49 protein-coding genes and 7 tRNA genes (1 of these 56 only partly in view) are annotated in these 57,671 nt (G+C 59.4%); 19 read left to right on the forward strand and 37 right to left on the reverse strand.

All coding sequences use genetic code 11. The features are described from left to right. Positions 1-496: 496 nt before the first annotated feature. The 5 genes from FHT86_RS07840 to FHT86_RS07860 all read right to left on the reverse strand — a co-directional run bounded on the left by FHT86_RS07840 (position 497) and on the right by FHT86_RS07860 (position 2,443). Positions 497-573: transfer RNA gene (locus FHT86_RS07840), tRNA-Arg, on the reverse strand. Positions 574-668: 95 nt separating this feature from the next. Further along, positions 669-974 (reverse strand): ETC complex I subunit, encoded by a 306-nt coding sequence (locus FHT86_RS07845; RefSeq protein WP_133706287.1) that lies wholly within the window; start codon positions 972-974, stop codon positions 669-671. A gap of 173 nt (positions 975-1,147) precedes the next feature. Next, positions 1,148-1,224 (reverse strand) — tRNA-Pro (locus FHT86_RS07850). Between the two features lie 129 nt (positions 1,225-1,353). Beyond that, entirely contained in the window at positions 1,354-1,863 is a 510-nt protein-coding gene (locus tag FHT86_RS07855; protein WP_133706288.1) for a DUF192 domain-containing protein, read from the reverse strand. Between the two features lies 1 nt (position 1,864). Then, entirely contained in the window at positions 1,865-2,443 is a 579-nt protein-coding gene (locus tag FHT86_RS07860; protein ID WP_133706289.1) for a cold-shock protein, read from the reverse strand. 196 nt (positions 2,444-2,639) lie between these two features. Here FHT86_RS07860 and FHT86_RS07865 point away from each other — a divergent pair, with 196 nt between their 5' ends. The 5 genes from FHT86_RS07865 (at position 2,640) to FHT86_RS07885 (ending at position 4,675) form a co-directional block, all read left to right on the forward strand. After that, entirely contained in the window at positions 2,640-3,080 is a 441-nt protein-coding gene (locus tag FHT86_RS07865) for a VOC family protein (RefSeq protein WP_133706290.1), read from the forward strand. Between the two features lie 266 nt (positions 3,081-3,346). Next, the gene (locus FHT86_RS07870; protein WP_246779407.1) at positions 3,347-4,090 is read left to right on the forward strand and encodes a hypothetical protein; all 744 of its coding nucleotides are present in this window, start codon (positions 3,347-3,349) and stop codon (positions 4,088-4,090) included. A 157-nt stretch (positions 4,091-4,247) separates the two neighbouring features. Further along, positions 4,248-4,322: transfer RNA gene (locus FHT86_RS07875), tRNA-Glu, on the forward strand. 84 nt (positions 4,323-4,406) lie between these two features. Next, positions 4,407-4,481, forward strand: a tRNA-Glu gene (locus FHT86_RS07880). A 119-nt stretch (positions 4,482-4,600) separates the two neighbouring features. Continuing rightward, positions 4,601-4,675 (forward strand) — tRNA-Glu (locus FHT86_RS07885). 62 nt (positions 4,676-4,737) lie between these two features. On the opposite strand, the gene recJ is transcribed toward FHT86_RS07885, so the two are convergent. From recJ to FHT86_RS07905, 4 genes are all read right to left on the reverse strand, one after another. After that, positions 4,738-6,543, reverse strand: a complete 1,806-nt coding sequence (gene recJ / locus FHT86_RS07890) for a single-stranded-DNA-specific exonuclease RecJ (protein WP_133706292.1) — start codon at positions 6,541-6,543, stop codon at positions 4,738-4,740. 58 nt (positions 6,544-6,601) lie between these two features. Beyond that, positions 6,602-7,921, reverse strand: a complete 1,320-nt coding sequence (locus tag FHT86_RS07895; protein WP_133706293.1) for a homoserine dehydrogenase — start codon at positions 7,919-7,921, stop codon at positions 6,602-6,604. Between the two features lie 60 nt (positions 7,922-7,981). After that, positions 7,982-9,202, reverse strand: coding sequence for an LL-diaminopimelate aminotransferase (locus FHT86_RS07900; RefSeq protein WP_133706294.1), 1,221 nt, complete (start codon positions 9,200-9,202; stop codon positions 7,982-7,984). A 223-nt stretch (positions 9,203-9,425) separates the two neighbouring features. Beyond that, positions 9,426-9,887, reverse strand: coding sequence for a hypothetical protein (locus FHT86_RS07905; protein ID WP_133706295.1), 462 nt, complete (start codon positions 9,885-9,887; stop codon positions 9,426-9,428). A gap of 158 nt (positions 9,888-10,045) precedes the next feature. Here FHT86_RS07905 and FHT86_RS07910 point away from each other — a divergent pair, with 158 nt between their 5' ends. The 6 genes from FHT86_RS07910 to sthA all read left to right on the forward strand — a co-directional run bounded on the left by FHT86_RS07910 (position 10,046) and on the right by sthA (position 16,712). Then, positions 10,046-11,893, forward strand: a complete 1,848-nt coding sequence (locus FHT86_RS07910; RefSeq protein ID WP_133706296.1) for an alpha/beta hydrolase — start codon at positions 10,046-10,048, stop codon at positions 11,891-11,893. 13 nt (positions 11,894-11,906) lie between these two features. Then, positions 11,907-12,656, forward strand: coding sequence for a DNA/RNA nuclease SfsA (gene sfsA / locus FHT86_RS07915; RefSeq protein ID WP_133706297.1), 750 nt, complete (start codon positions 11,907-11,909; stop codon positions 12,654-12,656). 2 nt (positions 12,657-12,658) lie between these two features. Then, positions 12,659-13,495 carry a type I methionyl aminopeptidase gene (gene map, locus FHT86_RS07920; protein ID WP_133706298.1) on the forward strand — a complete coding sequence of 279 codons (837 nt, stop codon included), beginning with the start codon at positions 12,659-12,661 and terminating at the stop codon, positions 13,493-13,495. A 3-nt stretch (positions 13,496-13,498) separates the two neighbouring features. After that, the gene (gene radC / locus FHT86_RS07925; protein WP_166656771.1) at positions 13,499-14,347 is read left to right on the forward strand and encodes a RadC family protein; all 849 of its coding nucleotides are present in this window, start codon (positions 13,499-13,501) and stop codon (positions 14,345-14,347) included. A gap of 261 nt (positions 14,348-14,608) precedes the next feature. Beyond that, positions 14,609-15,205: a dual specificity protein phosphatase family protein gene (locus FHT86_RS07930; RefSeq protein WP_133706299.1), complete on the forward strand. Its 597-nt coding sequence runs from the start codon at positions 14,609-14,611 to the stop codon at positions 15,203-15,205. Between the two features lie 103 nt (positions 15,206-15,308). Continuing rightward, complete coding sequence (gene sthA, locus FHT86_RS07935; RefSeq protein ID WP_133706300.1) at positions 15,309-16,712, forward strand: Si-specific NAD(P)(+) transhydrogenase; 1,404 nt, start codon at positions 15,309-15,311, stop codon at positions 16,710-16,712. A 124-nt stretch (positions 16,713-16,836) separates the two neighbouring features. Here the strand turns inward: sthA and tig are convergent, their stop codons facing one another. From tig to FHT86_RS07955, 4 genes are all read right to left on the reverse strand, one after another. Continuing rightward, positions 16,837-18,339: a trigger factor gene (tig, locus tag FHT86_RS07940; protein ID WP_183868554.1), complete on the reverse strand. Its 1,503-nt coding sequence runs from the start codon at positions 18,337-18,339 to the stop codon at positions 16,837-16,839. Positions 18,340-18,615: 276 nt separating this feature from the next. Next, a tRNA-Leu gene (locus FHT86_RS07945) sits at positions 18,616-18,700 on the reverse strand. A 144-nt stretch (positions 18,701-18,844) separates the two neighbouring features. Beyond that, on the reverse strand, positions 18,845-19,537 hold the full coding sequence (locus FHT86_RS07950) for a GDYXXLXY domain-containing protein (protein ID WP_133706302.1): 693 nt from the start codon (positions 19,535-19,537) through the stop codon (positions 18,845-18,847). Then, positions 19,534-20,688 (reverse strand): DUF2157 domain-containing protein, encoded by a 1,155-nt coding sequence (locus tag FHT86_RS07955; RefSeq protein ID WP_133706303.1) that lies wholly within the window; start codon positions 20,686-20,688, stop codon positions 19,534-19,536. The genes FHT86_RS07950 and FHT86_RS07955 overlap by 4 nt, the downstream gene beginning before the upstream one ends. Positions 20,689-21,595: 907 nt before the next feature. On the opposite strand from FHT86_RS07955, the gene FHT86_RS07960 reads away from it, so the two are divergent. The 3 genes from FHT86_RS07960 to trmFO all read left to right on the forward strand — a co-directional run bounded on the left by FHT86_RS07960 (position 21,596) and on the right by trmFO (position 23,739). Further along, complete coding sequence (locus tag FHT86_RS07960) at positions 21,596-21,742, forward strand: DUF1127 domain-containing protein (protein WP_007690983.1); 147 nt, start codon at positions 21,596-21,598, stop codon at positions 21,740-21,742. 304 nt (positions 21,743-22,046) lie between these two features. Continuing rightward, positions 22,047-22,190, forward strand: a complete 144-nt coding sequence (locus tag FHT86_RS07965) for a DUF1127 domain-containing protein (protein ID WP_007690982.1) — start codon at positions 22,047-22,049, stop codon at positions 22,188-22,190. A 112-nt stretch (positions 22,191-22,302) separates the two neighbouring features. Further along, the gene (gene trmFO, locus FHT86_RS07970) at positions 22,303-23,739 is read left to right on the forward strand and encodes a methylenetetrahydrofolate--tRNA-(uracil(54)-C(5))-methyltransferase (FADH(2)-oxidizing) TrmFO (RefSeq protein ID WP_133706304.1); all 1,437 of its coding nucleotides are present in this window, start codon (positions 22,303-22,305) and stop codon (positions 23,737-23,739) included. Between the two features lie 7 nt (positions 23,740-23,746). Here trmFO and FHT86_RS07975 read toward each other — a convergent pair whose 3' ends face one another. The 5 genes from FHT86_RS07975 to yajC all read right to left on the reverse strand — a co-directional run bounded on the left by FHT86_RS07975 (position 23,747) and on the right by yajC (position 28,614). Beyond that, positions 23,747-24,208 (reverse strand): hypothetical protein, encoded by a 462-nt coding sequence (locus FHT86_RS07975; RefSeq protein ID WP_133706305.1) that lies wholly within the window; start codon positions 24,206-24,208, stop codon positions 23,747-23,749. Between the two features lie 76 nt (positions 24,209-24,284). Beyond that, a complete protein-coding gene (locus tag FHT86_RS07980; protein ID WP_133706306.1) occupies positions 24,285-25,145 on the reverse strand; it encodes a phytoene/squalene synthase family protein in 861 nt (286 codons plus the stop codon). A gap of 19 nt (positions 25,146-25,164) precedes the next feature. Then, complete coding sequence (locus FHT86_RS07985) at positions 25,165-25,551, reverse strand: Mth938-like domain-containing protein (RefSeq protein ID WP_133706307.1); 387 nt, start codon at positions 25,549-25,551, stop codon at positions 25,165-25,167. A 4-nt stretch (positions 25,552-25,555) separates the two neighbouring features. Further along, a complete protein-coding gene (gene secDF, locus FHT86_RS07990) occupies positions 25,556-28,099 on the reverse strand; it encodes a protein translocase subunit SecDF (RefSeq protein ID WP_133707111.1) in 2,544 nt (847 codons plus the stop codon). Between the two features lie 164 nt (positions 28,100-28,263). After that, a complete protein-coding gene (yajC, locus tag FHT86_RS07995; RefSeq protein ID WP_133706308.1) occupies positions 28,264-28,614 on the reverse strand; it encodes a preprotein translocase subunit YajC in 351 nt (116 codons plus the stop codon). Positions 28,615-28,819: 205 nt separating this feature from the next. Between yajC and FHT86_RS08000 the strand changes: the two genes are divergently transcribed. After that, on the forward strand, positions 28,820-29,692 hold the full coding sequence (locus tag FHT86_RS08000) for an ATP-binding protein (RefSeq protein WP_133706309.1): 873 nt from the start codon (positions 28,820-28,822) through the stop codon (positions 29,690-29,692). 75 nt (positions 29,693-29,767) lie between these two features. Here FHT86_RS08000 and FHT86_RS08005 read toward each other — a convergent pair whose 3' ends face one another. The 13 genes from FHT86_RS08005 to FHT86_RS08065 form a co-directional block, all read right to left on the reverse strand. Next, positions 29,768-31,567 (reverse strand): peptidoglycan DD-metalloendopeptidase family protein, encoded by a 1,800-nt coding sequence (locus FHT86_RS08005; protein ID WP_133706310.1) that lies wholly within the window; start codon positions 31,565-31,567, stop codon positions 29,768-29,770. Positions 31,568-31,737: 170 nt separating this feature from the next. Beyond that, positions 31,738-32,391: a protein-L-isoaspartate(D-aspartate) O-methyltransferase gene (locus FHT86_RS08010; RefSeq protein WP_133706311.1), complete on the reverse strand. Its 654-nt coding sequence runs from the start codon at positions 32,389-32,391 to the stop codon at positions 31,738-31,740. Then, positions 32,388-33,161 carry a 5'/3'-nucleotidase SurE gene (gene surE / locus FHT86_RS08015; protein WP_133706312.1) on the reverse strand — a complete coding sequence of 258 codons (774 nt, stop codon included), beginning with the start codon at positions 33,159-33,161 and terminating at the stop codon, positions 32,388-32,390. The genes FHT86_RS08010 and surE overlap by 4 nt, the downstream gene beginning before the upstream one ends. A gap of 30 nt (positions 33,162-33,191) precedes the next feature. After that, positions 33,192-34,475: a serine--tRNA ligase gene (gene serS / locus FHT86_RS08020; protein ID WP_133706313.1), complete on the reverse strand. Its 1,284-nt coding sequence runs from the start codon at positions 34,473-34,475 to the stop codon at positions 33,192-33,194. 100 nt (positions 34,476-34,575) lie between these two features. Continuing rightward, positions 34,576-35,403, reverse strand: a complete 828-nt coding sequence (gene tatC, locus FHT86_RS08025) for a twin-arginine translocase subunit TatC (RefSeq protein ID WP_133706314.1) — start codon at positions 35,401-35,403, stop codon at positions 34,576-34,578. Continuing rightward, the gene (gene tatB, locus FHT86_RS08030; RefSeq protein WP_133706315.1) at positions 35,400-36,086 is read right to left on the reverse strand and encodes a Sec-independent protein translocase protein TatB; all 687 of its coding nucleotides are present in this window, start codon (positions 36,084-36,086) and stop codon (positions 35,400-35,402) included. The genes tatC and tatB overlap by 4 nt, the downstream gene beginning before the upstream one ends. Positions 36,087-36,141: 55 nt before the next feature. Continuing rightward, positions 36,142-36,348: a twin-arginine translocase TatA/TatE family subunit gene (locus FHT86_RS08035; protein WP_133706316.1), complete on the reverse strand. Its 207-nt coding sequence runs from the start codon at positions 36,346-36,348 to the stop codon at positions 36,142-36,144. Between the two features lie 252 nt (positions 36,349-36,600). Then, on the reverse strand, positions 36,601-37,299 hold the full coding sequence (gene scpB / locus FHT86_RS08040; protein ID WP_133707112.1) for an SMC-Scp complex subunit ScpB: 699 nt from the start codon (positions 37,297-37,299) through the stop codon (positions 36,601-36,603). A gap of 40 nt (positions 37,300-37,339) precedes the next feature. Then, a complete protein-coding gene (locus FHT86_RS08045; RefSeq protein WP_133706317.1) occupies positions 37,340-38,185 on the reverse strand; it encodes a ScpA family protein in 846 nt (281 codons plus the stop codon). A gap of 24 nt (positions 38,186-38,209) precedes the next feature. Continuing rightward, a complete protein-coding gene (gene nagZ / locus FHT86_RS08050; RefSeq protein WP_133706318.1) occupies positions 38,210-39,223 on the reverse strand; it encodes a beta-N-acetylhexosaminidase in 1,014 nt (337 codons plus the stop codon). A gap of 114 nt (positions 39,224-39,337) precedes the next feature. After that, positions 39,338-42,214 (reverse strand): SPOR domain-containing protein, encoded by a 2,877-nt coding sequence (locus FHT86_RS08055; RefSeq protein WP_133706319.1) that lies wholly within the window; start codon positions 42,212-42,214, stop codon positions 39,338-39,340. Between the two features lie 62 nt (positions 42,215-42,276). Next, positions 42,277-44,037 carry an arginine--tRNA ligase gene (argS, locus tag FHT86_RS08060; protein ID WP_133706320.1) on the reverse strand — a complete coding sequence of 587 codons (1,761 nt, stop codon included), beginning with the start codon at positions 44,035-44,037 and terminating at the stop codon, positions 42,277-42,279. A gap of 54 nt (positions 44,038-44,091) precedes the next feature. Then, positions 44,092-45,309, reverse strand: a complete 1,218-nt coding sequence (locus FHT86_RS08065) for a deoxyguanosinetriphosphate triphosphohydrolase (protein WP_133706321.1) — start codon at positions 45,307-45,309, stop codon at positions 44,092-44,094. Positions 45,310-45,619: 310 nt separating this feature from the next. Here FHT86_RS08065 and erpA point away from each other — a divergent pair, with 310 nt between their 5' ends. After that, positions 45,620-45,952, forward strand: a complete 333-nt coding sequence (erpA, locus tag FHT86_RS08070; protein ID WP_133706322.1) for an iron-sulfur cluster insertion protein ErpA — start codon at positions 45,620-45,622, stop codon at positions 45,950-45,952. A 129-nt stretch (positions 45,953-46,081) separates the two neighbouring features. Then, complete coding sequence (gene xth / locus FHT86_RS08075) at positions 46,082-46,867, forward strand: exodeoxyribonuclease III (RefSeq protein ID WP_133706323.1); 786 nt, start codon at positions 46,082-46,084, stop codon at positions 46,865-46,867. A gap of 9 nt (positions 46,868-46,876) precedes the next feature. On the opposite strand, the gene exoR is transcribed toward xth, so the two are convergent. The 6 genes from exoR to FHT86_RS08105 all read right to left on the reverse strand — a co-directional run bounded on the left by exoR (position 46,877) and on the right by FHT86_RS08105 (position 56,148). After that, the gene (gene exoR, locus FHT86_RS08080) at positions 46,877-47,680 is read right to left on the reverse strand and encodes an exopolysaccharide production regulator ExoR (RefSeq protein WP_133706324.1); all 804 of its coding nucleotides are present in this window, start codon (positions 47,678-47,680) and stop codon (positions 46,877-46,879) included. Between the two features lie 707 nt (positions 47,681-48,387). Continuing rightward, entirely contained in the window at positions 48,388-49,641 is a 1,254-nt protein-coding gene (locus FHT86_RS08085; RefSeq protein WP_133706325.1) for an OmpP1/FadL family transporter, read from the reverse strand. A 411-nt stretch (positions 49,642-50,052) separates the two neighbouring features. Next, positions 50,053-52,896, reverse strand: coding sequence for a valine--tRNA ligase (locus FHT86_RS08090; protein WP_133706326.1), 2,844 nt, complete (start codon positions 52,894-52,896; stop codon positions 50,053-50,055). A 121-nt stretch (positions 52,897-53,017) separates the two neighbouring features. After that, positions 53,018-53,938 (reverse strand): DUF2497 domain-containing protein, encoded by a 921-nt coding sequence (locus FHT86_RS08095; protein ID WP_133706327.1) that lies wholly within the window; start codon positions 53,936-53,938, stop codon positions 53,018-53,020. Positions 53,939-54,179: 241 nt separating this feature from the next. Next, the gene (locus tag FHT86_RS08100) at positions 54,180-54,851 is read right to left on the reverse strand and encodes a protein-L-isoaspartate O-methyltransferase family protein (RefSeq protein WP_183868555.1); all 672 of its coding nucleotides are present in this window, start codon (positions 54,849-54,851) and stop codon (positions 54,180-54,182) included. Positions 54,852-55,005: 154 nt separating this feature from the next. Then, positions 55,006-56,148, reverse strand: coding sequence for an acyltransferase family protein (locus tag FHT86_RS08105; RefSeq protein ID WP_133706329.1), 1,143 nt, complete (start codon positions 56,146-56,148; stop codon positions 55,006-55,008). A gap of 225 nt (positions 56,149-56,373) precedes the next feature. On the opposite strand from FHT86_RS08105, the gene FHT86_RS08110 reads away from it, so the two are divergent. Then, positions 56,374-56,447, forward strand: a tRNA-Cys gene (locus FHT86_RS08110). Positions 56,448-57,246: 799 nt separating this feature from the next. After that, positions 57,247-57,671, forward strand: the start of a protein-coding gene (locus FHT86_RS08115) for a porin (protein ID WP_133706330.1). Its footprint extends 676 nt past the window's final position; the window shows 425 of its 1,101 coding nt (coding positions 1-425); it begins with the start codon at positions 57,247-57,249; its stop codon lies off the right edge, out of view.

Genomic DNA, 57,671 nt, shown 5'->3' on the forward strand with positions numbered 1-57,671 from the left:
ATTCTGGTTATGCCGGACCCAGTCGGTATCAATGGTTCGAGCCAAGTTAACGTTCTGACGACGCATATACTGCTGGACGGTGCGCCTTCCCTGACGGCAAGCTGCGTTGAACCACGGGACCTTTGCATAAGTATCGATTGGGCGTATCGGTTGAAGCGATAGTATACATCCATCGATATCCGTAGGTTATTGGTCGTGTTCTTGTGTCGTGTGATTCTGGGCGTTCTGGCATCTTTAATTTGGATCGGAGCGGCGCGCGAACGTAACGATACAACAAATCCCGATAGCAAACAGTTCCCCCGTCCTTTTGCTAACGACCACGTGTCGTCAGGAACGGCTGAGTTCTCGATCGTCTGGAACCAGAGGGACGGTACAATAGTCTCGGAAGCTGGGAAGGTCATAGAGACGGACAAGGGCGCGTCACAGCCAATCCGCTTGATATCACAGTGGCAAGAGCAAATGATGAAAATAGCAGGCTAAGCCATTGAAATTAAAGTGGCGACCCCTGCAGGATTCGAACCTGCGACCACCTGCTTAGAAGGCAGGTGCTCTATCCAGCTGAGCTAAGGGGCCTGAAAGCCAAACCGCCGCGAACAATTCGCGGCTGACAACACATGCCTGAAACTTCCGTCAAACTCAATGGGCGCCGAATTCAATGAGTTCTGGACTCAATGAGTCCACGGCTGAATACGATTGAAGCGGAAGTTATCGGTGTAAGAAACCACCTGGCGATTGGCGTCCTTGGGTAGGAGAACGCGGTATTCGATGCCATTGCGCTGGGCATAGGCTTCAGCCTGCTCCTGCGACTCGAAGGTCAGCTTGAGCTGCTGGCGCGTATCGGCTGAAGAGGTATAGCCCATGATCGGATCGATCTTGCGTGGGATTTCCTGATCGAATTCCAGAACCCACAAATGGGTCTTGGCCTTGCCGGACTGCATGGCAGTTTTTGCGGGACGGTAAATCTTAGCAGGCATCGCTGCAGCGCCTCCGGATAAGCGGGACAGTCCCGCCTTTTGCTTCTCTTGTCTCCGCCCAGCCCCATAGAGGCAGAGCATTGTTGGATTTTGCTTAGCCGCGAATCCCTTTGTTTTCAAGCAAAAAGGCGACCAGGCCGCATCCCAATCCATCAATCTCGGGGAGATTAAAATGGTCGGAGTGGAGAGATTCGAACTCCCGACCCTCTGGTCCCAAACCAGATGCGCTACCAGACTGCGCTACACTCCGTGCCCATACGCATAATCCCTCTAGGAGATCGCGTCGCCCCGCTCGGCGGAACGAGTGCGGAGATACACGGTTCATCCCCGTGCTGCAACAGCTAAAATGGCGTTGAGGCGCCGATCCCCGAGGAAAAATCTACTTGCCGAGCTTGGCGGAAATCGTGGCGCTGGTCACCTTGTCACCGACGGCAAGGCCGAGTTTCCTGGCGATACCGCCGTTCAGCTCGATGACGTAAAGCACCGCCCCGTTGGAGCTGATGATCGCTTCCGAATAGGGTACGGCGTTTTCCTGAATATGAGTGATGACGCCGCTCTTGTCCAGGAAGAGCATGTCGAGCGGCAACACCGTGTTCTTCATCCACATCATGACCGGCCGAGGCGCACCAAAATCGAAGAGCATGCCGTGATCGGCCGGCATACTCTTACGATACATCAGGCCGAACTCGAGCTGCGGCTCGGTCAACGCCAATTCCACAGTGAATTTGTGCGTCACACCCTTGGCCGTCTGGATCGACAACGGTTCCGAATCGAACACCATCGATTGCTCGCTGGTCGCTTGCGCGGCAAAGGAGGGAGCAGACGCTCCGACTAGAAAAAGCGCCACGACGGCGCTCTTCAAAACGGCAGAAAACGTAATCCTGGTCATATCAATGCGGCCGAGTCACCGGGCTTGGCGCATCCGGATGGATTTCCGCGGCCATCAGTCCCTTCTCACCCGGCCCGAAGCGGACGAGAACCACCTGCCCTGGCCGCAGTTCCGCCAGACCAAAACGACGCAGCGTTTCCATATGCACGAAGATGTCTTCCGTGCCCTCGCCGCGGGTCAGGAAGCCGAATCCCTTGGTGCGGTTGAACCACTTGACCAAGGCGCGCTCCAGGCCGCTTGTCGCCGTGACCTGGACATGGGTGCGCACCGGCGGCATCTGCGACGGATGTACCGCGGTCGATTGATCCATGGAGAGGATCTTGAAAGCCTGATAACCACGTTCACGGCGCTGAATCAGTGCTACGATACGCGTTCCTTCGAGAATGGTCTGATAACCGTCGCGACGCAGGCATGTCACATGCAACAGCACGTCCTGCATACCATTGTCCGGAACGATGAAGCCAAAACCCTTGGCGACGTCGAACCACTTGACGACGCCGGAGATTTCGATGAGTTCGACGGCTTCGCCCGACATCTCTCCGAAGTCGGCGATTCCCTTCGATGAAATTCTATCACCCATCTTAGCCAGCCCTCGATTACGCGTCACACTGTTACGGTTAACTGATTCCTTGAAATCAAGATTAACATCTTGGTAACGGAAAAGCGCAAGTCCTAGTTTTCGTTTATTCCCATCCGTAGATTATCGCGCCAAGTCTTGCCTGAAGCTGGTGTCTCGTTTCATGATCGTCCCAGCACAACATTAGAGAGGAAATAGAATGCGTTATCTCCACACCATGGTCCGCGTTACCGATCTCGACGCCTCGCTGCACTTTTATAGCACTCTCTTCGGCCTCACCGAAACTCGCCGGTACGAAAACGAGAAGGGCCGCTTCACACTCGTTTTCCTTGCTGCCAGCGAGGATGTCGACGCGTCGCGAAGCCGCGGCGCCCCCAGTCTCGAGCTCACCCATAACTGGGATCCGGAGGAGTATACCGGAGGACGCAACTTCGGTCACCTCGCCTATGAGGTCGATGACATCTACGCAATCTGCCAGAAGCTTATGGACAATGGCATTACAATCAACCGGCCGCCCCGCGACGGTCACATGGCTTTCGTGCGTTCTCCGGACGGCATTTCCATCGAGATCCTGCAGAAGGGCGCCGACCTTGCTTCGGCCGAGCCCTGGGCTTCGATGCCCAACACTGGCGCCTGGTAAGGCGCTAGCTTTCGCGAGGCTTACGGCGTGCGCGGAGCCATCGGTTTCGCGCTTGCCGGCCATACCCGCTCTCCGGCATGCTTTAGACGACTCGAAGCATCATGCATCGGATTTCGCGCGGTTATCGTTCCCAGTCAGCGCCGCGCGTCATCATCGTCCCTCGCAAGAGGCCGTTCCGGTGCCAACTTTTAAGCGGGGAACGTCCTTTGTGCGATCGGCTGATTTTATCCGGCAATAAAAAGCTCGCAAGCGCTATTGCCGTCGCCATGTCATTTGTGATGCTCGCCGGCTGCGCGACAACGGGCGACAAGCCGAAACAGACGGCAGAGGTCGCGCCGCAGCCCAGTGCTGCCGAGCAACTTGCCGACGCTCTCAACACCAAAGCCGAGACGAAGCGGCAAAAGGGCGAGGTCGCCTATCGCGATCCGCTGGTGCACAGTGTGCATGGTGCGCGGCCGCAAATGGTTGCCGAGCAGACGGGCAATCAATCCTTCTTCCCGCCGGCACCAGCCGGGGCAGTCCCTGTGGCCACCGACGCGCCGGCCGGCATCGCCGGCCTTGTGACGCAGCCGACGGCGGTCAACGCCAATAGGAGCAGCATCTATTCGACGCCCGCGCCGATTGCCGTCAATCCGGACGGAACTTTGGCGAATACGCAGCCCGGTGCCGCGCAGGGAATCACGCCGATCATGCGCAGCGTCTACAGCATGCCGCCCGGTGCGATGCAGGATGCCACGCCGCAGCCGGGAAATGGCGGAATGCCGGTCGACCAGACGTCGCAAGCGGTGCTTCCTCCGCCGGTCATCCGCAACGCCGCCTATACGTCGGGTAGCCCGATGAAGCCGACGGCAGATGCAACGCCCTCGAAAATCATGCCCGCCCGCGGCTCCAATGCCCGCAGAATCGACAGCAAGGAAGCATTGATGCTGGCGCATATCGTTGCGTCGAAGGGCCAAGGGCAAGATGCCAAGCCGCTGATCACGCAGGCGCAGAGCGGATCGGGTCTGTAAGTCGGCCCTCTTTGCAAATACCCGCAACATCCTGTTAAGGCAGGCTTATTCACGTTTCGCCGCAACGTTATGCTTCTGTCATTTTTTCCAAGAAAAAACGAAATAGGCGCTTGCGGTAATGAAATCACCCCGCTATAAGCGCGCCACACAACAGCACGCGCCCTTCGTCTATCGGTTAGGACGACAGATTTTCATTCTGTAAAGAGGGGTTCGACTCCCCTAGGGCGTGCCACTGTTCTTTACTCTCTCGCGACAATGATCCACCTTCCGCTTGCGGCGGCTTTGCGCTATTCCTATATGGTCGCAAGCGCAGCCTGCGCCCTTCGTCTATCGGTTAGGACGACAGATTCTCATTCTGTAAAGAGGGGTTCGACTCCCCTAGGGCGTACCAGTCAAACAGGCCGCGAACTTTTCCACAATTGCCTCGAAAAATCCGCCTCTACCCGTAGATTTTTCTCGATTTTCCGCTTGCGGGAACAAAAGGTGCTGACTATAAGGGCGCCACAGCACGCGCCCTTCGTCTATCGGTTAGGACGACAGATTTTCATTCTGTAAAGAGGGGTTCGACTCCCCTAGGGCGTGCCACTGCTTCCCCTCCCTTAAAATTGTGAATCTGCATTGCTAAAGCGGCGATTTTTGTTCGCAGCTCACGGCGCCTTGGCGGCATCCATGACACGCAACTGGACGCGCCTCGCACCCTGCCAGTGATCGGCGCCGAGCGTGCCGGCGATGTGGATCTGTGATCCGCGGGAAGACAGGAGGAGTTCGCCGAGGGGCGTTTCAACGGCGCGGAAAGCGATGCCGTCGAGGCGACCACCGTCCTGGGCCTCCAGGGTGATCTTGATGTGAGATTGGCCAACGAGGCGCGAATCGCGCAGGCGGTGGCTTGGAAGAGCGAAGATCGGCTGCGGATGGCCGGAGCCGTAGGGGCCCGCGGTTTCGAGCTGGTCGACCAGCTCCACCGTCGCGCCGCCGGCGCCAAGCGCGCCGTCGATCTTCAGCGTTTCGTTGGCGACCAGGCCGGCGACCTGCCTTTCCGCCTTCTCCGTGAAGAAGGCGCGGAGTTTGCCGAGATTGGCGCGTTCCACCGTCAGTCCCGCGGCCATCGCATGGCCGCCGCCCTTGACGAGCAGGCCGGTATCGACGGCGGCGCGCACCATGCGACCCATGTCGAAACCGTTGATCGAGCGGCCGGAACCGGTGCCCCGCCCCATCGAATCGAAAGCGATCGCGAAAGCCGGACGGCGGAACTTGTCCTTCAGCCGCGAGGCGATCAGGCCGACAATGCCGGGATGCCAGTTCTCCCGCGCCGTAACGATGACGGACGCGCCGTCGCCGTTGCCGTATTCTGCCAGCGCCTCAGCTTCCGCCTCCTGCAGCATGGCGGCTTCCATCGCCTGGCGCTCGCGATTGAGATCATCCAGCTTCTCGGCGATCGTCTCGGCCTCGGAGGCAACGTCGAGCGTCAGCAGCCGGGCGCCAAGCGCCGCATCGCCGATACGCCCGCCGGCATTGATGCGCGGGCCGATCATGAAACCGAAATGATAGGGGCTCACCGGGCCGCCGAGCCCCGCCTTGCGAAACAAGGCGGCAAGGCCGGGATTGCCCTGATGGCGGGCAGCGATCAGGCCCTTGACGACGTAAGCGCGGTTCAGCCCCTTCAGCGGCACGACATCGCAGACGGTCGCCAAGGCAACGATATCGAGCCAGGCGAGCAGGTCGATGGAGCGAACCCGGGCATCACCCGCCTCGCGCAATTGCCGCAGGGCCGCGACCAGGACCAGGAAAACAACGCCGGCGGCACAAAGATGTCCCTGCCCCGATAGATCGTCCTCGCGGTTAGGATTGACCAGCGCATGGCAATGCGGCAGCTCGTGCGCGACCTGGTGATGATCGATGACAACGACGTCGATGTTGCGCGCCTTTGCTGCCTCCAGCGATTCGAAGCTGGTGGAACCGCAGTCGACGGTGACGATCAGCGTCGCGCCATTGTCGATGAGCTGGTTGATCGCGGCGGGATTCGGGCCATAGCCTTCAAAGATGCGATCGGGAATATAGATGCTGGCCGGCACGCCGAAATGCGTGAGAAAGCGGTAAAGCAGCGCCGAGGACGCCGCGCCGTCGACGTCGTAGTCGCCGAAGATCGCCACGGTCTCGCCCACCTTGATGGCGCGCAGCAGGCGTTGCGCGGCCTTCTCGCAGTCGGTCAGCAGATAAGGATCCGGCATCAGGCTGCGGATGGTCGGGTCAAGGAAGGCCATAGCCTCGTCGAGGCCGACGCCGCGGCCGGCAAGAACGCGGGCAATCAGATCCGGCAGGCCGTGGGTTTGGGCGATGGCCAGCGCCCGGTTCTGGCCGGCCTGGTCGAGCCGGGAAATCCAGCGATTGCCGGAGACTGAGCGCTCGACGCCCAGAAATGCCCGCTGGACAGGATCTGCCGGCTGTTCCACCATCTCTCCCAGAATTGGACGGCCCGTTCCGTTTTACCGGAACTGGCCTCTATCGTCAGAATTATTCCTTTGGCCGCTCGATGCGGATGACCTGTGGTTCACCGACGAGATAACCTTCGGTCTTGATAGCGGCGACCGCCTTGCGCACCGAATCCTCCGTCGTCGCATGGGTGACGAGGATGATCGTCTGATGATGGGCGGGCGCCAGATGCTGCGTCGAGCGCTGCACGATCGATTCCAGAGAAATGTGATTTTCCGCCATACGGGTTGCGACGCTGGCGAAAACGCCGGTGCGGTCGAGAACGGTCAGGCGGATGAAATAGCCGCCCTCGTGGCTCCGCATCTGCGCCTTGCGGTAGGGCTCCAGCGCTTTGGCGGGATGGCCGAGCGCCGGCACACGCTGCGCACCCGGCTGGCTCTTGGCGATATCGGCAATATCGCCAAGCACCGAGGAAGCCGTTGCGTTGCCGCCCGCGCCGGGACCGACCATCAGCAGCTCGCCGAGAATGTCCGATTCGATCGCAACTGCATTGGTAACACCGTCGACCTGGGCGATGACTGATTCGAGCGGTACCATCGTCGGGTGAACCCGCTGCTCGATACCGCTCTCGGTGCGTTGGGCGACGCCGAGCAGCTTGATGCGGTAGCCGAGGTCGGCCGCGGCACGAATGTCCTCGATGGAGATGTTGGTGATCCCCTCGAGATAGATATCGTCAGCCGCGATGCGATTGCCGAAGGCAAGCGTCGTCAGGATGGCGAGCTTGTGCGCCGTGTCGTTGCCCTCGATATCGAAGGCCGGATCGGCTTCGGCATAACCGAGACGCTGTGCTTCCTTCAGGCAATCGGCGAAGGACAGGCCCTCCTTCTCCATCCGGGTCAGGATGTAGTTGCAGGTGCCGTTCATGATGCCGTAGACGCGCGAGATCGTGTTGCCGGTCAAAGATTCGCGCAGCGCCTTGATGACGGGAATGCCGCCGGCGACCGCCGCTTCGAAGTTGAGCAGCGCGCCCTTCTCCTCGGCAATCTCGGCCAGTTCGACGCCGTGATAGGCAAGCAGCGCCTTGTTGGCTGTGACCACATGCAGGCCACGCGCCAGGGCCGCGCGCACGGCGGCGTTGGCCGCCCCTTCGGAGCCCCCGATCAGTTCGACGAAAACGTCGATATCGGCCTTCTGCGCCAGATCCACCGGGCCCCCGAACCATTCGATGCCGGTGAGGTCGATGCCTCGATCCTTGGTACGATCACGAGCGGTGACGGCGACAATCTTGACAGGGCGGCCGCAGGTGACGGCAAGCTCGTTGGCGCGGCTCTGGATGATGCGGACAAGCGAGGCACCAACGGTGCCCAAGCCCGCAATGCCGATTTTGAGGGCATCTGCCATGAATAGTTCCTGATCAATGTCTTGGGGCACGGCAGCCGCGGGAACGGCTGCCGTGAGAAATTAGGAGCGATGAGCGTTCAGCGAAATCACATTATGCATGGTCTCATCCGCGGTGGAGAGGAAGCGCTTCAAATTGCGCGCCGCCTGGCGGATACGATGCTCGTTCTCGACCAGCGCGATACGGACGTAATCGTCGCCCTGTTCGCCGAAGCCGATGCCGGGTGCTACAGCGATGTCGGCCTTCTCGACCAGAAGCTTCGAGAACTCCAGCGAACCGAGATGACGGAATTTTTCCGGAATCTTGGCCCAGGCAAACATGGTCGCTGCCGGCGGCGGCACATCGAAACCGGCTTTGCCGAAGCTGTCGACCAGTACGTCACGGCGGCGCTTGTAGATGTTACGGACTTCCGCGATATCGGAGCCATCACCATTGAGCGCATGCGTCGCGGCCACCTGGATCGGCGTGAAGGCACCGTAATCGAGGTAGGACTTGACACGCGTCAGCGCCGCAATCAGGCGCTCGTTGCCGACGGCGAAGCCCATGCGCCAGCCGGGCATGGAGAATGTCTTCGACATCGAGGTAAACTCGACGGTGACATCCATCGCGCCCGGAATTTCCAGAACGGACGGCGGCGGGTCATCATTGAAGTAGATTTCGGAATAGGCGAGATCCGACAGCACGATGATGTCGTGCTTCTTTGCGAAAGCGATAACCTCTTTGTAGAAATCCAGCGTTGCCACGTAAGCGGTCGGATTGGACGGGTAGTTGAGGATTAACGCCAGCGGCTTCGGAATCGAATGGCGCACCGCCCGTTCCAGCGGCGGGAAGAAACTGTCGTCCGGCTCGACCTGCATCGAGCGGATGACGCCGCCGGCCATCAAGAAGCCGAAGGCGTGAATCGGATAGGTCGGGTTCGGGCAAAGGATAACGTCACCCGGCGCTGTGATCGCCTGCGCCATATTGGCGAAGCCTTCCTTGGAGCCGAGGGTGGCGACCACCTGCGTATCCGGATTGAGCTTGACGCCGAAGCGGCGGGCATAGTAGGCGGCCTGCGCGCGGCGCAGACCGGGAATGCCCTTGGAAGAGGAATAGCGATGCGTGCGCGGGTCTTGTACCACCTCGCAAAGCTTGTCGACGATTGCCTTGGGGGTCGGAAGGTCCGGATTGCCCATGCCGAGGTCGATAATGTCGGCCCCGCCCGCTCGCGCGCTGGCCTTCAAACGGTTAACCTGTTCGAAGACGTAGGGCGGCAAGCGCCGGACTTTATGAAACTCTTCCATTTCTTTCCCCATGGGACAGCGGCCCTCACAACCGCGATGAAGTTCGTCGATCTCCCGGTGAGCCGCGATACGAACTCCGGAATCGCGGCGCCGCAACTATATTGACGCGAAGGATACGGTGAATCTTTGGCGGTTATAGACGCAAAGCGTTCTCAACCCAGGAAGAAACATCGAAATTCAGCCTATCTGAACGCTTTGCGTCCAAATCGCCTGAAACGCAAGGCTAATTCTGCGTTTGAATAGGCGGCTGGCCGGTCGGCGGGCTCTGCTGCTGAATTTGCGACAGCGTGTCCTGTCCGTGTTCTGCCGCGAGCTTGCGCATCTCGGCGATGCGTTTCTGATATTCGGCCTCCGATATCGTGCCGGCTTTGCGCTGCGCGCCGAGCGCCGTCAGTTGCTTGCCGATATCTGCGGCCTGCTGGTCGTTGATCTGGACATTCGCTGCTGTGGGCGGAGCGTTGAAGGAAGGATAACCATCCTTATAATGCTGCTGTGTGTTGCCTTCATCGACCGGCTTGCCTTCAGCGGACTTGACGATCACAGCCTGTGGCGCCAGCTTGCTCTTGGCAAAGGCTGCCTTTTCCTCAGGCGTCGTGCAGCCGGCAAGCGCCAATGCGAGAACGCCGCACAAAGCACCGCAGAATACGGAATACCGGTTGAGTCTTGCCACCATGCCGCCGCCCATGTTGTCGTCCTGCCCTATTCCTTGCCGTGGGTTGCGACTGTTAAATTTGTCGCAGCGGCAAAGCAAGAGCAGGGTTGCGTTTCATTCGACTTGTATTCCTTTTCCCGCAAGATGTACAAATGGAAAACAAAAGAGAGCTGCCGCCGGGAGGATGATGCGTGACCGACAGCAAGCGGGATAAAAGTGAAGGCAACGGCGCCTTTCCCGGCTTCGACCCGAAGTCGGTCGAGCCTTACATCGTCAAAGACCCCGAGGCGATGGCCGTGAACTTTGCCCGTGCGCTGGAAAACCTCGGCAAAGCCGCATCCGCCTGGCTTGCGCCGCGCGAGCGTGGCGAGAAAATCGACACCGTCGCCGATCCGATAACCGATATAGTCAAGACGCTCTCCAAGGTCAGCGAATACTGGCTGTCCGATCCGCGCCGGACGTTGGAGGCACAAACCTATCTGCTGTCCGGTTATTTCAGCCTGTGGACGAAAACCATGCAGCGTCTCAGCGGCGATTCGTTCGCCGCGCCTGAGGCCGAACCGATCAAGGACAAGCGCTTCGCCGACGAGGACTGGCAGAAGAATCCTTTCTTCGATTTTCTGCGCCAGACCTATCTCCTGACAGCCGGTTGGGCGGAAAAGCTGGTCACTGACGCCGAAGGGTTAGACGAGCACACGCGCCACAAGGCCACCTTCTACACCAAGCAGATCGCCGCGGCGCTATCGCCGGCCAATTTCGTCGCCACCAACCCGCAGCTCTACCGCGAGACCGTCGCCTCCAATGCCGAAAACCTTGTGCGCGGCATGAAGATGTTTGCCGAGGACATGAGCGCCGGTCACGGCGAATTGCGGCTGCGTCAGACCGATATGACGAAATTCGCTGTTGGACGGGACATGGCGCTGACACCCGGCAAGGTGATCGCGCAGAGCGACGTCTGCCAGATCATCCAGTATGAGGCAGCAACGGATAAGGTTTTGAAGCGGCCGTTGCTGATCTGCCCGCCCTGGATCAACAAATTCTACATTCTCGATCTCAACCCGCAGAAATCCTTCATCAAATGGTGCGTCGAGCAGGGGCACACCGTTTTCGTCATTTCCTGGGTGAACCCGGACAAGCGCCATGCGGCCAAGGACTGGACGTCCTATGCGCGCGAGGGCATCGATTTCGCGCTGGAGACGATCGAGAAGGCGACCGGCGAGAAAGAGGTCAACGCCGTTGGCTATTGCGTCGGCGGTACGCTGCTGGCCGCGACGCTTGCCCTGCATGCCAAGGAAAAGAACAAGCGCATCCGTACGGTGACCTTTCTGACGACACAAGTCGATTTCACCTTTGCCGGCGATCTCAAGGTCTTCGTCGACGAGGAACAGATCGAGGCGCTGGAAGAGCAGATGAAGGCCGTCGGCTATCTCGAGGGCTCGAAGATGGCGACAGCCTTCAATATGCTGCGCGCCTCCGAGCTGATCTGGCCCTACTTCGTCAACAGCTATCTGAAAGGCCAGGAACCCCTGCCCTTCGATCTCCTGTTCTGGAATGCCGATTCCACGCGAATGGCCGCCGCCAATCATTCGTTTTATCTGCGCAATTGCTATCTCGACAATGCACTCAGCCAGGGCAAGATGGTGCTCGACGGCAAAAAACTGTCGCTGAAGGACGTCAAGATACCCGTCTATAATCTGGCGACACGCGAGGACCATATCGCGCCGGCAAAATCCGTCTTCGTCGGCAGCCAGTTCTTCGGCGGGCCGGTAGAATTCGTGGTGACAGGGTCCGGCCATATTGCCGGCGTCGTCAACCCACCGGACAAGCACAAATACCAGTTCTGGACCGGCGGCTCAGTCAAGGGCGACTATGATCGATGGCTGGTGGAGGCCAAGGAGACGCGCGGCTCCTGGTGGCCTCACTGGCATGATTGGATCAAGAGCCACGACAGCCGGATGGTTCCCGCGCGCAAACCCGGCGGCGCGGCATTGAATGCCATCGAGGAAGCACCCGGCAGCTTCGTCATGGAGCGCGCCTAAGCGGCGTTCATCCATGCTGTTCAATCCGCCCCTCGTCCCTGCACGGCTGATCGCCCGCTATAAGCGCTTCCTCTTCGATGCTGAACTGGAGAACGGCGGGATCATCACCGGCTCCTGCCCGAACACCGGCTCAATGCAGGGCCTGACGACACCCGGTTCGCGCATCTGGCTTTCCGAACACGACAGTCCCAAGCGGAAATACCGCCACGTCTTCGAATTGATCGAGGCTGATGGCACCACGGTCGGAGTCAATACTGCAATGCCGAACCGGCTGGCGGCGGAGGCGATCGCCCTCAGCCAGGTTTCCGATCTCGGCGACTACACGACTGTGCGGCGCGAGCAGAATTACGGCCGCAATTCCCGCATCGATCTGCTCTTGACCGATCCCTTGAGGACAACCACCTATGTCGAGGTCAAGAACGTGCATTTCATGCGCCAGCCGGGCCTTGCCGAGTTTCCGGATACGGTCACAGCCCGTGGCGCCAAGCATCTCGAAGAACTCGGCGATATGGCGGAAGCGGGATACCGTGCCGTCATGCTGTTCGTGATCCAGCGACATGACTGCGAGCGCTTTCGTGTCTGTGGCGATCTCGATACGATTTACGCCGCGGCCTTCGAGCGAGCTCTGAAACGCGGCGTTGAAGTCTATGCTCTAAAATGCAGGGTTTCGCCGACGGAAATAACGCCGGCAGGGTTGATCCCGATAGACGAACCCGGCATAGCTGCATTAAATACCAGTATAAAGATTTCTGCTGAAGGCTGATCATGGTGAATTACATTGAAGCGGCAACGGCGCCGTCGAAGAATACCGGCGCCATCCGCCTCTACGGGCCGGATGCTTTCGCAGGAATGCGCAAGGCCTGCCAGTTGACCGCCCGCTGCCTCGACAAACTCGCTGATATTGTCGAGCCTGGCGTGCCGACCGATGTCATCGATCGCTTCGTCTTCGAATTCGGCATGGATCACGGCGCCTACCCGGCGACGCTGAACTATCGCGGCTACATGAAATCCTCCTGCACCTCGATCAATCACGTCGTCTGCCACGGCATTCCCAACGACAAGCCGCTGCGCGACGGCGATATCGTCAATATCGACGTGACTTATGTGCTCGACGGCTGGCATGGCGATTCCAGCCGCATGTATCCCGTCGGCGAGGTCAAGCGCTCGGCGGAGCGGCTGCTGGAAGTGACCTATGAATCGCTGATGCGCGGCATTGCCGCTGTGCGTCCCGGTGCTCGGACTGGGGCCATCGGCGAGGCGATCCAGACCTATGCCGAAGCGGAGCGCTGCTCCGTCGTGCGGGACTTCTGCGGCCACGGCGTCGGCAGCTTGTTCCATGATTCACCGAACATCCTGCATTACGGCCGCGCCAGCGAAGGCCCGGAACTGCGTGAAGGCATGATTTTCACCATCGAGCCAATGATCAACCTCGGAAGACCGCATGTAAAAGTGCTCGGCGACGGCTGGACGGCGGTCACGCGCGACCGCTCGCTGTCGGCGCAATACGAACATACCGTCGGCGTCACCGCTACGGGCTGCGAGATCTTCACCCTGTCGCCCGGCGGCCTCGACCGTCCTGGCCTGCCGCCATTGCAGGGGTAATTCATGGCGAAACGCCCCGCCCCGACAAACGGACATGGCGACATGCCCATCGATGACGGCGGGACGGATGGTCTCGAAGACACATCACTTTTCGACGAGCGGCTGTTTTTCGCCCATCAACCCGCCAAGACCGCGCCGCGCGACAAACCGGTGAAACCGCCGAGCACTCCGGCCAATGCCGAGGCTCACTATCACGGCCACCGGGAGCGCCTGCGCAATCGCTACCGCGATGGCGGCGATTCGGCGCTTGCCGATTACGAAATCCTCGAACTCTTGCTGTTTCGGCTGATTCCACGCCGAGACACCAAACCGATCGCCAAGGCCCTGCTTGCCCGTTTCGGCACGCTCGGCGGCGTCTTCGGCGCGTCCGCTAATCTGCTGCAGGAAATTAGCGGCGTCGGCGAAGCTGTGGCTCTCGATCTAAAGTTGGTGGCGAGCGTTGCACAGCGCATGCTGAAAAGCGAGCTGACAGGCAAACCGGTGCTCTCCTCGTGGAAAGCGCTGATCGATTATTGTCATGCAGTCATGGCGCATGAGACGCGCGAGCAGTTCCGCATTCTTTTTCTCGACAAGCGCAATGCCCTGATCGCGGATGAGGTGCAGGGTTTGGGCACGGTCGACCATACGCCGGTCTATCCGCGCGAGGTGGTCAGACGGGCTCTCGAGCTCTCAGCCACTGCCGTGATTCTCGTCCACAATCATCCCTCCGGCGACCCCACTCCTTCGCGCGCCGATATCGACATGACGAAGACCATCATCGACACGGCCGGCCCTTTGGGCATCACCGTTCACGACCATGTTATCATCGGCAAGAATGGCCATGTCAGTTTCAGGGCGCTGCGGCTCGTCTAAACTACGCTTTCCCAAATAAAGAAAAACGTTAGAATATTAGTATATATAATTGATTTTATTTATATTTTATTCATACGAAATACCATCGCTTGCCGCGGCTTCCGATAGTTCCCAAACTCCGGACCCCTCTCTCCGCTTTTCAGGTATTTGTCAGGATGTTTTGAGAAAACGACGACGCCTCCACATCAGCGCATTTGCCGACGGAAGCCGTTGTTTTGTTTGCGCCTTATCTGCTCAAGGTTCGGCGTGTGCGGAGACCACATGCAGAAGACATCATCGCCGCCTTTTCGTCGTCTGCGCCTGATCGGCCGCGGCACACTTCTTGCGCTTTCCCCCTTTGCCTTGGTTGCTGGCGGTTTCTACGCCCATATGCTCTGGACCACGAATTTCCACCCAGTCGTTGCCGGGGAAGTTTACCGCTCCTCACAGCCATCGCCCGCTGTGATCGCCGAGTTGCAGAAGCAATATGGCATCAAAACCATCATCAACCTTCGCGGCGACAATAGCGGCCGTAGCTGGTACGACGAGGAAGTGGCGCAGGCCAGGGAACTCGACATCAATCACATCGATTTTCGCATGTCTTCCGGCCGGGAATTGACCCAGGATCAGGCAGCCCGACTCGTGGAGATCATGCGAGACGCACCGAAGCCTATCTTGATCCACTGCCAGGCAGGCGCCGATCGCACGGGACTTGCCTCCGCCCTCTATCTCGCCGCTATTGCCAAAACCAGCGAAGCGACCGCGGAAGGGCAGATATCCATCATGTACGGCCACCTGCCGCTTTCCTTTACCCATGCCTATGCCATGGACCGGACCTTCGAAAAGCTGGAGCCATGGCTCGGCTTTTCCAGCTCGTGAGCATTCCTGTTAGATAATCTGTAACATTGAGAAGCTACCGGTTGACGGGCAGCATATTGCGTTGCGACATTGATTCCGTAAATCAATCATCCGGGGCATCTTGATGGACCAGTTCGATCTCCTAGTCGTGGGCAGTGGCCCCGCCGGCCGCAGAGGCGCCATTCAGGCGGCAAAGCTCGGCAAGAAGGTTCTTGTGATCGAGCAAGGCAAACGTGTCGGTGGTGTGTCGGTGCATACCGGCACCATTCCCTCGAAGACGCTGCGCGAGACCGCGCTCAATCTCTCCGGCTGGCGCGAACGTGGCTTCTACGGGCGCGCCTATCGCGTCAAGCAGGAAATCAGCGCCGAGGATTTGCGTCGCCGCCTGTTGATCACCCTCGATCATGAAGTCGAAGTGCTTGAGCATCAATTCGCTCGCAATCGCGTGCAGCATGTTCGCGGCAAGGCGAGCTTCGTCGATCCCCAGACCATGCAAGTCGTCAAGGACGATGGCGAAGTGATCCATGTCACTGGCGCCAGCATCCTGCTTGCCGTCGGCACCAAGCCCTTCCGCCCCGACTACATGCCCTTCGACTGCAAGACCGTTCTCGACAGCGACGAGCTGCTGGAGATCGAGGATCTGCCACGTTCGATGGTCGTCATCGGCGCCGGCGTCATCGGCATCGAATATGCGACGATCTTCAGCGCCCTCGATACGCAGGTGACGTTGATCGATCCGAAGTCGACGATGCTCGACTTCATCGACAAGGAAATCGTCGAGGATTTCATCTACCAACTGCGCGACCGCAACATGAAACTGCTGCTGGGGCAAAAGGCTGAGAAGGTCGTTCGTGAGAACGGCAAAGTGGAACTGACGCTCGACAATGGCCGCCGTATCGTTACCGACATGGTGTTGTTCGCGGCCGGCCGCATGGGCGCGACCGATACGCTCAATCTTGCCGCAGCCGGTCTCGAGGCCGACAATCGCGGCCGCCTCAGCGTCAACCCGGAAACCTTTGCCACCAATGTCCCGCATATCTTTGCCGCCGGCGACGTCGTTGGTTTTCCAAGCCTTGCTTCGACCTCGATGGAACAGGGTCGTATTGCGGCTCGCGTTGCTGTCGGCGCCATCGCCAAGGAGCCGCCGAAATATTTCCCCTATGGCATCTATGCCGTGCCGGAAATCTCCACATGCGGCCTTTCCGAGGAAGAGGTCAAGGAACGCCATATTCCCTATGAATGCGGCATTGCCCGTTTCCGCGAGACGTCGCGCGGTCATATCATGGGCCTCGACACCGGCCTCTTGAAGATGATCTTTTCGCTGAAGACCCGCCGCCTGCTCGGCGTCCATATCGTCGGCGAAGGCGCGACCGAACTCGTCCATATCGGCCAGGCTGTGTTGAATCTCAAAGGCACGGTCGAATATTTCGTCGAAAACACCTTCAACTACCCGACACTCGCCGAAGCCTACAAAATCGCCGGCCTGGATGCGTGGAACCGCATGGGTGATATCAAGTCGGAGATTTGAAAACTCAAAATCGTAATTCGAAAAAGGCCGGATAAGGATCCGGCCTTTTTTGTTGTGCGGCAATCAAAAAGAAAAAGCCCCGCCGCGAACGGCAGGGCCTGATTTCATCGTCGAAAAGAGCCGATTACTCGGCGCTGTCTTCAGCAGCCTTCTTCTTCGGAGCGGCCTTCTTCTTGGGCGCGGCGGCAACTTCTTCCCCTTCGGCAGCGGCTTCGGTTGCTTCAGCCTTGGCGGCAGCCTTCTTCTTCGGAGCAGCCTTCTTGGCTTCCGACTTGTCTTCGGTTGCCGCTTCGTCGTCAGCCAGCAGTGCTTCCTTGGAAACGGTCTTGTCGGTGACGTCGACTTCGGTCAGCAGGTGGTCGATGACCTTTTCTTCGAAGATCGGCGCGCGCAGGTTGGCGGAAGCGCCGGGCGTGTTGCGGAAGAATTCCAGGATTTCCTTTTCCTGGCCGGGGAACTGCTGGAGCTGCGCGTAAAGCGCACGCTGCATTTCGTCTTCGCTTACTTCCACGCCGGCCTTTTCGCCGATTTCGGAGAGAACGAGGCCGAGGCGAACGCGGCGTTCGGCGAGCTTGCGATATTCTTCGCGTGCCTTTTCTTCCGTCGTGTCTTCGTCTTCGAAGGTGGTCTTGCCCGACTCATCGAGATCGGTCTGGATCTGGCGCCAGATGCTCGCGAATTCAGCGTCAACCAGCTTCTGCGGCGTGTCGAACTGGTACATCTCATCCAGCTGGTCGAGGATCTGACGCTTGACCTTCTGGCGAGTGACAGAGCCGTACTGGCTTTCGATCTGGCCGCGGACGATTTCCTTCAGGCGGTCGGCGGATTCGATGCCGAGCTTGGAGGCGAGTTCGTCATTAATTTCGATTTCGCCGGGAGCTGCGACTTCCTTCACCGTGATGTCGAAGGTAGCTTCCTTGCCGGCAAGGTTCTTGGCCGGGTAATCGGCCGGGAACGTCACGGTGATGGTCTTCTCGTCGTCAGCCTTGGCGCCGATGAGCTGCTCTTCGAAGCCCGGGATGAAGCGGTTGGAGCCGAGGACGAGCTGAGCGTCTTCGTCTTTGCCGCCGTCGAAGGCTTCGCCATCGACCTTGCCGAGGTAATCGATGGTGACGCGGTCGCCATCGGCGGCCTTGCCCTTCTTCGTCTCGTAGCTGCGGGCGCTTTCAGCGATCTTCAGGATCTGCTCAGTGACTTCGTCTTCACCGATTTCAGCGACTTCGCGGGTCACCTTGATGCCGTTGACCGGCTTCAGTTCGATCGCCGGGATGACTTCATAGGAAAGCGTGAATTCGAAATCGGCCTGAGCGGCGAGAATCTTTTCAGCCTCGTCCTTGTCCTCTGTCATGGCGATTTCCGGCTGAGTCGCCGACTTTTCGCCGCGCTCGGTCAGGATTGCCGGCGGCTGGTCGCGAACGATCTCGTTAACGAGGTCGGCCATGATCGACTTGCCGTAGACCTTCTTCAGATGCGCAACCGGCACCTTGCCCGGACGGAAGCCGTTGATACGGACCTTGTCCTTGACTTCGGCCAGGCGCTCGTTCATGCGAACTTCCATGTCCTTGGCCGGGATGACCACCTTGATTTCGCGCTTCAGCCCTTCAGCGAGCGTTTCGATAACCTGCATTGTCCTACCTTCATTCATGGCGGCCGTGCCCAGACAGCCGTTCGTTTCAATGAGCACGACGCCGGAAAATCCCGAGCGTGGCTTGGATGCAATTCCTCATCATTTTGCTAGAGCGCCGCGCGTTCGAACGAACGCGCAAAAGGTCGCTCTACCTCTCTGAATCTAGGGCATCTTATCCACTTTCCACTTGAAAGCGGGATGCTCTAGGCAAAATGGCGCGTCCAACAGCGGGTCAGGAGACAGGCCGTTAAGCCTCCCCCGTCCACAAGGCAGCCTTGGTGCGGGTAGAGAGACTTGAACTCCCACGCCTTGCGGCACCAGAACCTAAATCTGGCGTGTCTACCAATTTCACCATACCCGCGTTCCCAAAACCGCATGGCAATGCCTGCCCATGGGGCCTTCCGGAGCGCGGCGTCTCTATATCACCCGTTTCAAACCACGCAAAGGAAAAATGACGGTTCCACGACCGTCTGCGGACCTTGTTTGGTTTTATACCGAAACCTTGTCAGTAAAGCGGCTCTTCATAGACGGATTTGCCATCCAAAAGCAGGCTTCTGATATGCGCCCCGCCATCGGCCGAGACGCGGGCGGCGATCGCAACGCGGTCGTGATTGCGCGCATCCTCGATATTGCGGCCATCGCCTTCAGGCACATAATAGCGCTCGATGCCGTATTTGACCGAGATCGCACCCAGCGGCGGCGTTGCACCGGGGATTGGGGCTGGCGTGTCCGAACTGCTGCCATTGGCCGGGGCTGCATCATTCTGCGGCGCAGGCGGATGGTATTCGTAGGCATAATAGTCGAAAGGCGCGCTTTTCAGCACGACAGTATCGGACTTCGGCTCAAGCGTGCCGAACGACGATTCGACGATGCCCCAATAGCCGTCGTCCTGTTTCTTCAGGCGGACGGACAGAACCTGGTTCTTCCGATCTTCCGTCGGCGCGCCACCGATCAGGGTCGATACCGGCACGCGCGAAATATCGTAATTCAGCGTCACGTAGTCGCCGCGCAGCAGATCGCGCGGATCGATCGGTGCGGTCTTCAACAGGACCTCGACGCCGCTCCTCAGGCCCCAGGCCCTTTCGCCAACCATATAGCCCAGGATGACCGTCTGCAGCGCTGCGACAATGATGGCAGCGATCCACATGCGGCGACTAAAATTGCGCGCAACGGAGCTGGTGTCGGCTGTCATCGTCATGCCTGCGCCCCCTGCCTATCACTATGGGGACCACCATGATGGGAGAGCCGCCGCTCCAGCCGTATGACCAGCCAGGCTGCGATCGCCACCAACACGCCGCAGATCAGGAAGAAACCAGACGTGCCGATGATCGAGCCGACCGTCTCGCCGGCGAGATAGAGGATTTCGCAAGCAAAGACGACATAGGCGAGATAGCGCACCGCGCCGTTGTCGCGGCCACTCAGAACAATCGCAGCGACCGCGCTTGCCAGCGTTGCCAGGGCAAGCACGATGAGGGGCAGCTTGTTTACAACCCATACATTATTCTCAAAAACCCCGTTGCTGATCTCTCCGTGGATTGCGAAGAGACCGATGGCAGCGATGAGGAAGGTATAGAAGGCCGGCGCGACACCGGCAGTCCGTGCGATCCGCATCAACGGCGAAACTGGGAGGCTGACGGCCAGGAAGGCAATCATGCCGGCAGTGGCGAGCAGGATAGCCGCATGCAGGCTTTCATATTGCGCGAATATCCATGTCAGCCAGCCGACAAGCATGAGATAGGCAAGATGGCGGGACCCGGGCGCATCGGTATATCGGACAAGCGCGATCAGCACGGCCGCCATGACCGGTGGCAACCAAGGCATGATGCCGTACCACTCGTCAGCGTGATCCCAGAGATAGAAGCCGCAAAAACCCCAGGCCAGAAAACCGGCAAGGGCGACCTGCGCGCTCGAGCGAAATAGTGCCGCGGCGACGCTGGCTACCGCGAACCAGACGACCATCATCGTCAACTCATCGCCGGACAGATTGTACATCTGGCCGATCAGCGACATGGCGCCGCCGAAACTCACCGTGCCCAGAATCAACAGGGCCGATGCGAGGATCGGGCGTGCGCGCGCAAATGAATAGGCGCCGCCGAGATAAAAGGCCCATATCAGCGCGATGAGCCCAACGAGCCGGACAATCCTTGGAATCTCGTCCCAGTTCGACGCAACGAAGAGCAGGATCGCGGCTCCGAGCAGAAGCGCCGCCATGACGGCAAGCACGCGACCAAGGCTGAAGCTTGCCGGGCGGCTGTCGTATTCGCTGAGAATCGCCGCCGCTGCCGGCGCGTCGACCAGCCCCTTGTCCACCCAGACCTTCAGATCACGCTCCAGCCGACCCCGGTACATCGCGCGCCCCTGACTGCGATTCCCCCATCCAAGAGTGTTTTATCACATATTGGGGGGCAATCGAGGTCGCTTATTTGGGCCTGAAATCAACCTGCGGCGCAAGCAAAGCCGCACCATATTAATGCAGGATTAAGTCTTCATTCGTTATAATAGCGTCCGCGGGCCGCGCGCCTTCCGAGGCATGCGCAGCCAACATACCTCCCATGAAATTATTGCGCTGCACAAAAATCAAAAGTCATACTATTGTCCAATCATCGAAGGACGGCAGTAGCGCGCCGCTTCGGCGAAAGCCGGAAAGAGCTTGAGGAAGGATTTCCTCATATAGAATTCGGAGCTGCACACTCCTCCTCCCAGTGCCGCTCCGATGGATTGACGACACTCCTCCTCCCAGTCGTCAATCATCACAAATGACGCCCACCGCATCTTCCTCCCGCGGTGGGCGTTATTTTTATCTCCCAATTAAATCGGTTAATTGTCTATGAATCAGCGGGCACGGGCTCCGCGATGCTTTTAAGCAGTCCCGTGCAGGGGAATAACGAAAAAATGCGGAGAGCAGGATTTCGCCCCGGCCGATGTTAACGGCCTCCCCTCCCACTACAGCGACAAGCTTGCGTGAATCTCCACCAACGATCGCGCGACAACTGGGCAATCGCTCGTGATTTGCGCGAGGATTCGCAGATTCGGGCATTTCTGAGCTGGAAACCCGCCCTCCCACTGCTGCGATGTGCACATAAAGCAGTCACCATCTTAGGCGATTCGCCGACGAGGATTGCATGATGCGCATAGGTGGCATGAAGCATTCGCTCTTTTAGTTCTTGCAGCGCAGCATATATTCATGACCATCAGATCGAGGACGGAACCAATCACGGAACCGACAAGATCTCCAAAGCCTCGAAAGGGATTTAAAATGAACCTGACTCGCTCTTTCAATAACTGGCGCAAGTATCGTCAGACCGTTACCGAACTCGGCCGCATGAGCACCCGCGAACTGCACGACCTCGGCATCGACCGTTCGGACATCCATCGCGTAGCTCGCGAAGCCACCGGCCGCTAATTACCGGATTGGCTTCGCCTGACAGCGATAGCCTTCACAACGCCCGTTGCGGACAACCGCGGCGGGCGTTCTTTTTTGCGCTTTGTTCGCGCCTGCAGCAATAACTGAGTTGCTTCAAACCATTCGCCCCGCGCACATCACATAAAATTTGGGCATTGGTGGCTTTTTAGGCGGCATATTGCACAAATGCATAGCAGACGCCTTTTATTTGCACTGCAAAATATGCGTCCTCACGACTATATGAGTGTCAAGCGCTGAGGCGGCAATCGTGCCGCTCGCAACTAGAATGACTGAGGACAAAACGATGAACCCGATTCGCATTGCTAAGAACTGGATCAGCTACCGCCGTACCCTGAACGAACTCGGCAACCTTTCCAGCCAGACCCTGTCGGATATCGGCGTTAGCCGCTACGAAATCCGCAACATCGCTTCCCGCTCTTTCCGTTAATACAACGGACCAAGTGGACTGCCTCAAGACGGCGCTCTTCGGCGCCGTTTTTGATTCGTGCGCCTGCCTAAAGCGATTGGATCGCCGGCCCGCCCGTGGTAATGACGCGCGCATGACAAATACCAGCTCCTTTTCTCCTATCCATGTAATCGGCGGCGGCCTTGCCGGCTCCGAAGCTGCTTGGCAGATTGCCAGCGCCGGGGTGCCCGTCATCCTGCATGAAATGCGCGGCGTGCGCGGCACCGAGGCGCACAAGACCGACGATCTGGCAGAACTCGTCTGCTCCAACTCCTTCCGCTCCGACGATGCGACCAGCAACGCCGTTGGCGTCATCCATGCGGAAATGCGCCTGGCCGGCTCGCTGATCATGGCTTCGGCCGATAAACATCAGGTTCCCGCAGGCGGCGCGCTCGCGGTGGATCGTGATGGATTTTCCACGGCAGTGACACAGGCGATCGAAACCCACCCGCTGATCACGGTCGTGCGCGAAGAGATGCAGGGATTGCCGCCGAAGGAATGGGACCAGGCCATCATCGCCACCGGTCCCTTGACCGCACCGGGGCTCGCCAGCGCCATCCAGGCAGAAACCGGCGCGGATGCACTTGCCTTTTTCGACGCCATTGCGCCGATCGTCTATCGCGACAGCATCAACATGGACATTTGCTGGTACCAATCCCGTTACGACAAGGTCGGCCCCGGCGGTACAGGCAAGGACTACATCAACTGCCCGATGGACGAAGCCCAATACAATGCCTTCGTCGATGCGCTGATCGCCGGCGATGCTGTCGGTTTCAAGGAATGGGAAGGCACGCCCTATTTCGACGGCTGCCTGCCGATCGAGGTGATGGCCGAGCGGGGGCGCGAGACGCTGCGCCACGGGCCGATGAAGCCGATGGGCTTGACCAATGCCCATAACCCGACCGTCAAAGCATATGCAGTCGTACAGCTACGCCAAGACAATGCGCTCGGCACGCTCTACAACATGGTCGGCTTTCAGACGAAGTTGAAATATGGCGCGCAGGCCGAGATTTTCAGGCTGATCCCGGGCCTGGAGAATGCCGAATTCGCACGGCTCGGCGGCCTTCACCGTAACACCTATATCAATTCGCCGACCCTGCTCGACCGCTCGTTGATGCTGAAATCGCGGCCGGGCCTGCGTTTTGCCGGCCAGATTACCGGCTGTGAAGGCTATGTCGAAAGCGCTGGCATCGGCCTGCTCGCCGGCCGTTTTGCCGCTGCCGAACGCAGGGGCTCGTCGCCGTCCCTGCCGCCGGACACGACAGCGCTGGGGTCGCTGCTCAACCACATTACCGGTGGCCATATCGTTTCCGATGAAGAGCCGGGCAAACGCTCCTTCCAGCCGATGAACATCAATTTCGGGCTGTTTCCGGAATTGGAACCGGGTTCGATCGTCAAGCCGGAGGGCGTCAAGCGCTTCCGTGGCAAGGACAAAACGATCATGAAACGGCAACTCATCGCCAAGCGAGCGCTTGCGGATTGCGCAGGGTGGCTTGGCGTTCGGGCGCCCGCCGTCGCCGAAAGCGCTTGAGCCTCTCTCAGGCCTTTGCCGCTGGCTTGGTTGCCGATGGCTTGGAATCATCGCTCGCAACATAATTGCCGAGCAGCCAGAGCGAGACCTCGGCGGCTTCCGCAGGCGTGGCGAATTCGAACGTGCCGTTGTGATGCGGAGCGTCAAGGAAATCGATGGTCAGACCGCGACCGGTCCCTGAATCCTTGGCGCGCGCCCTGCCCGGCTCGATCAGATGAACGGCAAAGTGATTGCGCAGGCTGCGCATAAAGCCGGCCTTATCATCATGCAAGCGCACAAAGACGGCCTGGCCGTTGGCCGTTGTCTGCAACTGCCGAATCGCCTCTGTCGGAAAAGCGCGGCCGAACTCGAGAATGGCAAGTCCGGTATCGTGCAAACCATCTTCCTTGTTCTGCGACGCCATGCGCGTTGCGAAGAAGGCAAAGAAAACGACGATCGCAAAGAGTATGCACCAGACGATGATGCCCATAGCGGCTCTCCTGGGATGCGAGCAAATGGTTCGGCGATCTCTATAAGCCCTGAGACTTGCGCGAACGTGGTCGATTTCAGATTTTCTTGGCCATGGTGGCTAGCGCCATTCGCATCTGCCGGCGCCATTGCGGCTGCTGGAAAGATCGATCGAACAAGTTGGCGCCCAGGACCTGCGCACGTTTCAGCACAGGCTCCGCCAAGACGACCGGCAGGAAAGCCGGAAACACCGTTGGCGAGATATTGCCGGCAGCCCTGGCCTTCGCCAGGTGTTCGCGCCCGAGGCCGGCGAACGCCTCGATGGAAGCAGAAATCCGCGCCGTATCCTTGCCCTCAAGGAAGCTATCGCGATCGAGGCCTGTCGCCGTCAGAATTTCCAGCGGCAAATAGAGCTGACCACGGCTGCGGTGCAGCGGCATGAGCAACAGCAGCCCAGCAATCGCCTGCGCTACGCCGGCATGGCCGGCGGCCTCGGCCGAGCGACGGGCATCCTCCGGCGATTGCACAAGGCTCGCAAGCTGGATCAGCGCCGACGCGGTCTCGCCGGCATAACCTTCCAGCGTGCCGCGCGTTTCCATAGGATCGTCATAGAGATCGAAGATACGTGCGTCGATCATATCGATCAGCGTTTGACGCGGCAGGCGATGCAGCTCGATCGCGGCAAGAAGTTCGGCGGCGATGGGGTTGGCCGCACTCGATCCATGCGCCTGCCCTTCGAGCAGATCGCGCCAATATTGCATGCGCACTTCGCCCGGCAACGGCTCGTGGACGAGATCGCGAATGCGCGCCAGCTCCGCGTTGAAGGCGTAGAGTGCGGCAAGTGCGCCGCGTTTATCCTCCGGCGCCAGCAGGCAGGCGAGATAGCGATCACGATCGGTGTCGCGAAGCGTCGCCAGGCAAAGATCCTGGTTGCTACGGGGCGCAGCTGCTGTCGTCATGCCCTTGCCTGATCCCTCGTCAAACGGCGATCAGTGCCGCGGCCACGGCGCGCGACTCGGACAGCATGATATTGAACGTGCGAACAGCCGCCCCCGTGCTCATCGGATCGGAAGAAATCTGCTTGGCGCGCAGCGCCGCTTTCAGTTCCGAGGGTAACGGCCGCAGTTCCAGGCCTGTGCCGACCAGCAGCACTTCGATCTCAGCAGCTTCATCGAGCACCTTCTGGAAATGCGCCGGCGTCAGCGCGTCCTCCAGCGTCATATCCCAACCGTAGATGCCGGAGGGTAGGCAGAGCAGCGAGCCGCGATGCGACATGTCGGCAAAGCGAAAGCCGCCGTTGCCGTAAGCGTCGATTGGTGCGCGGCCGGGAAAATGCGCGTTCCGGATTTCTATGCCTTTTGCCACTCTGTCACACCGCTGGTTTGCCTGATTGCACGTCGCCCCCTGCCTGTCCCTTATTTTCGTCGCCGGCCTGGAATTTATCCGGGCGCAGCTTGAAGACGATCAGGACCGGTGCCGCGATATAGATCGACGAAAACGTGCCGACCGCGACGCCGAAGAGCAAGACGAAGGTGAAGGAGCGGATCACCTCGCCGCCGAATATATAGAGCGCGAGCAGCGCCAGCAACGTCGTCGCCGAGGTCAAAACCGTGCGTGATAGCGTCTGATTGATCGAAGCATCGATCAGAATCGGCAATGGCATCTGCGAATAGCGCTTCAGATTCTCACGCATGCGGTCATAGACGACGACCGTATCGTTCAGCGAATAGCCGACGATGGTCAAAAGTGCGGCAATACCCGTCATATTGAATTCCATGCCGGTCAGCACGAAAAGGCCAAGCGTCAGGATGACGTCATGCAGCGTCGCCACGATGGCGCCGACGGCAAACTGCCATTCGAAACGCAGCCAGATATAAATGAGGATCGCTGCCAGAGCCGCCAGAACGGCGAGCGAAGCCGTTGTGCTGATCTCGCCGGAGACGGCAGGGCCGACGACCTCGACACGGGAGAAATCGTAATCCCTGCCCAGCTCGTCGCGCACGAGGGTCACGGCGGATTGTTCGGCATTCTCGCCGCCTTGCTGCGCATGCACCCGGATCACAGCACTCAGCCGATCGTCCAGCCGCTCGACTTGCACATCGCCTGGAACGACGCTTTGCAGGCGTGATTGAATATTTGTCGGATCAGCAACGCCCTGCTTGGCGCGAACTTCGATGATCGAACCGCCAGTGAAATCGATACCGAGATGCATGCCGACCGCTGCAAAGGCAAGCAGGGTTGCCACCGATAACGCTGCCGACACCGTAAACGAATAACGCCGGATGCCCATGAAACGAATATTCGCGCCGTCGAAGATGCCGCTTCGCACACCGGCCAGCAGTACACGCGGTTTGCGATGCGAAATCCAGGCGTCAACGAGCGAACGCGTGACGAAGCAAGCGGTAAAGAAGGTGGTGAAAATACCAGCTATCAACGTCGCAGCAAACCCGCGAACCGCGCCGCTGCTAACATAGAAAAGGATGGCAGCAACGATGAGCAGCGTCAGATTCGCATCGGCAACGGTGGCAGCCGCCCTGTTGAAGCCGTGGCGCAGTGCATCGACGAGGAGATGTGTCTTTTTTTCCTCTTCCCGGACGCGCTCGTAGATCAAAACATTTGCGTCAAGCGCGATACCGATGATGAGGACGATAGCGGCAATCCCCGGCAGGGTCAGCGTAATGCCGAAAAGCCCCATGATTGCCAGAACCATGATGATATTGATGACAAGCGCGATCGTCGCGGCGACACCGAGCAGCCCATAGAAGCCGATCATCAGCGCGGCAACGAAAATTGCGGCGACAATGCAGGCAGTGATGCCGGAGCGCATCGTTTCATTGCCCAACCCCGGCTCGATGGTCCGCTCTTCGACCGTCGTCAGCGTCGCTGGCAGCGGGCCAGATTTCAGCATGATGGCCAAATCCTGCGCGCCCTGCGCGGTGAAATCGCCGGGGATATCAATATCGCCGGTGGTGATTGCGGTCTTCAATGCGGCCGCCGAAATGACCTGATCGTCAAGCACGACCACGACGTTCTTGCCGAGATTGGCCGCCGTCGCCTGTGCGAAACGGCTGGTCGATTCAGGCGTCAGTTTGACGGAGATATTGCCGTCATTGCTTTGGGTATTGGACACCGCCACGGCATCGGCAAAGTCGATATTCGAAAGGATGGGCTGCTTTTGGACGAGATAGCCAACGGGCGGGTCATCCTCAGAAAACAGCACCTCCGAACCGGCGGGCGGACGGCCGTTCATGGCGTCCTGCACTTGCATGGATTGATCGATCAGACGGAAGCTGAGCTGAGCGGGCTGGTTCAGAAGGTTCTTCAGGCGCTGTGGATCGGCAAGGCCCGGTATCTGGATGACGACCCGGTCCGCCCCCTGCCGACGGATCAGCGGCTCGCCCACCGCCAACTGAGCGATACGGTCGCGGATAACTTTGAGCGACCGTGTCATGGATGCGGAAACACGCTCATTGATGCCGGCGTCGCTGATATCGATCGTAAGAGCACCATTATCACCCTGCGAAAGAGCCGCTCCGGGCCTGCCGTTGGCACTGGTGATCGGCTTCAGGGCATTTATAGCAGCCTGTACCTGCGCGGGATCGTTGACACGGAGCTGGATCTTCTGGCCCGTGCCTGTCAGACCGGAATAGCCGATATTGACAGTGCGCAACCTGGCGCTGATGTCACCGACAAGGGTCTCCAGCCGATCCCTGACCACATCGCCGCGCTCGATCTTGAGCATGATATGCGAGCCGCCCTGAAGATCGAGCCCAAGCTCGACTTTCCGTTGCGCAAACCAGGCTGGAAAAGAGGAAAGCTGCTTATCGCTGAGTAGATTGGGCACGGCAAGGAGAACGCTCAAGAGAACGGCGAACCAGATCAGAACGGTCTTCCACCAGGAGACGTGCAGCATCGCTCTCTCGAGTTTTGGCATCTCACTGCGCCCCAACATCCGCCGAGGCACGTAAAGGCGCAGTAACACTTTGAATTTGCGCATAGTTCTTTTCGAAAGTCGATTCCGATTTTCAAAGCTGTGCGCTGGCGTGGCAAGCTGCTTCGACCCGCCCCCATCAAACCTTACGCTGCGTCAGCCTTGACCGGTTCGCCCTTGACACGGACTTCCGAGATAGCGCTGCGGACAACGCGGATGCGGACGCCTTCGGCGATTTCGACTTCCAGTTCCTTGTCGTCGACGACCTTGGTGACCTTGCCAACGATGCCGCCGCCGGTGACGATCTGGTCTCCGCGGCGGATATTCTTGAGGACTTCCTCACGCTTCTTCGCCTGGGCGCGCTGCGGGCGGATAAGAAGGAAATACCAAACCACCATCAGCGGCACAAACAGGATAATCATTTCAAAGCCGGAACCGCCGAAGACGCTTGCGGCTGAATCTGTCGCGCTCTGAGCATATGCGTTGGTGATAAACATCGAGAACTCCCTTGAACGCCTTGCGGGAACGGGCCCGCGTCAGGTGGCCGGAATATAGTTGCGATCATCGCGAATGCAACAAAAACAGCCGCCAACCGTACTGTTTTCCCGGCCTCTTAGCCTTTCGGCCGTAGATGGAGCATGGTACCCGGCAGCACAGGGAGCATTTTACTCCTTTCCCGACTAACGTTCTGGAGGAAAAACGGTGACCGAAGATCAAAATGCGCGGATCCTTGCGGAAGTCCGTCGTCTCGCCGACGCGCTCGAACGCCTCGCCGGCCCGGCGCCGGCCGTGAACGATTGGAATGCTGCCGATTGCTTCGTCTGGGTGCCGGCCCGGCTTTATATGCAGCCTGTCGCGCGGCCGAACCGCGTGGCGCTGGCTCTCATCCGCGGCGTCGACCATGTGCGCGACATTCTTCATGAGAACACGCTGCGCTTCGCCGAAGGTTTCGCCGCCAACAACGTGTTGCTGTGGGGCGCGCGCGGCATGGGCAAGTCATCGCTCGTCAAGGCCGTGCACGAGGATGTGCGCCGCGCCACCGGCGTCTCGCTGAAGCTGATCGAAGTGCATCGCGAGGATATCTCCTCATTGCCGGTGCTGCTCGATATCCTGAAGGCCGCGCCGCATCGTGTCATCGTATTCTGCGACGACCTTTCCTTCGATCACGACGATACCGCCTACAAGTCGCTAAAGGCGGCGCTGGATGGCGGTGTCGAAGGCCGGCCGGACAATGTGCTGTTCTACGCCACATCGAACCGTCGCCACTTATTGCCTCGTCATATGATGGAGAACGAGCAATCGACGGCGATCAATCCATCGGAAGCCGTGGAGGAAAAGGTGTCGCTCTCCGACCGCTTCGGCCTCTGGCTCGGCTTCCACAAGTGCAGCCAGGAAGATTATTTGCAGATGATCGACGGCTATGCCGATCATTTCAAGCTTCCCCTCGATCGTGGCCAGATGCATCACGAAGCGCTGGAATGGGCGACAACACGCGGCGCCCGTTCCGGGCGCGTGGCGTGGCAGTATATTCAGGATCTCGCCGGACGGCAGCGTATCGTGCTGGAGCGGGATTGATTGCCGCTCTAACCCCGAAACGACAAAAAGCCCGGTAGTGGCCGGGCTTTTTGCAGACTCCTTGAGACGCACTACCTATTCAAGGAACGTCATTGGGTTGACCGGGGCCGAATTCTTGCGGACTTCGAAGTGAAGCTGCGGCTGCTTGACATCGCCGCTCATGCCCGAGGTGGCGAGCGTCTGGCCGCGCTGGACCTTCTGGCCGCGGGCAACGCTGAGTGCATCCGCGTGGCCGTAGACCGTGACGGTGCCGTCGTCGTGACGGACGAGGACGGTGTTGCCTAGCTCCTTTAGACCGTTGCCAGCATAGATAACCACGCCGTTCTCAGCAGCCTTGATCGGCGTGCCTTCCGGAACCGAGATGTCGATACCGTCGTTGCGGCTGCCGTTGACGTTAGAACCGTAGCCGGCGATGACCGCGCCACGAACCGGCCAGCGATATTTGCCGATCCCCGTCGCTTCCGGTGCATCAGCCGACACGTCGGACTTGTCTTCGGCGTCGCTGACGGATTGCGTCGGCGCTGCGGCTGCGACCGCCTGCGGTTTGGCGGCATCGGGAGCCGGCGCAGCAGTTGCAGTCTTGGGCGCTGCCTTGGCCACTTGGTCAGCGGCAGCAGTCTTGGCCGCCGGCGCAGCCTTCGCGGTAGCAGCGGCTGTTTTTGCAGCAGGCTTTACGGTCGGCTCGGCGGCAGCCTGCTTCGGTTCCATGGCCGGCACGGCGACCGACTTTACGGCGGACTTTTGCGGCTCGATCGAGGCGGTCTTCACCGGATCAGGTCTGATCGGCTCGGCCTCAGCGACCGACCCATGCGGCACCTTCAGAGTCTGGCCGATGCGGATGCCGCCGCCCGACTGCATGTGATTGGCTTGCTTGAGCGCATCGACGCTGACACCGGTGTTCTTGGCGATCCTAGCGAGCGAGTCACCCGGCTTGACGACATAGGTCCCGTCGCCCTTTGGCAACGGACCCTTGCCGTTGCCGGCAGCGAGCTTGCCGGGATCGGCAAGGCCGGCCTGCGACTTGCCGCGCATCTGGCCGTTGGACGGCAGCACGACGGCATCCTGCTCGGGAGCCTTAGCCGGACCCGGCATCTTGCCGCCCTTGGAGAGGTCGGTCGCTTCCGAGGCCACCTTAGCCGGGCTCGGTGCGCCAGCGCCGTTCATGGTCGGGATGATGATCTGCTGACCTGGCTGAGCGCCGGCACTGTTCTTCAGGCCATTAGCGCGCAGGATTTCCTTTTCCGGAACGCCATAGCGGCGCGAGAGCAAGCTTATGTTTTCCCCGGGGCGCAGCGTGACGCTCGGCGCATTGACTGCCGTCCAGCCCGAAGAGGATGCCGCGGCGGGCGCCGTCTTGATTGTGCCGGTCGGCATCGCATCCGGAGCGAGAGCCGGCTCCGTGCGGGAAACCGCAGCTTTGCCACGCGATGCAGGGAACGGCTGGGCGAGCGCTTCATCTTCACCCCTGGAGGCAACATGCGAACGTACCGGCGCTGCGGAAGCCGTGGGAGCTGCAAGGTCGGAACGCTGGATCGCAACGGGCGCGGTCGATACGCGGGCGCTCGAATAGGATGGGTTATAACGGGCCGGAGAATTCGGATAGGGCCGCGCAACCGACGCGTTCTGCTGCGAATAATCCTGCTGCTGATAGCCACCGCCCTGGGCAACATCGGCACGCGGCACCGGATCGCCGTCCGGGCCTGTCAGGCCGCGGCGATTGATCGAACCGGTCGTCGTCTGATCCGGAGAGCCCGCAAAGAGCCCGCCGAAGCGCGTCGTGTCCGAACTACAAGCTGTCGCGGTGCTCGCCAGGAGAATGGCCACCAAGACTTTCCCTGCCGATTTACCGAAGTTTGACGAAAGACTGAAACCCATGACTCGACCCACTTGAGACGCAACCGTTTATGGGTCGATTAAAGCGCGTTAATCTTACCATGCGGTTAAAGCACTGGTGTCGCATGTGTTTTTTTGAGGAATTGCTAACCATAGAAGATGAATCCCCGCACTTGCGGGATACTTCAGGGGATTTCAATCTAAATTAGGCCTCAAAGATAAGAGGCGAGCATCGGCACGATCGGCTGATAGGGAACATCGAAAAGTTCCTCGCGCTCGAAGCGGCTGCCGGTCTTGGTGAGGCGCACCATGCGGCAAATAGTGTCTGAAAGCATCAGGGGCGCAATCATCGATCCGCCGGAAACCAGTTGCTCGGCATAGAAGCGCGGCATGGCGGTGAAGGCCGACGTCACCAGGATGCGATCGAAAGTGCCCTCGCCCGGCAACCCGACGCTGCCGTCAGCCTGGCGAATGATGACGTTGCGCAGTCCCAACGTGTCCATGCGCTGCTGCGCTGCCGTCGTCAGCGTCTTGTAGCGATCGACCGTCAGCACCCGCTCGACAATGCGACCCATGACGGCGGCAGTGAATCCACTGCCCGTCCCGACTTCGAGAACGCGATGGCCCGGCTTGATCTTCAGGCTGTGCAGGACGCGGACAACGAGGTCGATGCCTTCCATGAAAGCACCGCATTCGATCGGGATCGTTCGGCTGGAATAGGCGTCATCGACAAATTGTGGCGGCACGAAGGGAAGGCGCGGCGTCTGTTCGACGGCCGTCATCAGATCGATGTCCAATATGCCCTCGGCCCGCAGCCGCAGCACGACGGCCGCAAAGCCTTCCTTCTCGACCAAACGAGGTGTCAATCCGCTACTCCATACCCGAGCGCCCGCGCCACGCGGTCTTGCGCCGAATAATCTGTCAAATCGAGTTTCAAAGGAGTTACCGAAATACGATTTTGTTTCAGTGCATGGATATCGGTGCCCGGGCGAAAGACGCCGCTGCGTTCGCCGAAGCGCAACCAGTAATAAGGAAATCCGCGGCCATCGGCCCTTTCCTCGACTTGCAAATTGAAGGCGAGATTGCCCTGCGCCGTAACTTCAATCCCGGAAACTTCATCCGGGAGACAGTTCGGGAAGTTCAGGTTGAGAAAGGTGCTGTCGGGCAGATCGACATCGATGAGCTTGCCGAGAAGCGCGGGCGCATGCGTCTCCACCACCTCCCAGGGCACGACGCGCGTCCCATTCTCATGCACATAAGCCTGGCTCAACGCAAAGGAGCGCACGCCCTGCAGCGTACCTTCGATCGCGCCGGCGATCGTTCCCGAATAGGTGACATCGTCGGCGACGTTGGAGCCGGAATTGACGCCCGAGAGCACCAGGTCCGGCTTGATGTCCATGACCTGGCGGATACCCATGATGACGCAATCTGTCGGCGTGCCGCGCAGCGCATAGTGCTTGTCGGAGACTTTGCGCAAGCGCAACGGTTCGGAAAGGCTCAGCGAATGGGCAAGACCGCTTTGGTCCGTTTCCGGAGCTACGACCCAGACATCATCAGACATGGTGCGAGCGATACGCTCCAGTACGGCCAGTCCTTCGGCATGAATGCCGTCGTCATTGGTCAGAAGTATCCGCATTGCCCGACGCCCCGTTCACATCGGCCCGGTTCAGGCCGCCCGCTCGATCCTCTTCACACCACCCATATATGGCAGCAGTACGTCCGGAACAGTGACCGAACCGTCCTCGTTCAGATAATTCTCGACAACGGCGATCAAGCAGCGCCCGACCGCGGTGCCCGAGCCGTTCAGCGTGTGGACGAATTTCGTGCCCTTGTCGTCCTTGCCACGGTAGCGCGCGTTCATCCGCCGTGCCTGGAAATCGCCGCAGACCGAGCAGGAGGAGATTTCGCGATAGGTATCCTGCCCCGGCAGCCAGACTTCGAGATCGTAGGTCTTGCGGGCGCCGAAGCCCATGTCGCCGGTCGACAGCGTCATGACGCGATAATGCAGACCAAGACGCTTCAGCACTTCCTCGGCGCAGGCGGTCATGCGCTCGTGCTCGGCAATCGAGCTTTCGGCGTCTGTGATGGAAACAAGTTCGCATTTCCAGAACTGGTGCTGCCGCAGCATGCCGCGCGTATCGCGCCCGGCCGAACCCGCTTCCGACCGGAAAGACGGCGTCAGCGCGGTAAAGCGCAGCGGCAACTTCTCCTGATCGAGAATCTCGCCAGAGACGAGGTTGGTCAGCGTCACTTCGGCGGTCGGGATCAACCAGCGGCCATCCGTGGTCCGGAAGAGGTCCTCGGCGAATTTCGGCAATTGGCCGGTGCCAAACATAGCCTCATCGCGCACCATCAGCGGAGAGCTGACTTCGGTATAGCCATGCTCGCCGGTATGCAAATCCAGCATGAACTGACCGAGCGCCCGTTCCAGCCGCGCAAGCTGCGAGGTCAGCACGGTGAAACGCGAGCCGGAGAGCTTGGCGGCACGCTCGAAATCCATGTAGCCGAGCGCTTCGCCGATCTCGAAGTGCTCCTTCGGCTTATGGTTCCAGGTCGGCTTGGCGCCCCAGATAAGTTTGACGACGTTATCGTGTTCATCTTCACCGACCGGCACATCATCGAGCGGAATATTGGGAATGCGCGACAGAGCGTCGTTGAGCTCGGCCGTCAGCACGCGCTCTTCTTCTTCCGCTGAAGGCAGCGACGTCTTGATCTCGGCGACTTCGGCCTTCAGCTTCTCGGCAAGCTCGGTGTTCTTCTGCGCCATGGCCGCGCCGATTTCCTTCGAAGCGGCGTTGCGGCGAGACTGCATATCCTGGACGGATTGGATGACGGAGCGGCGCTTCTCATCGAGCGCAATTAGGCTTTGCGACAAAGGCTCGGCACCGCGCTTGGCAAGCGCTGCATCCAAAGCCTCGGCATTCTCACGAATCCATCTGATATCAAGCATCGTCGTTCCAGGTCGTTGCACATGAGCGTAGCTCCGACCGAGATTTCGGTCGGAGATCGAACCAGCAAAACCCTATGAAAAGACGATCCGGATCTGACGCTTAGACACTATCCGTCTTGGCGACATCAGACGTCTCGTCACTCTCCTCGAGCACTTGCCGGGCACGCTGGCGTTCCACGAGTCGCGCCGCGTAGATGGAAATCTCGTAGAGAAGGATCGTCGGCAGTGCAAGGCCGATCTGAGACATCGGATCCGGCGGTGTAAGCACCGCGGCGACGATGAAGGCGAACACGATTGCGAACTTACGCTTTTCCGCCAGCCACTGCGAGGTCAGCAGGCCGACGCGGGCAAGCAACGTGGTGATGACTGGCAGCTGGAAGACGAGGCCGAAGGAAAAGACCAGCGTCATGATCAGGCTCAGATATTCCGAGACCTTCGGCAGCAGCGCGATACCCACCTGGCCGTCAGCCGGCGCCTGCTGCATCTTCAGGAAGAACCACATGACCATGGGGCAGAAGAAGAAATAGACAAGCGCCGCGCCCATCAAGAACAGGACCGGTGACGCGATCAGGAACGGCAGGAAGGCGGCACGCTCGTTCTTATAGAGGCCGGGCGCAACGAATTTGTAGATCTGAGCGGCAATAATCGGGAAGGCGATGACCAGCGCGCCGAACATTGCGACCTTCACCTGCGTGAAGAAAAACTCCTGCGGCGCAGTGTAAATCAGCTCGGCTTTGGCGAGATCGAGATGGGCCCAGACGACAGCCCATTTGTAAGGGTAGACTAGGTAGTTGAAGAGATGCTTCGCAACGGCGAAGCAGCCGACGAAGGCAATGAAAAACGCCACCAGCGACCAGATCAGCCGGGTGCGTAATTCCATGAGGTGTTCGATAAGCGGCTGTGGCTTATCGTCAATATCACCCGTCATGCCTGGTCCTTCTTCTTAGGCGTTGTTTTGTTCGCCGCTGGGCGCTTCTTTGGAGCGGCGGCGGGAACATCTGTGGCGGCAGCTGAAACCTTGCGCGGCGCGCGCTTCGGCTTTTCCGCAACAACGGATGTGTCGACTACCGCTGCGACAACCTCGTCCGTCTTGGCCGGCACTTTAGCCCGCGGTTTGCGGACCGCTTTCGGCTTAGGCGACGTCTCCTCGGCAACGACGGCCGGTTGCGGTGTCATCAACGGCGCAGGCGAAACCACCGGTGTTGCCTCGCTCGCCGCAAGAACGATCGGAGGCGTTTCCGGCAATCCCATGGACGGCTCGGAAACCGGCTCTGCTGGTGTCGATGTCGAAACAGCAGGCTTATCCACTGTTGTCGAACGCTGCAGGTCAGCCTTGATCTCGTTGCCCATCTGCCGCAACGGATTCATTGCCTCTCGCAATGAATTGACCGGATTGAGTTTCTGCGCATCGGAGATCGTCTGGCGCACATCATCCAGCTCGGCCTCACGCATAGCCTCATCAAATTGCGCGCGGAAGTCGCCCGCCACTTTTCGGGCCCGCGCCGTCATTTTACCGATCGTCCGCAACGTCGCCGGCAATTCCTTAGGGCCAATGACCACAAGCGCCACGACCGCGATAATCAGCAGCTCAGACCAGCCTACGTCGAACATGAAAAGGCTCCTGGGCCGACAGCGAGCGTATCAGCTCCTGACGGACCCGACATGATTATTTCGATTCGTCGGCCTTGTGTTCAACCGTCCGCGACGTTGTCGTCGGGGACGGCGGCGTCTCCTCGTCGTCGTTCATGCCTTTCTTGAAGCTCTTGATGCCCTTGGCAACATCACCCATCAGCTCCGGGATCTTTCCACGGCCGAACAACAAAAGCGCGATGGCCAGGACGATCAGCCAGTGCCATATGCTTAGAGAACCCATTGCGATAACTCCCAATTTCAACGTCTTCCCGATGTAAGACGTTTGCGGATGTTTTTCAAACACCAAAATGTACTGCATCGGCGCAGATGGGGATAGCGAGCGCCAAAGCCGCGGCCGAACATCTCCAACCCTGGAGAATGATTTCCATATTCGCATCCGCTAATGGCAAAACCGAGACTTGGCGCCAATACCTGGAAAAAAGCTTTATAGCTGCCGATCAGCCTGAGATGCGCTGTCAGCGCCGGTTTTGGGTCAATCGTCCGAAGCGCCGCCCGGCGCCAAAAGACCAAGTTCCTCGAGATCCAATTGCGTGATCGGATCTTCGTCCTCGGTCAATTCGTCGCTCATCAATGGCGACGGAATGTTGAAATTGGCGGGAATACGGCCCGAAAGCAGCCCGGCCCCCTTCAATTCTTCGAGACCGGGCAGGTCGCGCAACTCTTCCAGGCCGAAATGATCGAGGAAATCCCGGGTCGTACCCAGCGTCACCGGCCGGCCGGGAGTACGCCGGCGTCCGCGAAAACGAACCCAGCCCGATTCCATCAACACGTCGAGCGTCCCCTTTGAAGTCTGCACACCTCTGATATCCTCGATCTCGGCACGCGTCACCGGCTGGTGGTAGGCAATGATGGCCAGGACCTCGAGTGCGGCGCGCGACAATTTCCGGACCTCGTTGTCATCGCGACGAATCACAAAGGAAAGATCCGCAGCCGTGCGAAAGGCCCAGGCGCCATCGACCTGTATCAGATTGACGCCACGCGTCGCATAATCGGCCCTAAGGCTCTGCATGACAGAGCGGACATCGACACCGCGCGCGACGCGGTCAGCGATAAAGCCTTCGGAAACCGGCTGGGCGGAGGCGAAAACCAGGGCTTCGGCTATGCGCTCTGCCTCACGGACGACGTGGGCATCAACAACCGAGGCTGTCGGCGCAGCCGCTTCGTCGTCCATGTGATGGTCGTTGTCCGGGCCGCTCACGCTCGCTCCTATCCTATTCCGCCGCCTCGAGTTCTATATGGTTCGCCCCGCGCCGCATATAGAGAGGCTGGAACGCTCCCTCCTGGCGAATCTCCAGCTTCCCTTCGCGCACGAGCTCCAGCGAGGCGGCAAAGGTGCTGGCGATAGCGGTAACGCGCTCGCTCGAACTGGTCATGTAGCGCAGCAGATAGTGTTCCAAAGCGGTCCAGTCGGTGATTTCACCGATCATTCGGCTGAGAATCGTACGGGCATCAACGAGAGACCAGACGCGTCGCCGCTCGATCGTCACTTGGGTGATCGCCTGACGCTGACGCAAGCTCGCATAGGCGGTGAGAAGATCGTAGAGGCTGGCGTCATAGGCCGACTGGCGCCGGTCGGGAATATGTTCGGGCGCGCCGCGGACGAAGACGTCGCGGCCGAGACGATTGCGGTTGACGAGATCGGTCGCCGCGTCGCGCATGGCCTCGAGGCGCTTCAGGCGGAAGGCCAGCGTCGCAGCCATTTCCTCGCCTGTCGGGCCGTCTTCCTTGCTCTGCTGGGGAATGAGCAGCTTCGACTTGAGATAGGCGAGCCAGGCAGCCATGACGAGGTAATCTGCGGCAAGCTCGATGCGAATCCGCCGGGCGCGCTCAATGAACAGCAGATACTGCTCGGCGAGCGACAGCACGGAGATGCGCGACAGATCGACCTTCTGGTTGCGAGCGAGATGCAGCAGAAGGTCGAGCGGGCCTTCGAAGCCGGCAATGTCGATGACGAGCGCCGGTTCATGCATGCCGCGCTCTGCACCATTGTCCTGCCACACCTTGTCCATTGGCGTCACCGCCTGCAGGCTCTTTTCCGTGCCGTCCACCTTGTTCACCCCTCAGATCCCTGGAGTTCGGTCTTACGCCACCGCAAACATCGCATCGAATTCGGCACGGATCGAAGCCTCGTCGGCACCGTCGTTGCGGCCGAACGCTGCCTCAACAGTCTTCGCACGTGCCAGCGCGGCACCGGCCAATACCGGAACATTGCGCACCACCTGCTGCATCTCTTCCATGACGCCGTTGCAGTGCAGCACGATATCGCATCCGCCCGCAATAATATTCGCCGCCCGCTCACCGATCGTGCCGGCGAGCGCATTCATTGAGGTATCATCGGACAGCAGCAGACCCTGAAAGCCGATATAACCGCGGATGATCTCGTCGATGACCTTGCGCGAGGTTGTCGCCGGATTGACGGGATCGATGTCGGTAAAGACGACATGGCAGGTCATTGCCATCAATTCGTCCTTGAGCGCCACAAATGGCGGAAAGTCATGTGCCTCCAACTCCGCGCGCGGAACCGTGACAACCGGCAATTCGTGATGCGAATCGGCAAAACCGCGGCCGTGGCCGGGCATGTGCTTCATCACCGGCAGGACGCCGCCAGCTTTGAGGCCTTCGGCAGCCGCGCGTCCCATCTCCGTCACCGTCACGGGATCGCTACCGTAGGCGCGGTTGCCAATGACATTGCTTGAGCCTTCGACAGGCACGTCGAGTACTGGCAGGCAATCGACATTGATGCCGAATTTCAGGAGATCGAATGCATGCAGCCGCGACATCAGCCAGGCGGCGCGCTGGCCCTGCTCGCGGTTCTTGCGATAGATATCGCCGAGCGCCTGACCGGATGGATAATGCGGCAGGATCGGCGGGCGGATGCGTTGCACCCTGCCCCCTTCCTGGTCGATCAATACCGGTGCATCGCGGCCGACGCTATCGCGCAAGGAAGCAACAAGATCAGCTATCTGCGCCGGCTCGGAAATGTTGCGTCCAAAGAGGATAAAGCCCCACGGCTGTTCCGACTGATAGAAGGAACGCTCTTCGGGCGTGATGGAATGGCCGCTACAGCCGAGGATCATGGATTTTGATTCGGTCATGTTCGAATCATAAAGGCCGCCTCGCGAAATGCGAATAACCTCAAACCGAGATACACAAAAAGAAAGCGGCGAGCCTCAGCCCGCCGCTTTCCGTAATCATCTGGCCTCGATCTCTTACTTCGAGATCAGGCAAGTGCCGCCTGCGGCGCGGTAGCGCTGGCAGATGTCGGCCGCTTCGTCCTTGGAGCCGGCGACAACGCGGACGCGATAGTAGGTGCCCTTGCCGGCGATGTCGGCCTTGCGAATTTCGAGCGGGTGACCGCCGATGACGCTGGCGAACTTCGCCTTCAGATTAGCCTGCGACTTCTGCGCCTCCGCCTCCGAAGGCAGCGAAGCGATCTGCACGCCGTAAGCACCGCCCGCGCTTGCCGATGCAGCCGGGGCCGCCTGGGCGGCAGCCGGGCTTGCCGACGCGACCTGCTGGGGCTGGGGCTTAGGCTGAGCTGGAGCCGGACGAGCGGCAGCGCCGTTGTTCGTGGCAGCGATGGCAGTGTCGGCAGTGGTCTTCGTCGGCTGCTGCGCCGGACGCGAGGTCGGGACCGGAGTCGTCTTCACGACACGGATCGGCGTGCTTTCGGCGCTAGCGGCATCGCCATCAGTAGGCTGGGCCGTTGCCGGTTGCGACGCCTGCGCGTCTTCCGTCGAAGGGCGGAGATCGGCGGAGGCGACTTGGCTTCCGGTCGCCGGCCTTGCTGGAGGGGTCTTCGGCGTCGAAGCCGGCGACGCGGCCGTCGTGGTGTTGTCGACAGCCGGCTCCTCGCGAGCGACCAGCGAACCGTCCGGCTTGACGATCATGGTACGCACCTTGCGCGGCGACACCGACGGGACCTGAGCATCGTCGTTGGCAGCAGTGTCCGTATTGTTGCCATTCTGATTCGGCAACAGCCGCGGATCCTCGGTTTCACCGACCGGTGTCGGAGTGACCTGTTCGTCGCTGCCGTCGTCCGGCGATACAGATTCGGGAATCAGAGTTTTCTGGACGACATCCACCGGCTGCTCGTTGGAGGAAACCAGCTGCTTCTGCTTCGGTGCAGCAGGGCTGTCCCCGGCCACCCGGTCATAGACAGCCTTGTCCTGGTTGGGAACCACGGTACCGCCCGGGTTTTCCGGAGCGACCTTGACCGGATCTGCATCCGCCGTGATGACGCGCGGCTCGCCGGAGAAGCTCGAGATCGGCGAACCATGGCGAATCCAGCCGTAGACGCCATAGGCTCCGAGACCTAGAACCGCAATGACGGCAGCGGCGGTCGCCAGGCCACGGAACGAACGTGCCGGGCGGCGGCCGGTTACAGCCGCCGGGTTCAGCGTCATGCGGGCGACGTTCTCGACCGGATTGGACGCTTCACGGTAGCTGCGGCGGAAGTCTTCTTCCAACGCCCGTTCGAACTCGTCGAACTCATCGGCAGGCTGCTTGGCGGCCGTCGCGACAGGCTTTGCCGCCGCATTCTTGGACCAGGATGCAGCCATCGAAGCACCACCGAGGGCGGCTGCGGCGGCCGGTTTGATCGGCTCGGGAGCCGTTTCCTTAACAGGAGTGCCGAACAGGCTCGCCATTTCTGAGTCGATATCGAAATCGTATTCCGGTGGAACCACGATCGGCTGTTCCGGCTCGACAGGCGGCAGGTTCGGAACATGCGAGCCTTCGAAATTCTCGACGCGGTCTTCCGTATCGGAGATTTCAGCAGGATCGAAAGGCAGTGCCTGATCGGCATCTAGAACAGGCGCAGCCTTGCGCGCCGCGGCCGGTGCTGCGGCAACGATGGCCGGCTGAGCCGGACGCTGCGGAGCCGGCTCTGGAGGCGGAGTCTGCATGACGCGCGGCGCGGCGACCGTCGGGGCTACGGGAGCAGCCGGAGGCGGTGCTACCGGCGTAGCCCGAGAAACGATCGGAGCAGGCTGCGGTGCGGCGATCGGAGCGGGCTTGCTCGATTCAGCGAAATCGAGCTCGGCAAGTTCCATTTCGATATCTGCGAGATCGAACTCGAAGTCCTGGCCGGCGAAGGGGTCTTCGGCTTCCAAGACGATCGACTTCGGTTCTTCGCGCGGCAGAATCGTGGCGGCGGCGGGCGCAGGCGCAATAGCAGCCGGAGCATCAACAACGAATGCTGACGACGAGGAAGCCATGGACTGCGAACCGAATATATCGAGGTCCGGCTCGGTCTTCGCCGCTGGTGCGCTGCTTCTGGCCGGAACGGGATACCGGTCGACATCGGCCAGCAGATCATCGATCTCGGCAGAAAGAGCCGCAGCGTCCATGCGAGCCTGCTTGGCGGGCTCCGATGCACTGGCAACCGGTGCTGCCGGTTGAGCCGCAGCGGGCTGGGCCCGAGGCGCGTCCTGCATCATCGGCAAATCGAAATCGAGCGCCGTTTCGATGGGCGGCTGCGCCTGAACAACGGGCGGCGCGACTGGAGCCTGAGCCGTAGGCGTTGCCTGTTCGCGCGTTTGCGGCGGAGCCGCGACGGTGAAATTGGCAAGCGGCAACCGCACGGTGGCGGCAGCGGATTGCGGCGTCGGTGTAACGACAGGCTTCCGGGCCGGAGCCGCCGCCTGCGGCGCCGGGACAGACTGAGGAGCCGGCGCGGGCTGCAAAGCCGGCGCGATCGACATTTCGAGTTCGTCGATCAGATCGCGCACGCCGGCGGCCGGCTTAACCGGAGCCACAGGCTGCGGCATCTCCACAAACTGTGGTTCGGTGCGCGTCTGCTCTACCGGATGCGAGAGCTCGGCTTCGCCGGCAAAGGGCTGATCTTCCGGCGAGACCGGAATGTCATCAGCAGGACTCAAACGTGGCGCATCATAGCGCTCGAATTCCCGCAAGAGCTCATCTTCGAGATCGAAGGCCGGCTCTTGTCGCTGAGCTGCGGGCGCCGCCTGGGCGGCAGGCCGCGGCTCGAAACCGACGATGCGGGCGAGTTCGGCAAGCGGATCATCATCCGCAAAGAACTCGTCGTTTCCGCTTGCGCGATACGCCAACTGTTTTTCTGCCATCACCCAATCCACTCGCAAACGCTACAGTTAAATGCCAGTGCAATGTGGGCAAATGGTGACGTTTATCGCATTTCATCCGGTGCTGCGGTCCCGGTTATACCAAGACCCGACTTCAAAACCGACGCGACAGCGTACACCAGCCCAAGTCTGGCAATGCTTAATTCTCGGTTCTTATCGTTAACAAATCGTAATTCAGGTAAATCTTTACCTTTATTCCAATGTCCATGGAAGGAACTCGCCAAATCGTAAAGATAAAAGGCGATGCGATGAGGCTCCTGCGACTGAGCTGCAGCCTCCACGATTCGCGGGAATTCCGCAATCTTTGCAATCAACTGTAATTCGGTTGGATCGGAGATCACGCCACTAACGGCTTTCGCCAGATCAAGCGACGCGATATCGAGATCCGGGAAGGCTTCTTTGGCCTGGCGGAAGACTGACATGCAGCGCGCATGCGCATATTGTACGTAGAAGACCGGATTGTCCTTGGACTGCTCGGTTACCTTGGCGAAGTCGAAATCCAGGGGCTCGGAACTCTTCCGATACAGCATCATGAACCGTACGGAATCGCGGCCGACCTCATCGACCACGTCGCGCAGCGTGACGAAGTCGCCGGAGCGCTTCGACATCTTCACCGGTTCGCCATTGCGGAAGAGCTTGACCAGTTGGCACAGCAGCACCGTCAGCTTCGCCTGGCCATCCGATACGCCGCGCGCCACGGCTTCCAGCCGCTTGACATAGCCGCCATGGTCGGCGCCGAGAATATAGATCATCTCGTTGAAGCCGCGGTCGAACTTGTTCTTGAAATAGGCGACGTCGGCCGCGAAATAGGTGTAGGAACCATCCGACTTGATCAGCGGCCGGTCGATATCGTCGCCTACTTCCGTCGAACGGAACAAGGTCTGCTCGCGATCTTCCCAATCTTCCGGCAACTGGCCCTTCGGGGGCGGAAGCGCACCCTTATAGACATAACCCTTGAAGGTCAGGTCGTTGATGGCGGTGCGGATCAGGGCCGCGCCGTTGGCATGCAAGGTCCGCTCCGAGAAGAAGAAATCATGATGGACGTTCAGCGCATCCAAATCCGCGCGGATCATCGCCATCATCGCGTCGATGGAGCGTTCCTTGATGATCGGCAGCCATTGGTCTTCCGGCATGCCGCGAAGCTTGGTGCCGAACTCCTTCGCCAGCGCTTCACCGACCGGAACGAGATAATCGCCGGGATAAAGACCGGCCGGGATGTCGCCAACCTGCTCGCCGAGCGCTTCGCGGTAACGGAGGAAGACCGACCGCGCCAGCACGTCGATCTGCGAGCCGGCGTCGTTGATGTAGTATTCCTTGGTAACGTCATAGCCGACGAAGCCGAGCAGGTTCGCCAGCGCATCGCCAACGACGGCGCCACGGCAATGGCCGACATGCATCGGCCCTGTCGGATTGGCGGAGACATATTCGACGTTGACTTTCTGGCCGCCACCGAGAGTCGAGCGGCCGAATTTTTCGCCTTCGGAGATCATCGTCGCCAGCAGGCGCTGCCAATAACCGACCGAAAGGCGAATATTGATGAAGCCTGGACCGGCTACCGAAACCTCGGCAACGTCAGCATCTTCCCTCAGCTTAGCGATAATGATCTCAGCGAGCGCGCGCGGGTTCGTGCCGAGCGGCTTCGACAGCACCATAGCCGCGTTGGTGGCAACATCGCCGTGGCTGGCGTCTCTCGGCGGCTCCACGCCGATACGGCCGAAGTCGAGTTCGGATCGCTTTTCTTTCACAATATCAATTTGTTCGAGAGCGTTCTTAATTCGTACTTCGAAGTCGGTGAAAAGGTTCATGATAATGTCCACGCATAGCTTGGGCAGGCCCTGTCGGCCTGACGCCGCCGCTGCCTACCGCAAATCGGGAGTCTGGTCAAACAAACGCCTATGAGCGCTGATGGCATAGGTGTCGGTCATACCTGCCAGGTAGTCGCCGACATGGCGAGCCTTGGCGGCAACGGCAAGGCCGGCGATGTGATCGACCCAATAATGGCTCTGCATCTCCTTGGGATTGTCCATATAGGCGTGGAACAGGTCCGTGACGATCTGTGCGGCGCCGGCGCGGATGCGCATGATATCCGGATGGCGATAGATGCGCTTGAAGAGCATCTGCTTAATCTGTCTATCCGTCTCGGCCATCTCAGGCGAGAAGGTGGCAATGATGCGGCCGGCGGCACGAATATCGGCAACACTGTCCGGCTTGACCTCGCTGAGCGCCTGCTGCGCGACGGAGATCACGTCCTCCACCATGCGTGTGATCTGCCGGCGCATGATCTCATGCGTGAAGCGGCTCGCTTCCAGATGCGGATAGAGCGCCCTCACTTCGGCCATCAGCGCCGAGAGAAATGGAATCTCCTCCAGCATGTCGAAATTCAGATAGCCGGAGCGCAGGCCGTCATCGATGTCATGGGTATTGTAAGCGATGTCGTCGGCGATCGCCGCCACCTGCGCCTCCAGGCTGGCAAAGGTCGCGATCTCCAGATCGTGGATTTCGCAATAATCAAGGATCGGCTGCGGCACCGGGCCGCGCGTGCCCTTGCCATCGGGCGTCAGGAGCGGACCGTTGTGCTTGACCAGCCCTTCCAACGTCTCCCAGGTGAGATTCAGGCCATCGAATTCGGCATAACGCCGCTCGAGCTTCGTCACAATGCGCAGCGACTGTGCGTTGTGGTCGAAGCCGCCATAGGGCAGCAGCATCTCATGCAGCGCGTCTTCGCCAGTGTGGCCAAAGGGGGTGTGCCCGAAATCATGGACGAGCGCCACGCCTTCGGCGAGATCCTCATCAAGCTTCAGCGCACGCGCCAAAGCTCGGGCGATCTGCGCCACCTCGATCGTATGCGTGAGGCGCGTACGGTAGTGATCGCCATCCTGCGCAATAAAGACTTGCGTCTTATGCTTCAGCCGCCGGAAAGCGGTCGTATGCACGATGCGGTCGCGGTCGCGCTGGAAATCGGAGCGAGTCGGGCTCGATCCCTCCTCGTAAAGCCGCCCACGCGATTCCCAGGGATCGGTCGCATAAACAGCCCGCTCACCATAACCGAAACCCAATGCATGCCTGTCGATCGTCATTATCCATCCATTCCGGCGCTAGAACGCCGCGCGTTCGATTGAACGTAAAGGTCGCTCTATTCTTCCAATCCAGAGCATCTTCTCCGCATTTTGATGATGCCATTCAAAAGCAGGATGCTCTGGCCCATTGACGCCGCTTCACGGCCTTCATACCTATACCTAAGAAAAACAGCAAAATGGCGCATGGCTCAACCATATACCATAGCTGTCACCGGCCGCACTTTCATGATAAAGGCTATGGATATCAGCCGTTTGAAAGTCGGACGGCCCATTGGTTCTCTCCGGATCTTGACCCCGGCAGGAGGAAAGCATGACTGAGACAAGTGTAACCCTATCAGACGCAGCGGCAAAGCGAATCGCCGCGATCGTCAGCGCCGAGGCCGGCAAGCGGGCGCTCCGCGTCGCCGTCGAAGGCGGCGGCTGTTCCGGCTTCTCCTACAAATTCGATCTTGCTGACGGCCCGCAAGACGATGATATCGTTGTAGAAAAGGGCGACGCTACGGTATTGATCGATCAATTGTCGCTGGTCTATATGGCCGGCTCCGAGATCGATTTCGTCGACAATCTGCTCGGTCAGTCCTTTCAGATCAAGAATCCGAATGCGGTCGCAAGCTGCGGCTGCGGCACCAGTTTTTCGATCTGACGCTCCTGCTTTTCCACAGAATGATAATCGGTCGGAAGCTGTTGCTTTCGGCCGGTTTTCATTTGGATGGGTGGCCAAGGTCGTTTGCTGCGGATAAAAAGAAAACCAAAGCAGAGGAGCCGCCCTTTCATGAAGATTGCCACCTGGAACATCAACGGCGTCAAAGCGCGTATCGAGAACCTGTGCCAGTGGGTGAAGGACTCCGATCCCGATATCGTTTGCCTGCAGGAGATCAAGACGGTCGACGAAGGCTTTCCGCGATTCGAGATCGAGGCGCTCGGCTATCACGTCGAGACGCATGGGCAGAAGGGTTTCAACGGCGTGGCGATTCTGTCGAAGATGAAGCCCGACGAGGTGACCCGCGGCTTGCCCGGCGACGATGCCGATGAACAGGCACGCTTCATTGAAGCGGTATTTTCTGTGCCGGAACACGGCGCACTTCGCGTTTGCTGCCTGTATCTGCCAAACGGCAATCCCATCGATACGGAAAAGTATCCCTACAAACTCGCCTGGATGGAACGTCTGCGGAGATTCGCGGTCGGCCGGCTGGCTCTGGAAGAGCCGACCATTCTCGCCGGCGACTACAATGTCATCCCGGAGCCGCATGATTGTTTCGATCCGAAGGTCTGGGAGAATGATGCGCTATTCCTGCCGCAAACCCGCCAGGCTTTTCGTCAGCTCGAGCATCTCGGCTTCACCGATGCGGTGCGCGCCACGACGGACGCAGTCAAGCTCTATTCCTTCTGGGACTACCAGGCTGGCGCCTGGCAGAAAAACAACGGCATCCGCATCGATCATCTGATGCTATCGCCGGAAGCGGCCGATCGCCTGACCTCTGCGGCGATCGAAAAACACGTGCGCGCCTGGGAAAAACCCTCGGACCACGTTCCCGTCATCGCGCACTTCAATTTCTGAGATCGAGGATTATTCGGCGCCTGCGACGTCGAGTTGATGCGCCATGGAAACCGCGACGCGACGATCGTCCTCGCTGGCGATCGAAAAGGCCTGTTCCTGAAGGTCTTCCATCCACGAACAGTCCTTCGGCTTGCACTTGTCGAGCGCGGCCGTCATGAAGGCGAGGCCGCGCACGGACTGGCCTTCCTGGAAGAGAATATTGCCGAAGACGGCCATCGCACCGGGATGGCCGCTCTTACGGGCCTGGTTCAGCCACTTCTTGGCCTGCTGCACATTCGCGGCACCGCCCTCGCCCGCCAGCATCATCTGCGCGAGCTGGAACTGCGCCTCGGGAACGCCGAATGTCGATGCGACCTGGAAATAGAGCTGGCGTGCCTGATTGAGGTCGATCTTGACCGGACTGTTCGCAATGCCGGTCTTGTAATAATTGGCGAGCGCGAGCAGCGCGTTGATAAAGAAGCCGGTATCCTCGGAACCGGGTTCCACACCCTGCTGGGCGATCTCGCTATAAATCTTGAAGGCCTCGAAATCGTCCTGCGTCACGCCATCGCCGTCCGCATACATATTGGCCAGCGCCCAGCGCGAGCCGGTATGCCCCTTCTCGGCAGCGTAACGATAGGCTTCGACCGCCTCTTCCTTCTGGCCGTTCTTGTAGGCCCGGAAGCCGAATTTGAAGAGATCGAAAGGTCCTGATTCCTTGGTGACACCCGCATTGATGTCAAATGCCAGGGCTTGGCCTGCGAGCGCCACAGAGGTGGCAAGCGACAGGCTGAGCATCATGACTCTCGCTGATATGAACTCGGACTTAAACATAACAGTCGATTTCTTTCGCTCCATCCGCATCCGCTACGGTGATCCCATCTGCACCGTAAGGTCTGCGAATGTATTCCCTACCGGCGCGCGAACCAGCGAGATCTCCTCTTGAGGAGGTCCGCAGGGCACCAGCCCAATGCCGTTCGCCACATTTCCGAGCGTAGTCCGAAATTATGTCCAAACGAGCATTCACACTGGTGTCATCGCATGTCGCTCTTGAAACAGCCCGCCGCTTCGCTGCCCAAAGAGAGAGACTCGAGATCGAACGATTTTCGGATTCCCTCGGGAAATAATGCCTTTCCGGCTGTACCGCGAACGTCTCCGTTCCGATCCCGGATTGCTTTTTCTGCCGAAGTGGAAACTGACCCATCAACCGTTTACGCACTTTCTACCAAGGCTTGCCCCTTGCCCGTATAATGGCTGCTCCCCATTTGTGGCGGGAAATGGACAAATGGGGCGCCGGACACACGCGTGTAACCTGTTGAAATAAAGTGTTGCTGATTCGTCACAAAGAGAATGCCGATCTTAAGGTTTCGCTAACCACGAAGCCGCAATGCGAAAATAATTTTGCCGGTAGTATCGTATCTAAAAATGGCTTGGCACTAATTGGGCATGAAAAACGCCGCGAGACGAAGGCCCGCGGCGTAAGAATCACTTGAGCAATGGAGATGAGACCTCAGAACTTGCTATCGTTCAATGGGTTACGCTTAGAATCTGACCTTCATCGACGTCGACAGCGCAGCGACCAGATCGTTGCCGTAACTATAGGTGGCGTCATTGCCGTAGGTGATGCCGTTGGAGGTGATCTCGCCGGATTTGCCACTGGTCAACAGGCCCAGGGCTCCAGCGAAAGTGAACTCAACATGTTCCGTCGCCTTGTAGGAAAGGCCAGCGCCGAGCGTCCAGGTATCCGAGCTCAAGCCGTAATCCTGGCTGGTGCCGCGGTCCCAGCTCAAGCTGAGCGCGCCGCTCCATTTGTCACTGAACTTGTGGCCGATGCCGCCGGTGATCGTCCAGCCGTCCTGATATAGCAGATCGAGTGAGGTGAGCTCGGTCGCACCGCCGGTGCGGCAGGAGATGCCACGCGTGGATGTCGGGCAAAGCGCGATGCTTTGCAGAACGCTCCAATTGGTCCATTTGACCGAACCGAAGGCCAACCAGTCCGGCGCGATGCCGGTCTGCACCTTCCATTCCAGCGAGTCGGGTGCATCGGCAGAACCGAAGACGGAGGTGGCGCTGCCGAAGAACGCACGGACGGGCGGCAGCTCCGTCAGATCGACGGTGCCCTTGAGATTATCGTATTTGACCCGGCTGTTATAAACGAGACTGGTGCGCAAGGCGTATTCGGGAATTTCATAGGCAAGACCGGCGCGCCAGCCCCAGCCATGACCATCGACATCCAGCGAGCCGACACCGTCATAGACGGCGGAAAACGGAGGAGGAACAACGGAAACCAGGCGAGACTTAAAGCCGCTGACCTCCTGATAGAAACCACCACCGATCAGGCGCAACTGACCCGGACCGGCATCGAATTTGTAAGAGCAGGTCGCCGCATAATTGTGCGTACGCACCTTGGTCTCGACTTCATTGTTGGCGCCGGCCCAGTTCAGGCCCGGATTGGTGTGAGCGCCGAACGGCTCGGAGTAATCGGCCATGCAGTCGATGTCATCGGTAATGCCGATCTTGAAGCCAATATAAGGTACAGCATAATTCTCGGTAGCATCGACCGAGTGCGGGCGACCATTGAGATTGCCGTCGGTCGGATCGATATCCTTCGCATTCTTCAGTTTGCGATCGGGCATCACATAGGTGACGCCAGACTCGAAAACATAGCGCCCCTTGTCGAAGAGCAGGTCGATATCGTAACCGGCACGATCAAGCCCGCCCGCAAAAGCGGCGCTAGCGAACGATGAGCTAATAATGAATGCAAATGCGCCCCTCAGCGCAATACGAAATGCCATATTGTCCCCCCGACTTGCGTATTCATTTATCCGATTGTTGCGACCATCACCCGAATTGGCAATGCGACGCCAGTGATCCACAAGGCTGCGGCATATTGACTGACTTACGTAAGAAGGTGATCTGCACGCCCAATCATAGCCAAGTTTAGGCATTTTTTGCTTCTCTAATGTTAATCAGGGGCCCCAAGTAGATTTTCATTCCTCATAGCAACAATTCTGTTACAATCTGACAACAGTCCTGCTTTTCAGAAACCCTACCAATTTAGGGGTAACCCTTCTTGCCTGCGCGAAGCTGGTGAACGGCGAAAATCGGCGTGTTTTTTTGATGTTCGCCATCGAATCAGCGACGCGAAAAGGAAAAGGCACGCGACTTTCGTTGCGTGCCCTTAAATTCCGCTGTTTGCGGTTTCTTCAGCCGGCTTCGCTTACCCTGTCGAGCGCGACCTTGAGACTGCTGAGTTGACCTTCGAGTTCGCCCAAGCGCTCGCGTTCGGCGGCCACGACGTCCGGATTGGCATTGGCGACGAACTTCTCATTCGAGAGCTTGCCGACAATGCGGGCCATCTCCTGTTCGTTCTTGGCGATCCCCTTTTCGAGACGTGCCTTCTCGGCAGCGAGGTCGATAAGATTCCCGAGCGGCAGGCAGGCGGTCGCTTCGCCGACGATGATCTGGGCAGCACCCTTCGGCGCGGTGTCGGAAAGTGAAATCTCCTCGACACGCGCCAGCCGCTTGATCGCCGCATCATGACGGAACAGGCGTTCGCGCGTCAGGCTATTGGCACCAACGAGCACCAGCGGCGCTGTAGCAGCGGGCGGCACGTTCATTTCTGAGCGTACCGAGCGCAAACCTGAGACGAGATCGATCAGCCAGTTGATCTCATCGGCAGCAACGTCGTCGGCATAGGAAGGTGCCGGCCAGTCGGCGTGGCAGATCAGACCGTCACGTTCCCTGCCCTCGCCCGCCGTATGCGCCCACAGCTCTTCCGTCATGAAGGGCATGAATGGATGCAGCAACTTGTAGGTCTCTTCGAGGACGTATGCTGCGCAGGACTGTGCCTCCGCCTTGGCGTTCTCGTCTTCGCCATTGAATACAGGCTTCAGTAGTTCGAGATACCAGTCGCAGAACTGGTTCCAGATGAAGCGATAGAGCGAGCCGGCAGCGTCGTTGAAGCGATAGGCTTCCAACGCCTCGGTAACGTCCCGCTCCGTGCGCGCCAGTTCCGTCAGGATCCAGCGATTGATGGTCAGTTCGGCTGCTTCCGGCACAAAATGCGGATCGCTCTTTGCACCGTTCATCTCGGCAAAGCGCGTGGCATTCCACAGCTTGGTGCCAAAATTGCGGTAGCCGGCAATACGGGCCGGATCGAGCTTCACGTCCCGGCCCTGCGCCGCCATGATCGCCAGCGTAAAGCGGAGCGAATCGGCACCATACTGGTCGATCAACTCGAGCGGATCGATGACGTTGCCCTTGGACTTCGACATCTTCTGTCCGTTCTTGTCGCGCACCAGGGCGTGAACATAGACGGTGTGGAAAGGCTCGACGGGTTCGCCGTTTTCGTCCTGCATGAAATGCAGGCCCATCATCATCATGCGGGCGACCCAGAAGAAGATGATGTCGAAGCCGGTGACCAGCACGTTGGTCGGATAATAGCGCTCCAGTTCCGGCGTCTGATCCGGCCAGCCGAGCGTCGAGAACGGCCAAAGCGCCGAGGAGAACCAGGTATCGAGCACATCTTCGTCGCGTGTCAGGATTTCGCCCGGCTTGAAGTTTTCCAGCAAGTCCTCGACATAGGCCTTCATCGGCCCTTCATGCGAAAGATAGTGCTGGATGGCGGCCTGCAGCGCCTCTTCCTCGGTCTTTTCAACGAAGACTTGACCGTCCGGGCCGTACCAGGCCGGAATCTGGTGGCCCCACCAGAGCTGGCGGGAAATACACCAGGGCTGGATGTTCTCCATCCAATCATAATAGGTCTTGTCCCAGCTCTTCGGAACGAGCTTGGTTCGGCCCTCGCGAACAGAGGCGATCGCTGGTTCGGCGAGCGTCTTGGCATCGACATACCATTGCTCGGTCAAGCGCGGCTCGATCGGAACGCCGCCACGGTCGCCATGTGGAACCGTATGCTTATGCGGCTCGACCTTATCGAGCAGGCCGGCCTCTTCGAAGATGCGGACGATGATCTTGCGGGCTTCGAAACGATCCTTGCCTTCAAGCTCATCCCAGGCGCCGTGCAGCGCCGCCGGGTTATCGAGGCCTTCAAGGAAATCTTCGTTGTCCTTGATGGTGATGCGGGCATCCGGCGTCAGGACGTTGACGACGCGCAAGCCACGACGCTTGCCGACGTCGAAGTCGTTGAAATCATGCGCCGGCGTCATTTTGACCGCGCCAGTGCCTGCTGTCGGATCCGGATATTCGTCGGCAACGATCGGGATGCGCCGACCGACGATCGGCAGGATGACATGCTTGCCGACGATTGCCTTGTAGCGCTCGTCACTCGGATGAACGGCTATGCCGGTATCGCCGAGCATGGTCTCCGGGCGGGTGGTGGCGACAACGAGATAGTCGCGCGTTTCCCATTCCGTCGGCTTGCCTTTTTCGTCAAAGGCGACCGGGTGCTGATAGGTAGCGCCTTCTTCGAGCGGATAGCGCAGATGCCAGAGATGGCCGTTGACCTCATGCTGCTCGACTTCGATATCCGAAATCGCCGTCAACATTTTCGGATCCCAGTTGACCAGCCGCTTGTCGCGATAGATCAGACCTTCCTTGTAAAGCGTAACGAAGACTTCAAGAACGGCCTTCGACAGGCCTTCGTCCATGGTGAAGCGCTCACGCGACCAATCGCAGGAAGCCCCAAGGCGCTTCAACTGATTGAAGATCAAGCCGCCTGATTCAGCCTTCCATTCCCAGACCTTTTCGATGAAAGCTTCGCGGCCCATGTCGCGGCGGCCGGGCTGCTGCCTCTCCATAAGCTGGCGTTCGACCACCATCTGCGTGGCGATGCCGGCATGATCCATGCCCGGTTGCCAGAGCACATCCTTGCCGCGCATGCGCTCGAACCGCACCATGATGTCCTGCAGCGTGTTGTTCAGCGCATGGCCCATGTGCAGCGAACCGGTGACGTTCGGCGGCGGGATTACGATGGTGAAAGTTTCCGCACCGGGCTTGGCGTTCGCACCGGCGCGAAAGGCGTCGGCCTCATCCCATTTTTGGGCGATCTTCGGTTCGACGGCGGCGGAATCATAGGTTTTGTCGAGCATTTTGGGACCGGATCTGGAGGGTTCGGTGATGCGGGTTGTAAATAGGATGGCCGCGGGCAAGTCAATAAAAAAGCCGCCCCGGAAGCCGGAGCGGCGGATCGTCTACCCGAGGCTCAGGCTGTCAGCGGCGCGGGCCGCGGGCCACTCGCTCGATCTCTTCGCGCACGAGACGCTCGACCAAAGTCGGCAGATTGTCGTCCAGCCATTCCTGCAGCATCGGTCGCAGCATATCCTGGGCTATCTCATCAAGCGAACGGCGCTGGCTTCCGTCGATGGCGGCGGCGAGTTCGCCGAAGGAACGGGCCACCTGCGCACCGGCCGCTTCCGACATCAGCGAGGATGCAGGCTCAGCCTGCACTTGCGGCAGGTAACGATCGGCGGCTGCTGTGGCTGACTGCGGTGGCGGTGGATTGAAAACAGGCATTTCGGTCGGGGTGGCCACTGCGGGAGCAACGACAGCCTTCGGCTCTTCCACCGGTTCGGTCTGTGGTTCGGCTTTGGCAGCGGGGACGGCGGCCTCGGCGAGAAGAGCGGCTGCAGGCGGAGTGACAACGGGTGCCGGCGGTTCAGTTATAGCATTGCGCAACGGCACATCAGCGATCGGCTCTACACGGGCCTCGGCGAGACGTGCGACCATGGCCGGCGGCAATTCGCGCGGTTGCGGCGCTTCGCGCGCCGGGTTTAGCTGCGCTGCATTGCGTTCGGAGGCGGCACGAACACGCGCGGCTACGTCGGCAAGGGACATGGTGCGGGCGGGCGGTTCCGGCTCGCGCATTGGAATCTGCGAATTGGCTGCGATAAAACGCGGCTCGGAGACTGCTGTTGCTGCCGGCGGTACGTCATCCATATCGGCCGCGGCAAATTCTTCATCGACCGTCAGGTGGATATCGTCGTCCTGCTCATCGTCGGCAACGGTATAAACGGCTGGCAGGGAGGGCGAAATGGACTTGCCGGCACCGGGCTCGTTGCTTTCGATAATCCGGCGGATCGATGCCAGAATCTCTTCCATGGACGGTTCACGCACTACACTTGGCTGAGCCATATTCATCCCCGTTTCCCAGACAATGACCGGAATCCCGCCAAAGCAGCGCCCGAATCAGCGCCACCCTAGAATACTACCCTTGGGAAAAAAATCACCGCGAAAGCACTAACCCACCTGATGCACAGTTTTGTTACGCTGGCTGCGAATCACCCGATATTGCGGACTTCGCTACTTACATGTCCCACGAAAAACGGGCGCTCGAAGCGCCCGTCTGAGAAGAATCGTCCAGCTGCGTGATCGGTCAGAACACGAATTCCTTGGCCTTGGCGAAGCCCGGAAGCGGCTTGATCGAAGCGTTGAAGAAGACGTTTTCCGAAAGGGCACCACGCTCCCGCATATAGACGGTGGCGCGGGCAGCATGGCCATAGCCCAGCACGACGATCAAGCGGCCGCCTTCGCCAAGCTGATCGAGAAGCGCCTGCGGCACCTCTTGGACTGAGCCGTTGGCAAAGATGACGTCATAGGGGCCGCTGGCGGCATAGCCTTTTTCCAGCTCGCCTGTGACGACGGTGACGTTGCCGTGACCGAGTGCGCCGAGATTGGCCTTGGCCTCAGTGGCCAACCCCTCGTCGGATTCGAGTGCGACGACCGTGCCGGCGAGCATCGACAGGAGCGCCGAAACGTAACCGGTGCCGCAGCCGACATCGAGAACATTGTCTTCCTTGGTGATTTCACCGAGCTGCAGGAGCTTTGCCAGCGGCGAAGCTTCCATCAGGAAGCGCGCCGGCTTGCCGGAAACGGCCGGGCTGATCTCGATATCATTATCGATATAGGCCAGGAGTTTCGACTTCTCCGGCACGAAATTTTCGCGCGGCACCGCCAGAAACGCATTCAACACGGAATGGGAGGTGACATCCGTCGTGCGGATCTGGTTCTCGACCATCTTCACGCGTGCTGCTTCGAAATCCATCATATCCTCTCGCGCCCTAAGGCAAAGCCGGGTTTGCTTCTATGCTCAGCGTGTCTTAATCGCGTGCGGCTACGCTTTCAAGGCGTTGCAGCGGCGGGCGCAGAGATTCGTGACGATGCGTCGCGGCGCGACAACAACCGTTTCCCCCGTGTGCATATCAAACCGCTTTCTTTTCAGCGACATCCACGTTCTCGGTCGCAATGGAAACGTTTTTGCCGAGATTGCGGCCGAACTCGTGAAACGGCTTCTCAATATAGAGATAGGACAGCCGGGAGACGACGAGCGAGCCGCCGAGGGTCACCGCCAGGAGATAGGCCGCCTGTGGCCATGGCGAGGAGAGTCCAAGGCTTTGGAGCGTGCCGAGCGCGAAAAGCAGAACCAGCATATGGGAGAGATAAAGAGAATAAGCCATACCGCCCAGCCACTGCAGCGGCCGGCTGCAGGCAATGGCAGACAGCCGGACATAGATCTCGCCCCTGCCCTCGCGCGCCGAAACGATAATCAGGATCGCCGTCAGCCAGATGGCAAGAGGCAGGTAGGCGACGGAACGCTGCAATATGCATAGGACGATCCCGATCAGCCAAAGCTGGGGCAACGGCAACGATTTCAGAAATGGCTCCCCGAGAGCACGGTGCTTCATGAAATAAAAGCTAGAGATGCCGATGCCGAAATCGACCAGCCATTTGCCGAGAAAGCTTTGCGGCAGCTTGGGCGAAACTGCTGCGACAGCGAGTGCCAGGAGAATGAGGATCGCGATTCGCCGCCACGAAATCGGCCTTATAGCCAAACCGATCAACAATGGCGCGACCAGGTAAAATTCCCATTCGAGCGAAATGCTCCAGGCCTGGCCGAGAAAGGCATAATCGGTCGACGGCAAGAGACGCGGCGGCACCAGCCCGTGCAGGCCCGTCAGGTGCGCCAGGAGATGTCCGGGCCAATAGGCGAGCGTGTCGGCGGCAATGCCAATACGCGCAGCCTTCATCGAACCGTCGGGCGAATCCGTCCAGATGCGCAAAGCGATTGTCGCGACCGCTACGGAAATGGCCAAATAGAAGAGATAGGCTGGAAAAATTCTGAGTGCCCGCCGGGCGATATAGAGCCGATAGGGCTCGGGCCGTTTGTCGATCAATGCGGTGATGGCGAAGCCACTGAGGATGATGAAAACATCCACCGCATATTCATTATAGAATCGCTCTTGAAACAACCGCCCGTGAATGGCGACGGCGGAAGCGACATGGCCGACAAGAACCCAGATCGCCAGCATGCCTCTGAGAGCCTCAAACTCCCTAACGTATTTCATGGACTACCCACCAGTTCGATCGAGACGTTTGATGCACATAGGGGAGTGATCGATTTCTGCAATGCAGCAAATTGCTGCAAATGCCTGGTAGTAACGACCAACTTCGTGAGAAGGCATCCGGTCGAAACCAATCTACAAGTTATTTGGCCATCAGCCGCGATAGGTCTTGCACTCTCATAAGATTCGTTCTAAACGCCCGCCATCACTCGCCTTTATAAATCGGATGGCCTCGTGGCGGAGTGGTTACGCAGAGGACTGCAAATCCTTGAATCCCGGTTCGATTCCGGGCGAGGCCTCCATCCATTTTCTTGAATGAAACCAGATGATCCAGGCGCACTCGTTACCGCCTTCGATGCCTCCCGTGTCGCACTGTTGTTGCGCTGTATCTGCCTTGATTTCCAACGGCTTCAAAACGGCAAGCGACCACCGCAGAAATTGCCCGAACGTATCAATGTTACGGTCCTTTATTTTGGACATTGCAGTCTCGTGCCCGATCCAAAACGGTACGGGGGCTGTGGATTTTAACTGATGGTTACCCAGCTCCGCGGCGAGCGTTGGATCATTTTGACGAGAGCCGATTAGTTGCCCGCGCTGTCGTAATCACCCCTGACGACAGCCGGGAGTTTCGGTGGGCGGGCCCACAAGGTGGCCGAAGCTCCCGTCATTCGCCCCACCGAATAACAACGTGTGCACCGAATCCCGGTTCGACTCCGGGCGAGGTCTCGCAAATTTCCTCATATTGAGTCGATTGTTTTTGATCGCCGAGCTCTGTCACACCACCGCCCTTTCGGTACTCGTCCCGCGTCATTGGTACCTGCGATTACGACAAAGTCCGTCTGCAACCGCAGGCTACAAGGCCTGCAAAATCAGGCGAAAGGACGATTTGCGTCATTTTTGCAACAGGATTTTTTTTCGAGTAGCGTGCGTATAGTTCGACCGCCTTAGTATCTTGTCAAATCAGCGAGACAGGTTCAGGAAATGGTTCGCGAAGCTTATTACTTCGCACTTACTGATAGGGAACATGAACGGGATGGGGTTGGGCACGTCGTCTTTTCGGCGCGATATCTCATGCCCAATCAGGAACAGATTGGAGTTATTATGAACATCAAGAGCCTTCTTCTCGGCTCCGCTGCTGCCCTTGCAGCAGCATCCGGTGCTCACGCGGCCGACGCCATCGTCGCCGCCGAGCCCGAGCCGCTCGAATACGTTCGCATCTGCGACGCCTACGGTGCAGGCTACTTCTTCATCCCGGGTACTGAGACCTGCCTCAAGATCGGCGGTAAGGTTCGTACAGAAGGTGAATGGTACGATGCCTACAACCGCACCAGCAAGGTCGGCACGCTCTGGCACACCCGCGCAGAATTGAACGTCGATACCGCGACCGACACCGAATACGGTCCGTTGAAGACCGAAACCATCGTTCGTTGGGACTGGAACGACGGCGGCTCCACCACCACGAACCTTCTGTGGTCGTACATCAGCCTCGGCGGCTTCACCGTTGGTAAGACGGACTCCTACTACAA

Origin of the sequence: Rhizobium sp. BK313, assembly GCF_014193655.1 — a bacterium.
In the GTDB taxonomy this organism is placed as follows: Bacteria; Pseudomonadota; Alphaproteobacteria; order Rhizobiales; family Rhizobiaceae; genus Rhizobium.

What these genes read in the sequence shown, in the direction of transcription:
- FHT86_RS07845 (WP_133706287.1), bottom strand. Translation starts at nt 974, where the DNA reads ATGCCTGCTAAGATTTACCGTCCCGCAAAAACTGCCATGCAGTCCGGC.
- FHT86_RS07855 (WP_133706288.1), bottom strand. Translation starts at nt 1,863, where the DNA reads ATGACCAGGATTACGTTTTCTGCCGTTTTGAAGAGCGCCGTCGTGGCG.
- FHT86_RS07860 (WP_133706289.1), bottom strand. Translation starts at nt 2,443, where the DNA reads ATGGGTGATAGAATTTCATCGAAGGGAATCGCCGACTTCGGAGAGATG.
- FHT86_RS07865 (WP_133706290.1), top strand. Translation starts at nt 2,640, where the DNA reads ATGCGTTATCTCCACACCATGGTCCGCGTTACCGATCTCGACGCCTCG.
- FHT86_RS07870 (WP_246779407.1), top strand. Translation starts at nt 3,347, where the DNA reads ATGTCATTTGTGATGCTCGCCGGCTGCGCGACAACGGGCGACAAGCCG.
- recJ (WP_133706292.1), bottom strand. Translation starts at nt 6,543, where the DNA reads ATGGTGGAACAGCCGGCAGATCCTGTCCAGCGGGCATTTCTGGGCGTC.
- FHT86_RS07895 (WP_133706293.1), bottom strand. Translation starts at nt 7,921, where the DNA reads ATGGCAGATGCCCTCAAAATCGGCATTGCGGGCTTGGGCACCGTTGGT.
- FHT86_RS07900 (WP_133706294.1), bottom strand. Translation starts at nt 9,202, where the DNA reads ATGGAAGAGTTTCATAAAGTCCGGCGCTTGCCGCCCTACGTCTTCGAA.
- FHT86_RS07905 (WP_133706295.1), bottom strand. Translation starts at nt 9,887, where the DNA reads ATGGGCGGCGGCATGGTGGCAAGACTCAACCGGTATTCCGTATTCTGC.
- sfsA (WP_133706297.1), top strand. Translation starts at nt 11,907, where the DNA reads ATGCTGTTCAATCCGCCCCTCGTCCCTGCACGGCTGATCGCCCGCTAT.
- map (WP_133706298.1), top strand. Translation starts at nt 12,659, where the DNA reads ATGGTGAATTACATTGAAGCGGCAACGGCGCCGTCGAAGAATACCGGC.
- radC (WP_166656771.1), top strand. Translation starts at nt 13,499, where the DNA reads ATGGCGAAACGCCCCGCCCCGACAAACGGACATGGCGACATGCCCATC.
- FHT86_RS07930 (WP_133706299.1), top strand. Translation starts at nt 14,609, where the DNA reads ATGCAGAAGACATCATCGCCGCCTTTTCGTCGTCTGCGCCTGATCGGC.
- sthA (WP_133706300.1), top strand. Translation starts at nt 15,309, where the DNA reads ATGGACCAGTTCGATCTCCTAGTCGTGGGCAGTGGCCCCGCCGGCCGC.
- tig (WP_183868554.1), bottom strand. Translation starts at nt 18,339, where the DNA reads ATGCAGGTTATCGAAACGCTCGCTGAAGGGCTGAAGCGCGAAATCAAG.
- FHT86_RS07950 (WP_133706302.1), bottom strand. Translation starts at nt 19,537, where the DNA reads ATGACGATGACAGCCGACACCAGCTCCGTTGCGCGCAATTTTAGTCGC.
- FHT86_RS07955 (WP_133706303.1), bottom strand. Translation starts at nt 20,688, where the DNA reads ATGTACCGGGGTCGGCTGGAGCGTGATCTGAAGGTCTGGGTGGACAAG.
- FHT86_RS07960 (WP_007690983.1), top strand. Translation starts at nt 21,596, where the DNA reads ATGAACCTGACTCGCTCTTTCAATAACTGGCGCAAGTATCGTCAGACC.
- FHT86_RS07965 (WP_007690982.1), top strand. Translation starts at nt 22,047, where the DNA reads ATGAACCCGATTCGCATTGCTAAGAACTGGATCAGCTACCGCCGTACC.
- trmFO (WP_133706304.1), top strand. Translation starts at nt 22,303, where the DNA reads ATGACAAATACCAGCTCCTTTTCTCCTATCCATGTAATCGGCGGCGGC.
- FHT86_RS07975 (WP_133706305.1), bottom strand. Translation starts at nt 24,208, where the DNA reads ATGGGCATCATCGTCTGGTGCATACTCTTTGCGATCGTCGTTTTCTTT.
- FHT86_RS07980 (WP_133706306.1), bottom strand. Translation starts at nt 25,145, where the DNA reads ATGACGACAGCAGCTGCGCCCCGTAGCAACCAGGATCTTTGCCTGGCG.
- secDF (WP_133707111.1), bottom strand. Translation starts at nt 28,099, where the DNA reads ATGCTGCACGTCTCCTGGTGGAAGACCGTTCTGATCTGGTTCGCCGTT.
- yajC (WP_133706308.1), bottom strand. Translation starts at nt 28,614, where the DNA reads ATGTTTATCACCAACGCATATGCTCAGAGCGCGACAGATTCAGCCGCA.
- FHT86_RS08005 (WP_133706310.1), bottom strand. Translation starts at nt 31,567, where the DNA reads ATGGGTTTCAGTCTTTCGTCAAACTTCGGTAAATCGGCAGGGAAAGTC.
- surE (WP_133706312.1), bottom strand. Translation starts at nt 33,161, where the DNA reads ATGCGGATACTTCTGACCAATGACGACGGCATTCATGCCGAAGGACTG.
- serS (WP_133706313.1), bottom strand. Translation starts at nt 34,475, where the DNA reads ATGCTTGATATCAGATGGATTCGTGAGAATGCCGAGGCTTTGGATGCA.
- tatC (WP_133706314.1), bottom strand. Translation starts at nt 35,403, where the DNA reads ATGACGGGTGATATTGACGATAAGCCACAGCCGCTTATCGAACACCTC.
- tatB (WP_133706315.1), bottom strand. Translation starts at nt 36,086, where the DNA reads ATGTTCGACGTAGGCTGGTCTGAGCTGCTGATTATCGCGGTCGTGGCG.
- FHT86_RS08035 (WP_133706316.1), bottom strand. Translation starts at nt 36,348, where the DNA reads ATGGGTTCTCTAAGCATATGGCACTGGCTGATCGTCCTGGCCATCGCG.
- scpB (WP_133707112.1), bottom strand. Translation starts at nt 37,299, where the DNA reads ATGGACGACGAAGCGGCTGCGCCGACAGCCTCGGTTGTTGATGCCCAC.
- nagZ (WP_133706318.1), bottom strand. Translation starts at nt 39,223, where the DNA reads ATGACCGAATCAAAATCCATGATCCTCGGCTGTAGCGGCCATTCCATC.
- FHT86_RS08055 (WP_133706319.1), bottom strand. Translation starts at nt 42,214, where the DNA reads ATGGCAGAAAAACAGTTGGCGTATCGCGCAAGCGGAAACGACGAGTTC.
- argS (WP_133706320.1), bottom strand. Translation starts at nt 44,037, where the DNA reads ATGAACCTTTTCACCGACTTCGAAGTACGAATTAAGAACGCTCTCGAA.
- FHT86_RS08065 (WP_133706321.1), bottom strand. Translation starts at nt 45,309, where the DNA reads ATGACGATCGACAGGCATGCATTGGGTTTCGGTTATGGTGAGCGGGCT.
- erpA (WP_133706322.1), top strand. Translation starts at nt 45,620, where the DNA reads ATGACTGAGACAAGTGTAACCCTATCAGACGCAGCGGCAAAGCGAATC.
- xth (WP_133706323.1), top strand. Translation starts at nt 46,082, where the DNA reads ATGAAGATTGCCACCTGGAACATCAACGGCGTCAAAGCGCGTATCGAG.
- exoR (WP_133706324.1), bottom strand. Translation starts at nt 47,680, where the DNA reads ATGTTTAAGTCCGAGTTCATATCAGCGAGAGTCATGATGCTCAGCCTG.
- FHT86_RS08085 (WP_133706325.1), bottom strand. Translation starts at nt 49,641, where the DNA reads ATGGCATTTCGTATTGCGCTGAGGGGCGCATTTGCATTCATTATTAGC.
- FHT86_RS08090 (WP_133706326.1), bottom strand. Translation starts at nt 52,896, where the DNA reads ATGCTCGACAAAACCTATGATTCCGCCGCCGTCGAACCGAAGATCGCC.
- FHT86_RS08095 (WP_133706327.1), bottom strand. Translation starts at nt 53,938, where the DNA reads ATGGCTCAGCCAAGTGTAGTGCGTGAACCGTCCATGGAAGAGATTCTG.
- FHT86_RS08100 (WP_183868555.1), bottom strand. Translation starts at nt 54,851, where the DNA reads ATGATGGATTTCGAAGCAGCACGCGTGAAGATGGTCGAGAACCAGATC.
- FHT86_RS08105 (WP_133706329.1), bottom strand. Translation starts at nt 56,148, where the DNA reads ATGAAATACGTTAGGGAGTTTGAGGCTCTCAGAGGCATGCTGGCGATC.